Origin of the sequence: Frateuria hangzhouensis (genome assembly GCF_026410505.1) — a bacterium.
In the GTDB taxonomy this organism is placed as follows: domain Bacteria; phylum Pseudomonadota; class Gammaproteobacteria; order Xanthomonadales; family Rhodanobacteraceae; genus Frateuria_A; species Frateuria_A hangzhouensis.
In genome coordinates, this window is the sequence record NZ_JAPMIU010000004.1 from 224,866 (window position 1) to 279,894 (window position 55,029).

At 69.8% G+C, this 55,029-nt stretch carries 53 protein-coding genes (2 of these 53 cut by a window edge); 23 read left to right on the forward strand and 30 right to left on the reverse strand.

Translation table 11 applies throughout. The annotated features are described in order from the left end of the window. The 7 genes from OSC30_RS06350 to OSC30_RS06380 all read left to right on the forward strand — a co-directional run. On the forward strand, positions 1-929 hold the 3' portion of the coding sequence (locus OSC30_RS06350) for a PQQ-dependent sugar dehydrogenase (RefSeq protein ID WP_267171005.1). 160 nt of this gene lie to the left of the window's left edge; 929 of the gene's 1,089 nt are visible here — the last part of the coding sequence; the start codon falls outside the window, past its left edge; it ends in the stop codon at positions 927-929. Positions 930-1,140: 211 nt separating this feature from the next. Continuing rightward, positions 1,141-1,761 carry a YbhB/YbcL family Raf kinase inhibitor-like protein gene (locus OSC30_RS06355; protein WP_267171006.1) on the forward strand — a complete coding sequence of 207 codons (621 nt, stop codon included), beginning with the start codon at positions 1,141-1,143 and terminating at the stop codon, positions 1,759-1,761. Positions 1,762-1,886: 125 nt separating this feature from the next. Then, positions 1,887-2,042: a DUF1328 domain-containing protein gene (locus tag OSC30_RS06360; RefSeq protein WP_091335435.1), complete on the forward strand. Its 156-nt coding sequence runs from the start codon at positions 1,887-1,889 to the stop codon at positions 2,040-2,042. 35 nt (positions 2,043-2,077) lie between these two features. After that, a complete protein-coding gene (locus tag OSC30_RS06365) occupies positions 2,078-2,548 on the forward strand; it encodes an ElaB/YgaM/YqjD family protein (protein ID WP_323374198.1) in 471 nt (156 codons plus the stop codon). Between the two features lie 24 nt (positions 2,549-2,572). Then, complete coding sequence (locus OSC30_RS06370) at positions 2,573-3,022, forward strand: ABC transporter ATP-binding protein (protein ID WP_267171007.1); 450 nt, start codon at positions 2,573-2,575, stop codon at positions 3,020-3,022. Next, entirely contained in the window at positions 3,019-3,315 is a 297-nt protein-coding gene (locus OSC30_RS06375) for a hypothetical protein (RefSeq protein ID WP_267171008.1), read from the forward strand. Before OSC30_RS06370 ends, OSC30_RS06375 begins: the two co-directional genes overlap by 4 nt. Further along, the gene (locus OSC30_RS06380) at positions 3,312-4,454 is read left to right on the forward strand and encodes an AI-2E family transporter (protein WP_267171009.1); all 1,143 of its coding nucleotides are present in this window, start codon (positions 3,312-3,314) and stop codon (positions 4,452-4,454) included. The genes OSC30_RS06375 and OSC30_RS06380 overlap by 4 nt, the downstream gene beginning before the upstream one ends. Positions 4,455-4,520: 66 nt before the next feature. Here the strand turns inward: OSC30_RS06380 and OSC30_RS06385 are convergent, their stop codons facing one another. The 4 genes from OSC30_RS06385 to OSC30_RS06400 all read right to left on the reverse strand — a co-directional run bounded on the left by OSC30_RS06385 (position 4,521) and on the right by OSC30_RS06400 (position 8,408). After that, positions 4,521-5,309, reverse strand: coding sequence for a hypothetical protein (locus OSC30_RS06385; protein ID WP_267171010.1), 789 nt, complete (start codon positions 5,307-5,309; stop codon positions 4,521-4,523). A 14-nt stretch (positions 5,310-5,323) separates the two neighbouring features. Then, on the reverse strand, positions 5,324-6,295 hold the full coding sequence (locus tag OSC30_RS06390; RefSeq protein WP_267171011.1) for a TolB family protein: 972 nt from the start codon (positions 6,293-6,295) through the stop codon (positions 5,324-5,326). A 245-nt stretch (positions 6,296-6,540) separates the two neighbouring features. Beyond that, positions 6,541-7,287 carry a LytR/AlgR family response regulator transcription factor gene (locus tag OSC30_RS06395; protein WP_267171012.1) on the reverse strand — a complete coding sequence of 249 codons (747 nt, stop codon included), beginning with the start codon at positions 7,285-7,287 and terminating at the stop codon, positions 6,541-6,543. Continuing rightward, positions 7,284-8,408, reverse strand: a complete 1,125-nt coding sequence (locus OSC30_RS06400) for a sensor histidine kinase (RefSeq protein ID WP_267171013.1) — start codon at positions 8,406-8,408, stop codon at positions 7,284-7,286. The genes OSC30_RS06395 and OSC30_RS06400 overlap by 4 nt, the downstream gene beginning before the upstream one ends. Before the next feature lie 202 nt (positions 8,409-8,610). Between OSC30_RS06400 and OSC30_RS06405 the strand changes: the two genes are divergently transcribed. Next, the gene (locus OSC30_RS06405) at positions 8,611-9,084 is read left to right on the forward strand and encodes a nuclear transport factor 2 family protein (RefSeq protein WP_267171014.1); all 474 of its coding nucleotides are present in this window, start codon (positions 8,611-8,613) and stop codon (positions 9,082-9,084) included. On the opposite strand, the gene OSC30_RS06410 is transcribed toward OSC30_RS06405, so the two are convergent. From OSC30_RS06410 to OSC30_RS06425, 4 genes are all read right to left on the reverse strand, one after another. Beyond that, positions 9,081-9,203 carry a hypothetical protein gene (locus tag OSC30_RS06410; RefSeq protein ID WP_267171015.1) on the reverse strand — a complete coding sequence of 41 codons (123 nt, stop codon included), beginning with the start codon at positions 9,201-9,203 and terminating at the stop codon, positions 9,081-9,083. The genes OSC30_RS06405 and OSC30_RS06410 overlap by 4 nt on opposite strands. Before the next feature lie 19 nt (positions 9,204-9,222). Further along, positions 9,223-10,638 (reverse strand): efflux transporter outer membrane subunit, encoded by a 1,416-nt coding sequence (locus OSC30_RS06415; protein WP_267171016.1) that lies wholly within the window; start codon positions 10,636-10,638, stop codon positions 9,223-9,225. Between the two features lie 178 nt (positions 10,639-10,816). Then, the gene (locus OSC30_RS06420; RefSeq protein WP_267171017.1) at positions 10,817-14,005 is read right to left on the reverse strand and encodes an efflux RND transporter permease subunit; all 3,189 of its coding nucleotides are present in this window, start codon (positions 14,003-14,005) and stop codon (positions 10,817-10,819) included. A 127-nt stretch (positions 14,006-14,132) separates the two neighbouring features. Continuing rightward, positions 14,133-15,329, reverse strand: a complete 1,197-nt coding sequence (locus OSC30_RS06425) for an efflux RND transporter periplasmic adaptor subunit (RefSeq protein WP_267171018.1) — start codon at positions 15,327-15,329, stop codon at positions 14,133-14,135. Positions 15,330-15,478: 149 nt separating this feature from the next. On the opposite strand from OSC30_RS06425, the gene OSC30_RS06430 reads away from it, so the two are divergent. After that, entirely contained in the window at positions 15,479-16,444 is a 966-nt protein-coding gene (locus tag OSC30_RS06430) for a LysR family transcriptional regulator (RefSeq protein ID WP_267171019.1), read from the forward strand. Positions 16,445-16,482: 38 nt separating this feature from the next. Here OSC30_RS06430 and OSC30_RS06435 read toward each other — a convergent pair whose 3' ends face one another. Beyond that, positions 16,483-17,280: an undecaprenyl-diphosphate phosphatase gene (locus OSC30_RS06435; protein WP_267171020.1), complete on the reverse strand. Its 798-nt coding sequence runs from the start codon at positions 17,278-17,280 to the stop codon at positions 16,483-16,485. A 218-nt stretch (positions 17,281-17,498) separates the two neighbouring features. Between OSC30_RS06435 and glnA the strand changes: the two genes are divergently transcribed. Continuing rightward, the gene (gene glnA, locus OSC30_RS06440) at positions 17,499-18,908 is read left to right on the forward strand and encodes a type I glutamate--ammonia ligase (RefSeq protein ID WP_267171021.1); all 1,410 of its coding nucleotides are present in this window, start codon (positions 17,499-17,501) and stop codon (positions 18,906-18,908) included. Positions 18,909-19,117: 209 nt separating this feature from the next. Here the strand turns inward: glnA and OSC30_RS06445 are convergent, their stop codons facing one another. The 3 genes from OSC30_RS06445 to OSC30_RS06455 all read right to left on the reverse strand — a co-directional run bounded on the left by OSC30_RS06445 (position 19,118) and on the right by OSC30_RS06455 (position 22,178). Continuing rightward, positions 19,118-20,629, reverse strand: coding sequence for a DUF2235 domain-containing protein (locus tag OSC30_RS06445; protein ID WP_267171022.1), 1,512 nt, complete (start codon positions 20,627-20,629; stop codon positions 19,118-19,120). Positions 20,630-20,794: 165 nt separating this feature from the next. Next, positions 20,795-21,103 (reverse strand): high-potential iron-sulfur protein, encoded by a 309-nt coding sequence (locus OSC30_RS06450; RefSeq protein ID WP_267171023.1) that lies wholly within the window; start codon positions 21,101-21,103, stop codon positions 20,795-20,797. A 70-nt stretch (positions 21,104-21,173) separates the two neighbouring features. Then, complete coding sequence (locus tag OSC30_RS06455; RefSeq protein WP_267171024.1) at positions 21,174-22,178, reverse strand: YncE family protein; 1,005 nt, start codon at positions 22,176-22,178, stop codon at positions 21,174-21,176. Positions 22,179-22,341: 163 nt separating this feature from the next. Between OSC30_RS06455 and OSC30_RS06460 the strand changes: the two genes are divergently transcribed. The 3 genes from OSC30_RS06460 to OSC30_RS06470 all read left to right on the forward strand — a co-directional run bounded on the left by OSC30_RS06460 (position 22,342) and on the right by OSC30_RS06470 (position 25,368). Next, a complete protein-coding gene (locus OSC30_RS06460; protein WP_267171025.1) occupies positions 22,342-23,331 on the forward strand; it encodes a two-component system sensor histidine kinase NtrB in 990 nt (329 codons plus the stop codon). Between the two features lie 43 nt (positions 23,332-23,374). Next, positions 23,375-24,748 carry a nitrogen regulation protein NR(I) gene (gene ntrC / locus OSC30_RS06465; protein WP_267171026.1) on the forward strand — a complete coding sequence of 458 codons (1,374 nt, stop codon included), beginning with the start codon at positions 23,375-23,377 and terminating at the stop codon, positions 24,746-24,748. A 155-nt stretch (positions 24,749-24,903) separates the two neighbouring features. Further along, positions 24,904-25,368 (forward strand): GNAT family N-acetyltransferase, encoded by a 465-nt coding sequence (locus tag OSC30_RS06470; protein WP_267171027.1) that lies wholly within the window; start codon positions 24,904-24,906, stop codon positions 25,366-25,368. Positions 25,369-25,439: 71 nt separating this feature from the next. On the opposite strand, the gene OSC30_RS06475 is transcribed toward OSC30_RS06470, so the two are convergent. Both OSC30_RS06475 and OSC30_RS06480 read right to left on the reverse strand, forming a co-directional pair. After that, positions 25,440-27,962 (reverse strand): sensor domain-containing protein, encoded by a 2,523-nt coding sequence (locus tag OSC30_RS06475; protein WP_267171028.1) that lies wholly within the window; start codon positions 27,960-27,962, stop codon positions 25,440-25,442. 196 nt (positions 27,963-28,158) lie between these two features. Further along, complete coding sequence (locus tag OSC30_RS06480; RefSeq protein WP_267171029.1) at positions 28,159-29,283, reverse strand: hypothetical protein; 1,125 nt, start codon at positions 29,281-29,283, stop codon at positions 28,159-28,161. 125 nt (positions 29,284-29,408) lie between these two features. On the opposite strand from OSC30_RS06480, the gene OSC30_RS06485 reads away from it, so the two are divergent. Both OSC30_RS06485 and OSC30_RS06490 read left to right on the forward strand, forming a co-directional pair. Next, the gene (locus OSC30_RS06485; RefSeq protein ID WP_267171030.1) at positions 29,409-30,692 is read left to right on the forward strand and encodes an acetyl-CoA C-acetyltransferase; all 1,284 of its coding nucleotides are present in this window, start codon (positions 29,409-29,411) and stop codon (positions 30,690-30,692) included. 15 nt (positions 30,693-30,707) lie between these two features. Further along, the gene (locus OSC30_RS06490) at positions 30,708-31,217 is read left to right on the forward strand and encodes an energy transducer TonB family protein (protein ID WP_267171031.1); all 510 of its coding nucleotides are present in this window, start codon (positions 30,708-30,710) and stop codon (positions 31,215-31,217) included. Between the two features lie 16 nt (positions 31,218-31,233). On the opposite strand, the gene OSC30_RS06495 is transcribed toward OSC30_RS06490, so the two are convergent. The 5 genes from OSC30_RS06495 to OSC30_RS06515 form a co-directional block, all read right to left on the reverse strand. After that, positions 31,234-33,123, reverse strand: coding sequence for a phospholipase D-like domain-containing protein (locus OSC30_RS06495; RefSeq protein WP_267171032.1), 1,890 nt, complete (start codon positions 33,121-33,123; stop codon positions 31,234-31,236). Positions 33,124-33,205: 82 nt separating this feature from the next. Beyond that, positions 33,206-33,760, reverse strand: a complete 555-nt coding sequence (locus OSC30_RS06500) for a YceI family protein (RefSeq protein WP_267171033.1) — start codon at positions 33,758-33,760, stop codon at positions 33,206-33,208. After that, positions 33,760-34,233: a SixA phosphatase family protein gene (locus tag OSC30_RS06505; RefSeq protein WP_267171034.1), complete on the reverse strand. Its 474-nt coding sequence runs from the start codon at positions 34,231-34,233 to the stop codon at positions 33,760-33,762. The genes OSC30_RS06500 and OSC30_RS06505 overlap by 1 nt, the downstream gene beginning before the upstream one ends. Positions 34,234-34,246: 13 nt before the next feature. After that, positions 34,247-34,876 (reverse strand): nucleotide-binding protein, encoded by a 630-nt coding sequence (locus OSC30_RS06510; RefSeq protein WP_267171035.1) that lies wholly within the window; start codon positions 34,874-34,876, stop codon positions 34,247-34,249. A gap of 199 nt (positions 34,877-35,075) precedes the next feature. Continuing rightward, complete coding sequence (locus tag OSC30_RS06515; protein WP_267171036.1) at positions 35,076-36,104, reverse strand: hypothetical protein; 1,029 nt, start codon at positions 36,102-36,104, stop codon at positions 35,076-35,078. Between the two features lie 161 nt (positions 36,105-36,265). Between OSC30_RS06515 and OSC30_RS06520 the strand changes: the two genes are divergently transcribed. Continuing rightward, positions 36,266-36,466: an antitermination protein NusB gene (locus tag OSC30_RS06520; protein ID WP_267171037.1), complete on the forward strand. Its 201-nt coding sequence runs from the start codon at positions 36,266-36,268 to the stop codon at positions 36,464-36,466. A gap of 23 nt (positions 36,467-36,489) precedes the next feature. Here the strand turns inward: OSC30_RS06520 and speE are convergent, their stop codons facing one another. Next, positions 36,490-37,341: a polyamine aminopropyltransferase gene (gene speE, locus OSC30_RS06525; protein ID WP_267171038.1), complete on the reverse strand. Its 852-nt coding sequence runs from the start codon at positions 37,339-37,341 to the stop codon at positions 36,490-36,492. A 427-nt stretch (positions 37,342-37,768) separates the two neighbouring features. Here speE and speA point away from each other — a divergent pair, with 427 nt between their 5' ends. Together speA and OSC30_RS06535 are read left to right on the forward strand one after the other, a co-directional pair. Further along, positions 37,769-39,649: a biosynthetic arginine decarboxylase gene (gene speA / locus OSC30_RS06530; RefSeq protein ID WP_267171039.1), complete on the forward strand. Its 1,881-nt coding sequence runs from the start codon at positions 37,769-37,771 to the stop codon at positions 39,647-39,649. Between the two features lie 107 nt (positions 39,650-39,756). Continuing rightward, positions 39,757-40,542, forward strand: a complete 786-nt coding sequence (locus OSC30_RS06535) for a 3-hydroxybutyrate dehydrogenase (RefSeq protein ID WP_267171040.1) — start codon at positions 39,757-39,759, stop codon at positions 40,540-40,542. A gap of 74 nt (positions 40,543-40,616) precedes the next feature. Here OSC30_RS06535 and OSC30_RS06540 read toward each other — a convergent pair whose 3' ends face one another. The 4 genes from OSC30_RS06540 to radC all read right to left on the reverse strand — a co-directional run bounded on the left by OSC30_RS06540 (position 40,617) and on the right by radC (position 45,152). After that, positions 40,617-41,369, reverse strand: coding sequence for an SDR family NAD(P)-dependent oxidoreductase (locus OSC30_RS06540; RefSeq protein ID WP_267171041.1), 753 nt, complete (start codon positions 41,367-41,369; stop codon positions 40,617-40,619). A gap of 1 nt (position 41,370) precedes the next feature. After that, positions 41,371-42,057 carry an SPOR domain-containing protein gene (locus OSC30_RS06545; protein WP_267171042.1) on the reverse strand — a complete coding sequence of 229 codons (687 nt, stop codon included), beginning with the start codon at positions 42,055-42,057 and terminating at the stop codon, positions 41,371-41,373. After that, positions 42,057-43,745 (reverse strand): arginine--tRNA ligase, encoded by a 1,689-nt coding sequence (gene argS / locus OSC30_RS06550; protein ID WP_267171043.1) that lies wholly within the window; start codon positions 43,743-43,745, stop codon positions 42,057-42,059. Before argS ends, OSC30_RS06545 begins: the two co-directional genes overlap by 1 nt. Before the next feature lie 735 nt (positions 43,746-44,480). Beyond that, entirely contained in the window at positions 44,481-45,152 is a 672-nt protein-coding gene (gene radC / locus OSC30_RS06555; RefSeq protein ID WP_267171044.1) for a RadC family protein, read from the reverse strand. Between the two features lie 97 nt (positions 45,153-45,249). On the opposite strand from radC, the gene coaBC reads away from it, so the two are divergent. From coaBC to OSC30_RS06570, 3 genes are read left to right on the forward strand one after another with little or no spacing between them, the layout of a single operon-like run. Beyond that, positions 45,250-46,455 carry a bifunctional phosphopantothenoylcysteine decarboxylase/phosphopantothenate--cysteine ligase CoaBC gene (gene coaBC / locus OSC30_RS06560; RefSeq protein ID WP_267171045.1) on the forward strand — a complete coding sequence of 402 codons (1,206 nt, stop codon included), beginning with the start codon at positions 45,250-45,252 and terminating at the stop codon, positions 46,453-46,455. Continuing rightward, positions 46,452-46,907 (forward strand): dUTP diphosphatase, encoded by a 456-nt coding sequence (gene dut, locus OSC30_RS06565; RefSeq protein ID WP_267171046.1) that lies wholly within the window; start codon positions 46,452-46,454, stop codon positions 46,905-46,907. The genes coaBC and dut overlap by 4 nt, the downstream gene beginning before the upstream one ends. A 41-nt stretch (positions 46,908-46,948) precedes the next feature. Further along, positions 46,949-49,258, forward strand: a complete 2,310-nt coding sequence (locus OSC30_RS06570; RefSeq protein WP_267171047.1) for a phosphomannomutase/phosphoglucomutase — start codon at positions 46,949-46,951, stop codon at positions 49,256-49,258. Positions 49,259-49,334: 76 nt separating this feature from the next. Here the strand turns inward: OSC30_RS06570 and OSC30_RS06575 are convergent, their stop codons facing one another. The 3 genes from OSC30_RS06575 to OSC30_RS06585 form a co-directional block, all read right to left on the reverse strand. Further along, a complete protein-coding gene (locus OSC30_RS06575) occupies positions 49,335-49,970 on the reverse strand; it encodes a DUF4124 domain-containing protein (RefSeq protein ID WP_267171048.1) in 636 nt (211 codons plus the stop codon). A gap of 110 nt (positions 49,971-50,080) precedes the next feature. Beyond that, a complete protein-coding gene (pyrE, locus tag OSC30_RS06580) occupies positions 50,081-50,728 on the reverse strand; it encodes an orotate phosphoribosyltransferase (protein WP_267171049.1) in 648 nt (215 codons plus the stop codon). Then, positions 50,695-51,234 (reverse strand): GNAT family N-acetyltransferase, encoded by a 540-nt coding sequence (locus OSC30_RS06585; RefSeq protein ID WP_267171050.1) that lies wholly within the window; start codon positions 51,232-51,234, stop codon positions 50,695-50,697. The genes pyrE and OSC30_RS06585 overlap by 34 nt, the downstream gene beginning before the upstream one ends. A 36-nt stretch (positions 51,235-51,270) precedes the next feature. Between OSC30_RS06585 and OSC30_RS06590 the strand changes: the two genes are divergently transcribed. Beyond that, positions 51,271-52,041 carry an exodeoxyribonuclease III gene (locus tag OSC30_RS06590; protein WP_267171051.1) on the forward strand — a complete coding sequence of 257 codons (771 nt, stop codon included), beginning with the start codon at positions 51,271-51,273 and terminating at the stop codon, positions 52,039-52,041. A gap of 8 nt (positions 52,042-52,049) precedes the next feature. Here OSC30_RS06590 and OSC30_RS06595 read toward each other — a convergent pair whose 3' ends face one another. Further along, positions 52,050-53,366 carry an AmpG family muropeptide MFS transporter gene (locus OSC30_RS06595; RefSeq protein WP_267171052.1) on the reverse strand — a complete coding sequence of 439 codons (1,317 nt, stop codon included), beginning with the start codon at positions 53,364-53,366 and terminating at the stop codon, positions 52,050-52,052. A 170-nt stretch (positions 53,367-53,536) separates the two neighbouring features. On the opposite strand from OSC30_RS06595, the gene OSC30_RS06600 reads away from it, so the two are divergent. Beyond that, the gene (locus tag OSC30_RS06600; protein ID WP_267171053.1) at positions 53,537-53,830 is read left to right on the forward strand and encodes a hypothetical protein; all 294 of its coding nucleotides are present in this window, start codon (positions 53,537-53,539) and stop codon (positions 53,828-53,830) included. 33 nt (positions 53,831-53,863) lie between these two features. Here the strand turns inward: OSC30_RS06600 and OSC30_RS06605 are convergent, their stop codons facing one another. Both OSC30_RS06605 and OSC30_RS06610 read right to left on the reverse strand, forming a co-directional pair. Beyond that, the gene (locus OSC30_RS06605) at positions 53,864-54,985 is read right to left on the reverse strand and encodes an anhydro-N-acetylmuramic acid kinase (protein WP_267171062.1); all 1,122 of its coding nucleotides are present in this window, start codon (positions 54,983-54,985) and stop codon (positions 53,864-53,866) included. 19 nt (positions 54,986-55,004) lie between these two features. Further along, positions 55,005-55,029, reverse strand: the 3' portion of a protein-coding gene (locus OSC30_RS06610; protein WP_267171054.1) for an OapA family protein. It continues 1,418 nt past the right edge of the window; 25 of the gene's 1,443 nt are visible here — the last part of the coding sequence; the start codon falls outside the window, past its right edge; the stop codon is at positions 55,005-55,007.

Below are 55,029 nucleotides of genomic sequence, written 5' to 3' on the forward strand. Positions count from 1 at the left end.
TGTTCGTCGGCTCGATGGATGCCGGCAAGGTCTACGCGCTGACCGACGCCGACCACGATGGCCGCGCCGAAAAGGTGCGCCCCATCGCCAGCGGCCTGCAGTTGCCGGTGGGCGTGGCCTTTCACCACGGCGATCTGTACGTCTCGGCGGTCAGCCGCATCCTGGTGCTGCGCGACATCGAGGCGCACCTGGACGATCCGCCCGAACCGGAGGTGGTCTACGACCGCTTCCCCACCGAAACGCACCACGGCTGGAAGTTCATCGCCTTCGGCCCCGACGGCAAGCTGTACGTGCCCATCGGGGCGCCCTGCAACCTGTGCGACAAGGGCAAGGCCTACGCCAAGCTGACCCGCATGAACGCCGACGGCACCGGGCTGCAGGACGTCGCCTACGGCATCCGCAACACGGTCGGTTTCGACTGGCGGCCGGCCACCGGCAAGCTGTGGTTCACCGACAACGGCCGCGACCTGCTCGGCGACGACGTGCCCAACGACGAGCTCGACCGCATCGACCGCCTCGGCGAGCATTACGGCTATCCGTACTGCCACCAGGGCGACATTGCCGATCCCGAATTCGGCAAGGACCACCCCTGCAGGAACTACGCACCGCCGGTGCTCAAGCTTGGCGCGCACGTGGCCTCGCTGGGCATGCGCTTCTACACCGGCAAGCAGTTTCCGGCCGGCTACCACGGCGCGATCTTCATCGCCCAGCACGGCTCGTGGAACCGCACGAAAAAGTCCGGCTACCGCGTGATGACCGTGCGGCTGGATGGCGACAAGGTGGCTTCCTACGAGCCGCTGATCACCGGCTTCGAGCACGACGAACAGGCCTGGGGCCGGCCGGTGGACGTGCAGCCGCTGCCCGATGGCAGTCTGCTGGTCAGCGATGACCTGGCAGGGGCTGTTTATCGGGTGACGTACGGGCGCTAGCGCTCTGCTCTGCTCCCTCTCCCCTTCAGGGAGAGGGCCGGGGTGAGGGGTTGGGGCTCGCGGGAAAGGTTGTTCGTGCGAACAAGAAAAGCCACGCGCTTGCGCGACTTGGTCGTAAGAGCGACCCCTCACCCCAACCCTCTCCCCAGAGGGGAGAGGGAGCAGTCTTTGCCCGGCTTGTGAGCCTTTCGCAACCCAAAGGAGACCCCCCATGCAACTACGCAGCAACGATTTCCAGGACGGCCAGCCGATCCCGGCCCGGTGCGCCTTCGGCAAGCCGGGCGATCCGATCGGCCTGTCCGACAACCGCAATCCGCACCTGGCCTGGCGCGACGCGCCGCCGGGCACGCGTTCGTTCGTGCTCACCTGCATCGACGGCGACGCGCCCAGCCGCGGTGACGACGTCAACAAGGAGGGCCGCACGGTCAGCGCGGATCTGCCGCGCATCGACTTCGTGCACTGGCTGATGGCCGACATCCCGGCCGAATGCGGCGAACTGGGCGACGGCTCCTGCAGCGACGGCGTCACCCCGCACGGCAAGCGTGCCCCTTCGGGCCCGCCGGGCAGCCACCAGGGCGAAAACGGCTACAGCGGCTGGTTCGCCTCCGATCCGCAGATGGCCGGCACCTACCTGGGCTACGACGGCCCGTGCCCACCGTGGAACGATGCGCGCGTGCACCGCTACCGCTTCGAGCTGCATGCGCTGGACACGCCCGGCCTGGGCCTGGCCCATGGCTTCGGCCTCGAGCAGTTGCGCGCCGCGATGGATGGCCATGTGCTGGCCAGCGCCGCGCTGACCGGCACCTACGCGATCAATCCGCACGCGGGGTGAATGGAGGGCGCGCTGGCACGCGCCTCTTCACATGCAGATGGCAGCCCGTGTGGATGAATGAGTCGCGTCTGGCCTTGCCGGCCGGCCCATGAAGGGGGTCGTCTCTTACCCATGAGGAAGCCGTCATGCTGCATTACGCCATTGTCTTTCTGGTCATTGCCATCATCGCCGCCATCCTCGGTTTCGGCGGCATCGCCGGCGCGGCCGCGGGCATCGCAAAGATCCTGTTCGTCATCTTCCTGATCCTGGCGATCATCGCCTTCTTCCGCCGCGCCAGTTGAGCGGCGGCATCGTCACCCTCCACCGGGAGAAAGCCATGCCCAACCCGATCCACAGTTCGTCCACGCCGCGTGATCCCGGCCTGAACCCGGCAGTGCCCAACCCGGCCATGGCCGACCCGAACCTGGGGTCGGACGCGGCCGACCCGCTGCTGGCCGACACGGCCACCTCGTCCAAGGGGCACACGCGCATCGACCAGGGTGCCGAGCGGGTCAAGCACGCCACCTCCGAGGCGGTCACGCGCACCAAGCAGGCGGTCAACCAGACCGCCGACAAGGTCGAGGCGGGCGTGCACCACGCCACCGACAAGGCCGCCGGCGCCGCGCACCACGCCACCGACAAGGCGGCCGACCTCAGCGAGCGCAGTCGCCAGATGCGCGACGAGGCGATGGACAAGGCCGAGGACTGGATGGCGCAGGCGCGCGAATACGTGCGCGACAAGCCGATGCAGTCGGTCGCCATCGCGGTCGGCGCCGGCTGGTTGCTGGGACGGATCCTGCGCCGCTGACTTCTTCGCTGACGAGTGCCAGGGATGCCTGAGGCCGGACAAGACACGCCCGACGGCGCCGACGATGCGGCGCCGCGCCCGGGCGTACTCGATGAACTGGGCCGGCTCGGCGATGCCGCCAGGGACCTGTTCGGCGCGCAGAAGGAACTGCTCTCGGCCGAAGTGGGGCTGGCGCGCAGTGCGGTTTCATGGATGCTGCTGGCGGCGCTGGCCGCCACCGTGTCCGGCGTGGGACTGGGCCTGACCCTGCTGGCGCTGGTCGGGGTGCTGCTGGCCAAGTGGTTCGCGTCCTGGGCGTGGGCGCTGGTCGCGCTGGCGGTGCTGCAATTGCTGTTCACGCTGGGCGCGATCGTCTTCTTCCGCCGCTGCATGCACTGGATGAGCCTGCCTGTCACCCGCCGCGAATGGAGTGCGATGATGCGCGACACGCGGGCGCGGGCCCGGCGGCAGGTGGAACGGGAGGACGCGCCATGAGCATGTTCAGCGAGCGCGCGCGGGTACGCGCGGCGCAACAACGGATGGCCGCGGCACGCCGCGCCGTCGCGATGCCTGCCTCGGCGCTGCTCGCACGCGGCCAGCAGCATCCTTTCGTGATCCTTGGCGCCGCCGCCGCCGGGGGTTTCCTGCTGGGACGCACCAACGCCCGCCCGCTGCATCTGCCCGGCATGGGCCACCTGCTCGGTGCGCTGGCGAGCGAGGCCACCACGATCGGCGCCAGTTTCCTGGCCGCCCACAGCGCCGCGCAATCGGTTACCGAGGACGCATGAACCGGCCCGACCCCGTGGTTGCGCCGGCCGTGGTCGACGTGGCGCCGGCGGCTGCCGCGCAACCGGTCGCCGCCTCGCCGCAGTTGCGCTTCGCGCGCAGCCTGCGGCGGCATCTGCTGGCGGTGCGCGTGGTGCTCAACGCGCTGCTGGTGCTGGCGCTGCTGTACACCGTGACGATCGCGCACGTGCTGCTGATTCCGCTGGTGCTGGCGGCGTTCATCGGGCTGGCGCTCAATCCGCTGGTGGCCGCCGGCGCGCGCCATCGGTTGCCGCGCTGGTTGACCGCCAGCGTGCTGATGCTGGTGCTGCTGACCGGGCTGGGCGCCGGCGTCGGCGCGCTGGCGCAACCGGCGCTGGGTTGGTTCCACGGCGCCCCGGCGGCGATCCGCAGCTTCGTCCCCAAATTGCGCAGCGTCACCCAGCCGCTGGAGGCGGCCAACCGCGCCACCCAGAGCCTGGTCGGCGGCTCGCTGCGCGCGCAGCCGCCGCGCCCGACCGCGGTGGCGATCACCGCCTGGGACGTGGTGTCGACCGCACCCAAGGTGCTGGCCGCCGTACTCACCGTGGTACTGCTGGTGTTCTTCTTCCTCGCCTACGGCGATTCGCTGCTGCGGCGGCTGGTGGAAATCTCGCCCGGCTTCGCCTACAAGCGGCATGCGGTGGAGATCGTGCGCAGCATCCAGATCGAGGTCTCGCGCTACCTGCTCACCGCGCTGGCGATCAACGCCACCCTGGGCGCGCTGACCACGCTGATGCTGTGGCTCTACGACATGCCCGACCCGCTGCTGTGGGGCGTGGTGGCGATGACGGCGAACTTCATTCCCTACGTGGGCGCGATCACCACCACCATCGTGCTCGGGCTGGTCGGCATGATCCATTCGCACGACCTGGGTACCGCGCTGCTGCCGGCGGTGACCTTCGCCGGCATCACCGCGATCGAGGGCAACCTGGTCACGCCGATGATCCAGGGCCACCGCATGCGCCTGTCGCCGATCGCGATCCTGATCTGGCTGTTGGTGTGGGGCTGGCTGTGGGGCATTCCCGGGGCGCTGCTGGCGGTGCCGATGCTCACCAGCGCCAAGCTGATCACCGAGCGGGTGCGCGGCTGGGGCTGGTTCGCGGTGATGGTGCAGCGTTGAGGACGGCGCCGGCCTGGCACAGCCCGGCCCGGTACACGCGGAGCGGCGGCCGGGGGACCGCCGGTCTCAGCGCGCGGCCTCGCCCGGCGTGGCGTTGAGCAGGATGTACTGGCGCTCGACGCCTTCGATGCGGCCGAGTTGCGCGGAGGCGAGGGTCACCGGGCGCGTGCTGACCAACTCGTCGCTGAGCACGATGCCGTCGCGAAACGTGGTGCGCCCATGCCAGTGCGCGCGACCGGACTGCCGCGTCACCGGGTAGGAGCGATCACCGCGGGTCAGCGCCAGTTGCGGCGCATCGCCCAGCCACGGCCCGTTGCCGCTGCCTTCGCGCTCCAGCGATACGGTGTGGCTGGCCGGATCCAACGCCACCACGGTCACCGTCTGGCGGCCGGCCGGGCCCAGTTCCCACGGTGCCCCGATGTCCACCGTCCAGCGCTGGCCCACCCGCAACGTGGCCGGCGCGCGGCCCCACAAAAGCGGGTTGTAGGCCAGTCCGCTGGCATCGGTGTTGGGCGCGCACTTGCCGTCGTAGCAGTTGGTGGCGCCCTCGTCGGGCAGCACCACCGTGCCGCTGCCCGCGGGCCGGCCGTCGTAGTGGTAGTCGATGCGCAGCTGTGGCGGGGTCGTCGTGGCGTCGAGCACGCGATAGGTCGCGGTACCGCTGACACGGCGGACGGCGTCGTCGAAGCCGGGCGCCTGCAGGGCGATGGTGCGCGAGAAGACATTGCCGAAAACTGCGCCGGCATGCAGCGCCGGCGTCAACGCCGCGGCGGTGGCCGACGGCGTGGCGCCGCCGCCCGTGGCGGACAGCGACAGCAGGGCCAGCAGGGCGGGCAGGAAGCGGGTGCGGGACATGGGTTCCTCCTCGATCAAGACGTGATTCCGTGCGCGCGCAACACGTCGGAAATATCCACGCGCCAGACGTTGCGCGAGCCGTTGAGCGGGCCGGACAGGCGCTGCTGCAGCGAGCTGGCGTCGTCGCGCGCCTTCGGGAAATGCACCTCCGGCTGCCGGTTGCTGGACACGTACAGTTCGCCGAAACGGCGGCCCAGTGCGGGCGCGTTTTCCAGCGCCGCGCTGTTGACGTCGCCGCCCAGATGTTCCGGCTTGCCCCAACGGCCGTCGGCCTGGCGGAAGGCGATGTAGATGTCGGCGCGGCCCAGCGCATCGCCCTCGTCGCCGGCGAACAGCAGGAAGCGTTGCCCGGGATCGATCGCCGGGTCCATGCGGTTGCGCGCGACGTCGCCCAGATCCACCCGCTCGGGCGCTGCATGGCCGTGCGCGGTGTGGCGCGCCACGTAGATCTGGTAGGCCTTGCCCGAATCGGGCCGGTGCGCGGAGAAGTAGATGTCGCCGTTGGCCGCGATCGAAGGGTTGTAGATCATCGCGCCGTCGTTGAGCGCGCCCTGGACGTGCAGCGGTGCGCCCCAGCGGCCATCGGCCCGGCGTTCGACGTACCACAGGTGGGTGCCGGGAAAGCGGCGACCGGCCATCTCGGCCTGCACCGGTGCTGCGTGCGGCCGCGGCGGGCGGTTGGACACGAAGTACAGACGCTTGCCGTCCGGCGCGAAAGCGGGCTCGGAGTCGTGCCACTGGCCGGAAAAGCTGGCGACCTCCGGTGTCGACCAGTGGCCGCCGCGACGGTGCGAGACCAGGATGGTGTCGTCTTTCTCGCCGAAATCCGAGCGCATGAAGTAGACCGTGTCGCGATCGGGCGAAAACGTCGCCGAGGTCTCCTGCAGGCTGGTGGAGATCACGCCCGGGCCGAGCAGCTCGGCGGCGGCGGTAGTGGCGCAGGCCAGCGCAAGCGCCAGGGTCCAGGCGACGCGGTGTGGTTTCATGCTGCGGTCCTTGCCAAGGTGGGCGTCCAGCGTGGTGCACGCGCGACGCGCGCCGCTGCGGGTTTGTGACCGGCGGTCGCCCTAACGTGACGGGCGGTCCTTTCGGCGGTCGCGCGGCTCTCCCTGAGCGGCTCCCAGCCCGAAATTCCGCGCTCACCCGGAGCCCGGTCAAAGGGACGAACATGGAAGGGAGCCGATCCCGGCACCTTTCGCCCCGGCGGCTGGGGGACAAAAGGTATGGGGGATCAGGCGATGCCCAGCGCGCGCCGTGCGTGGGCGCGGAAGCGCCGGCTGAGGTTGAGCCGGGTGCCGTCGTGCAGCACCACCTCGGCGTTGCCCTGGAACAACGGATGGATCTCGCGGATGCGCTCGACGTTCACCAGCGTGCCGCGATGGATGCGCAGGAAGCGCGCCGGATCGAGCGTGGCCAGCAGGCCACTGAGCGTCTCGCGATGCAGGTACGCCTGCGCCCCCACGTGGATGTGCACGTAGTTGCCGTCCGCCTCGATCCAGTCGATCGCCTCGGTGGCGACCACGCGCATGTGCTCGCCCACGCGCACGCTGATCCGCTGCGCCGGTACGGCCGCCTTGGCCGCCGGTGCGCCCGGCCCAGGCGCCTGCCGTGCGCCCCAGTGCCGGCGCACGCGCGCCAGCGCCTGGTCGAAGCGGGCCTGGTCGATCGGCTTCAAGATGTAGTCCAGCGCATCGGCGTCGAACGCACGCAGCGCATGTTCGCCGTAGGCGGTGGCGAACACCACCATCGGCAGGGCGTCGGGCTTGAGTTCGTGCAGCAGCATGAAGCCATCCAGTCCCGGCATGCGGATGTCCAGGAACATCAGGTCCGGCGCCAGCGCGGCCATCGCCTGCATCGCCTCGGCCGCGTTGCCGCATTCACCGACGATCTCGACGTCGGGGTGCGGAGCGAGCGCCTGGCGCAGCGCCAGGCGCGCCAGCACTTCATCGTCGACCAGCAGGGTGCGGATCGTGCTCATGCCACGTGCTCGCGGAACGGGAAGCACAGCTCCACCCGGGTGCCGCCCCCGGCGCGTCGGTGCAGGTCCATGCGGGCGGCGGCGCCAAACAGCACCTGCAGCCGCGCCCGCGTGTTGCCCAGGCCGACGCCATCGGCCGGTCCCTCCGGCGGCAGGCCCAGGCCGTCGTCCTCGACGCACAGATGCAGCAGTTCGCCGTCGCGGCGGCTGGCGATATGCAGGCGCCCCGGTTCGGGCTTGGCCAACAGGCCGTGGCGCAGCGCGTTCTCCACCAGCGGCTGCAGGATCATGCTCGGTACCGCGGCGTGCAGTGTGTCCTCGGCCAGCGCCAGCCGGGTGGAAAGGCGGTCCTGGAAGCGCACCTCCTGGATCGCCAGGTAGCAACGCAGGAATTCCATCTCGCGTGCCAGCGGCACCTGCTGCGCATGGCGTTGCTCCAGGGTCATGCGCAGGAAGTCGCTCAGCCGCGCGATCATCAGCCGTGCGCGTAGCGGATCGGCCAGCGCCAGTGCGGAAATCGCGTTCAAGGTGTTGAACAGGAAATGCGGCTGCAGCTGCATGCGCAACGCCTGCAGCTGCGATTGCGCCAGCTGGGTTTCCAGGTGTGCGCTGCGCAGCCGTTCGTCGCGCAGGCGCCGGCGCGACTCCAGCCCGCGCAGCACCACCAGGATCACCCAGTAGGTGAGCAGGGCCAGGTGGCAGGTGTAGGCGAACTGCATGCGCACGAAGTCCGCCAGCGAGGCGACCGGCATCCGTCCGGGTCCGCAGGCGTACCAGAACACGGCCAGGTGCAGCAGCGTCTGCGCCAGCGCGATGGCCAGGCCGGCCGGCACGTGCACGGCCAGGAAACGGCCCCAGCCGGCGTTGGCGGTACCCCGTCCCAGCCAGCCGACCAGCGGCGCCAGCGCCATCCACGGGTAGAAGTTGGCGGCGTTCCACACCAGTGCCCGCGTCCAGCCCGGATCGTTGCCCTCGCTGATCGACGACAGCACGCCGCTGAGCGTGTAGGACAACGTCAGCAGGGTCCAGAAGCCGAACGCGAGCAGGCCGGTCCGCGATGCCGTCGGCGCGGCAGGCGCGTCGGCGCTGGTGGCCGCGACGGTGGCGGGTAGGGCGCTCATGGCCGCCAGTGTACGCAGCCGGCGGCCGTGCGGATGTGCCGGAAGGTCCACGTCCGCCCGACGACGCAGCGTCGCCTCCGCGCAACGCGTTGCGCGCGCCACTCGTCACCACGGAGGGTGCGCTCATCCCAATCCGGCGGACACGGCGCACTTCGCGGGTCATGTTGGTGGCCGGCAATCGTGCCGGTTCGGAGGACTCCGCATGCGCACCCTCTCTGCATCGATGCTGGCCACCGGTCTCGCGTTGGCCGCCGCCGTACCCGCCGCTCCGGCCGCCGCGATGAACGAGACCGCGCACAGCCCGGCGGCGGTGAAGGCGGTCGACCAGCACTGGCTGGATGCCGAGCTGGACGGCGACACGGACTACCTCGCCTCGCTGCTGTTGCCGGCCTACCGCTCCGTCGGCGCCGACGGCGTGGTGCATGCGCGGCGGGCGATCCTCGCGAACGCGGCGAAGAACCGCGGCTCGGACCGCGCGCGGCGCAAGGCCGAGGCATGGCGCAAGACGCACCCGTCGGGACAGCAGGTGGTACTGCAGGGCGATACGGCGATCCTGTCGTTCTACGACCCCGCGCTTGGTCCGGTACGGGGCGTGCGCTCGTCCGACGTGTTCGTGTACGTCGATGGCCGCTGGCGCGCGATCTATTCCCAGCACTCCCGGCCCGGTGGCAACTAGCGAAGCCGCGCCGCGCCCGTTTTCCTTGCCGCGGTGAGCGAGGGCCGTTCAATCGTCGGCAACGCCTGCGGCCGCTCGGCGGACACGATGCAGCGGTCGATCGCATCCGTGAGTGTCATGGCATGTCCTCCCGCGACATCAGGGAGTGCGCGCCAGCGTGGTGCAGCGCTCATCGGCGCAGGCCTGCCAGCCACCGCCCAGCGCCTTGTACAGCGCGATCGCCCGCAGGTTGATGCCGGCCTCGGCCTCGGCCAGCTGGTCCTCGGCGGCCAGGTGGGTGCGCTGGGCGTCGAGCAGTTCCAGGTAGTCGATGGCGCCGGCGTCGTAGCGGATCTTCGCCAGCGTGGCGGCCTGTTCGCTCTGGTCGGCCTGTTCGAAAAGGTGCTGCACGCGCGCGCGCTGCTGGTTGTAGCCGACCAGTGCATTGTCCACGTCTTCCAGCGCGCGCAGCACGGTGCGCTGGTAGCTGGCCAGCGCCGCGTCCGCACGCGCCTGGGTGGCCTTTACGCCCGAGCGCACGCGCTGCACGTTCAGTCCCGACCAGCTGATGCTGGGCGCGATCGACCAGGCGCGCGTGGCCGGGCTGCCGAAGTCGTTGCTGCGCCCGGCCAGGAAGCCAAGGAAACCGCCCAGCCGGATGTGCGGGAACCACTCGGCCTTGGCCACGCCGATGCGCGCGGTGGCCGCGGCCAGCTCGCGTTCGGCGATGCGGATGTCGGGGCGGCGCTTGAACACGTCGTCGGCGTTGCCGATCGGCAGCGTGGTGTCGATCGGCGTGAAATGTGCGGGCGACAGATCGATATCGAGCTCGCCGGGGCGCTCGCCCAGCAGCACGGCCAGCCGGAACCCGTCGGCCTGCGCCTGCGTCCTGAGCACCGGCAGCGTCGCCTCGACGCCGGCCAGGCGCGCGCGGGCGCTGGCCACGTCCTGCGCCGAGCCGGTGCCCAGCACGGCCCGGCTGTGGATCAGTTCCAGTGCCTCGCGCTGATTGGCGATGTCGCGCTCGGCCACCTCGATGCGCAGCTGGGTGCCGCGCAGGTCGAAGTAGTTGCGCGCGACCTCGGCGAACAGCGTGACCTGGGCGTCCTGCAGCGAGGCGGCCGCGGCAACGCTGTCGGCGCGCGCGGCTTCCACCTGGCGACGCACGCCGCCGAACAGGTCCAGCTCCCAGCTGGCGTCGAAGCCGGCCTGGTAGGCGGTGGTGGTGGTGCGCTGCTCGCTCACGCCCGGGGTCTGGCCGCGGCTGCGGGTGTAGCTGGCGCCGGTGTCGACGTCCGGCCACTGGTCCGAGCGCGCGGTGCCGAGCAGGGCGCGGGCTTCTTTCAGATGGGCGAGGGCGATCTTCAGGTCCGGCGCGTTCTTGGCGGCGCGGGTGATCAGGGCGTCGAGCGTGGGGTCGTTGAACTGCTTCCACCAGTCGGCCTGGAAGTCGGCGTTCGACTGGCGCGTGGTGTCGATGCCCTGCAGGGCGACCGGCTTTTCTTCCGGGCGCTGGTAGTCGGGACCGACGTTGATGCAGCCGGCGAGCAGCACGGTCGAAGCGATCGCCAGCAAACGGAGCGCACCCTTGGCTCCCTCTCCCCTGCCGGGAGAGGGTTGGGGTGAGGGGGCGGGGCTTGCGGGGGCGCTCATAAGAGCTGGCTCTGATGTAAGGGCGCGGCTAGAGCGGCCCCTCACCCCAGCCCTCTCCCCGGAAGGGAGAGGGAGCAGATTCATCGTATTTCGAAACATCTCAATGCTCCTCGATCGCGACCGGCAGCGCCGGATGGTGCGCGGCGCGCCTTGCCGCCGCGCGCTCGCTCCAGCCACGCACGATCACGTAGAACAGGGGGGTGAACAGCAGCCCGAAGAAGGTCACGCCGAGCATGCCGGCGAACACCGCCACGCCCATCGCATGGCGCATCTCCGCGCCGGCGCCTTCGGAGGTCACCAGCGGCACCACGCCCATGATGAAAGCGAAGCTGGTCATCAGGATCGGCCGCAGTCGCAGCCGCGCCGCTTCCAGCACCGCCTGCCAGCGGTCCAGCCCTTCGTGGATTTGCGCCTCGCGGGCGAACTCCACGATCAGGATGGCGTTCTTGCAGGCCAGGCCCACCAGCACGATCAATCCGATCTGCGTGAAGATGTTGTTGTCGCCGCCCGACAGCCAGACACCGGCGATCGCGGACAGCAGCACCATCGGCACGATCAGGATCACCGCCAGCGGCAGCGTCAGGCTCTCGTACAGCGAGGCCAGCACCAGGAACACCAGCAGCACGCACAGCGGGAACACCAGCACCGCGGTGTTGCCGGCCAGGATCTGCTGGTAGGTGAGCTCGGTCCATTCGAAGCTCATGCCGTTGGGCAGGTTGTCCTTGGCCAGCTTCTCCATCGCCGCCTGCGCCTGGCCCGAGCTGTAGCCCGGTGCCGGGCCGCCGTTGATCTCGGCGGTGGGATAGCCGTTGTAGTGCTGCACGCGATCCGGGCCCACGCCCTGGCTCACGGTGACGAACGAACCCAGCGGCACCGCGTCGCCCGCGGCGTTGCGCGTCTTAAGCCGCAGGATGTCCTCCGGCTCGCGGCGGAAGCCCGGCTCGGCCGAGACGTTGACCTGGTAGGTGCGCCCGAAACGGTTGAAGTCGTTGACGTAGAGCGAGCCCATGTACGCCTGCATGGTCTGGTACACGTCGGCCAGGTTGACGCCCTCGGCCTTGGCCTTCTCGCGGTCCACCTCGGCGTCGACCTGCGGCACGCTGACCTGGTAGCTGGAGAACAGGCCGGCCAGCGCCGGATCCTTGCGGCTTGCGGCGATCAGGTTCTGGGTCTGCTTGTAGAGCTCCTCGAAGCCCTGGTCGGCGCGGTCCTCGATCTGGATGCGGAAGCCGCCGATCGTGCCCAGGCCCATCACCGGCGGCGGCGGGAACACCGCGATGTAGGCGTCCTGGATCGCCGCGTACTTCTGGTTGAGCGAACCGGCGATGGCGCCGGCCGACAACGCCGGGTCGGTGCGATCCTCGAACGGCTTCAGCGTCACGAAGACGATGCCGCTGTTGGGCGAGTTGGTGAAGCCGTTGATCGACAGTCCCGGGAACGCCACCGCGTTCTCCACGCCAGGTTGCTTCAGCGCGATCTCGCTCATGCGGCGGATCACGTCCTCGCTGCGGTCCAGCGAGGCGGCGTCCGGCAACTGCGCGAAGGACACCAGGTACTGCTTGTCCTGCGAAGGCACGAAGCCGGTCGGCACGTGGATGAAGCCGAACACGCCCAGCGCCACCAGCGCGCCGTAGATCAGCAGCGCCGGCGCGCCCTTGCCGAGCACGCGGCGCACGCCGCCGACGTAGCGGTCGGCGCCGCTGACGAACATCCGGTTGAACGGGCGGAACAGCCAGCCGAAGCCGCGGTCGAGCAGCAGGCTGAAGCGGTCCTTCGGCGCGCCGCGTTCCTTCAGCAGCAGCGCGGACAGCGCCGGACTCAGGGTCAGCGAGTTGAACGCCGAGATCACCGTGGAAATGGCGATGGTCAGCGCGAACTGGCGGTAGAACTCGCCGGTCAGGCCGCTGATGAAGGCCGCCGGGATGAACACCGCGCACAGCACCAGCGCGGTGGCCACGATCGGCCCGGTCACCTCGGTCATCGCGCGGCGGGTGGCTTCCTTCGGCTTCAGTCCGTGCTCGATGTGCCGCTCGACGTTCTCCACCACCACGATCGCGTCGTCCACCACGATGCCGATCGCCAGCACCAGGCCGAACAGGCTCAAGGCGTTGAGCGAGAAGCCGGCCAGATACATCACCGCGAAGGTGCCCACCAGCGACACCGGCACCGCCACCAGCGGGATGATCGAGGCGCGCCAGGTCTGCAGGAACAGGATCACCACCAGCACGACCAGCAGGATCGCCTCGAACAGCGTGTGCACCACCGCCTCGATCGAACCGCGCACGAAGACGGTCGGGTCATAGACGATTTTGTAGTCCACGCCCTGCGGGAAGTCGGCCTTCAGTTGCGCCATGGTGGCGCGCACTTCGTCGGAGATCTGGATCGCGTTGGAGCCGGGACGGGCGAAGATCGGCAGCGCCACCGCCGGCTTGTTGTCGAGCAGGCTGCGCAGCGCATAGTTGTCCGAGCCCAGCTCCACCCGCGCCACGTCGCTCAGATGCGTGACCGCGCCGTCGGGGGTCGAGCGCAGCACGATGTTGGCGAAGTCCTGCTCCGACACCAGTCGGCCGCGGGTGTTGATGTTGAGCTGGAACGCCGCGCCGTTCGGTGCCGGCGGCGCATTGAGCGCGCCGGCGGCCACGTCCACGTTCTGCTCGCGGATCGCCTTGACCACGTCGCCGGTGGTCAGCCCGCGCATCGCCAGCCGTTCCGGATCGAGCCACACGCGCATCGAGTACTCGCCGGCGCCGAACAGTTGCACGTCGCCCACGCCATCGAGGCGGGCGAGCTGGTCCTTGATGTGCAGCCGCGCGTAGTTGGACAGGTACAGCATGTCGTAACGCTGGTCGGGCGAAATCAGGTGCACGACCATGGTGAGATCCGGCGAGCTCTTCTGCGTGGTCACGCCCAGCCGCTGCACTTCCTCGGGCAGCCGCGGCAGCGCCTGCGCCACGCGGTTCTGCACCTGCACCTGCGCGTTGTCCAGGTCGGTGCCTAGGGCGAAGGTCACGGTCAGCGTCATCGCGCCGTCGCTGGTCGCCTGCGAGGAGGTGTAGAGCATGCCCTCCACGCCGTTGATCTGTTCCTCCAGCGGCGCGGCGACGGTGGCGCCGATCACCTTGGGGTTGGCGCCGGGATAGTGCGCGCGCACCACCACTGTCGGCGGCACCACCTCCGGATATTCGCCGATCGGCAACTTGAACAGCGAGATCGCGCCGGCGATCACGATCAGCACCGACAGCACGCCGGCGAGGATCGGGCGCTCCACGAAATATTGGGCGAGTTTCATTGCTTGGGTTTCCTGGGAGGTGCTCCTCCCCCTGCCAGCAGGGGGAGGTTGGGAGGGGGTTCGCTCTTGGGCGAAGAGCACCCCTCCCCAGCCCTCCCCTGCAAGCAGGGGAGGGGGGTCAAAAGCATCAGTTGCGCGAGGCGACCTTGCCGTTGCTGCCGCCGGCACCAGCCAGCCGGTTGTCGGCATCCAGGCTGCGGCTGTCCATGGCAACGAGGGTGGGATTGACCTCCATCCCCGGCCGCACGTGCTGCAGGCCGTTGACCACCACCACGTCCCTGGCGGTCAGCCCGGTCTTGACCACGCGCAGCCCGTCGACCAGCGGCCCCAGCGTGACCTTGCGGTATTCGACCTTGCGGTCCTTGTCGAGCACATAGACGAACTTGTTGCCCAGATCGGTGCCCACCGCACGTTCGTCGATCAGCGCGCGCGGCTTCGTGCTGGGCGTACGCAGCTCCAGCCGCACGTACAGGCCCGGCGTGTAGCGGCCTTCGTCGTTGTCGAACACGGCGCGCAGGCGGATCGTGCCGCTGCCGGCGTCGAGCTGGTTGTCGACGAAGTCGATGCGGCCCTCGTGCGGGTAGCCCTGCTCGTCGACCAGCCCCATCGCCACCCTCGGCGCGGTGCCACGTTGGCGGCGCAGCGTGTCGAGTTTCAGGAAGGCATGTTCGTCGATGGTGAAGTACGCGTACATCGGGTCGACGCTGACCACGCTGGTGAGCACGTCCGCCGGTGTGACCAGGTTGCCGGCGGTGATCCGCGCGTTGCTGACGCGGCCATCGATCGGCGCGCGCACCTCGGTGAAACCGCGATCGAGCTGCGCCGCATCCAGCGCCGCGTCGGTGGCCGCGGCGTGCGCGCGGGCGCTGGCCGCGGCGGTGGCCAGGCGATCGGCCTCCTGGGTGGAGATCGCATGTTTGGCCAGCAGCTTGTGCGCGCGTTCGGCATTGGACGCGGCCAGCTTCTGCTCGGCGCGGGCCTGGTCGAGCGTGGCGGCGAGCCGGTCGACCTCGGCCTGGTAAGGCCGCGGGTCGATGGTGAACAGCAACTCGCCCTTGCGCACCCGCGCGCCTTCCTTGAAATGGACGGCGGTCACGTAGCCGCTCACGCGCGGATGCACCCGCACGGTGTCCACTGCTTGCAGCCGGCCGGTGAAGGCGTCCGTGTCGCTGACCGGGCGCACCAGCGTCTGCGCCACCGTGACCGCAGGCGGCGGCGGTGTGCCGGCTTCCTGCGCGTGGCTGTCGCCCGGGCCGCCGAGCAGCGCCCAGCTGCCAACCGCTACGGCTACCGCCGCGCTCAAGAGGATCCATCGCTTTTTCATGCTGTGCTCCCGGGTTTTCAATTAGTGCACCGGCGAGTACAAAACCGGCGAAGGCCCGGGAGAATAGGTACACTTGCCGGTATAGAAAACCGGGGCTTGGTGCAATGCAATAGTGACACCCAGTCACGAATGTCCCTTGGAGGCACCCAATGGAAGACTTCGCAGCAATTTCAGCTTTCGTCCGCGTGGTCGAAGCCAAGACCTTTGCCGCCGCCGCGGCGCAACTGGGCATGACCCCGTCCGGCGTCAGCCGCGCGGTGTCCCGGCTGGAGGAACGCCTCGGCGCGCGGCTGCTGTTCCGCTCCACCCGGTCGCTGCGGCTGACCGATGACGGCGCCGTGTTCCATGCGCGCTGCAAGGACATCCTGGCGGATCTGGCCGAAGCCACCGAGGCGCTCGGCTACGCCACCCGCAAGCCGGTCGGCAGATTGCGCGTGGGCCTGTCGCTGGCGGTGGGGCGCGCCGCGCTGATCCCGCGCCTGGTCGAGTTCGAACAGCGCTACCCCGACATCCGCCTGGAACTGTCGATGAGCGACCAGCCGTCAGACTTGAACGGCGAGGGCATCGATTGCGCCGTCCGCGTGGGCGAGCTGGAGGACTCCAGCCTGATCGCGCGCAAGATCGGCTACCTGCGCAACGTGGTGTGCGCCTCGCCCGCCTACCTGGCCCGTCACGGCGTGCCGCAGACCATCGACGACCTCAAGCGGCACCGTTGCATCAACTACGTCTATCCCAACGGCCGCCCGCGCCAGTGGATGTTCGACGGCAGCAACGGGCCCGTCGCCGTGGACGTGGAAGGCCACCTGCTGATCAACGACGCCGAATCGGTCATCCAGGCCGTCGCCGCCGGGCTGGGGATCACCCAGGCCCCACACATGATGGTGGCCTGCATGCTCGACCTGGGCAAACTGGAGCTGGTGATGACCGACACCCGCTCCACCGGCAAGCCGGTATGGATCGTCTACCCGCAGAAGAAGCACCTGTCCGCGCGCGTGCAGGCGTTCATCGAATGGGTGCGCGAGCTGTTCGAACGCACCAATGAGCCGCCGTGCCGGTTGCCGGCGCGGCCGCCGGCGGACAAGACGTCCAGCGTGCGGATCACCGCGAACGCCTGAACCCGTGCGGCGAGGCCGGTCGTGCGCACGGCGCAGCTTCAACCGCCGGCCGGCAACCACACCAGCAATGCTGCGCCCAGCGCGATGCGGTAGATCGCGAACGGCGTGAAGCGGTGCGTGCGGATGTAGCCGAGCAGCCATTTCACCGCGGCGAAGGCGACGATCGCCGAGACCACGAAGCCGACGATGAGCGCGCTCCAGTCTTCGTGCACCGCGCCGCCGTTCTTGACCACCTTGAGCAGCTCGTAGCCGGTGGCCGCGTACATGGTCGGGATGCCGACCAGAAAAGCGAACTCGGTGGCCGCGGCGCGGTTGCTGGTGCCGGCCAGCAGCGCGGCGAAGATGGTGGCCGCCGAGCGCGAGGTGCCGGGGAAGATGCCGGCCACCATCTGCGCGATGCCGACCAGTACCGCCACTGTCCAGGTCACTTCGCTACGGTCCGGCTGGCGCGCCGCGACGGCCTCGGCGCCCAGCATCCACAGGCCGCCGATGACCAGCGCCCACGCGATCGGAGTGACCGTGTCCGGCAAGGTGAAACCCAGCTTGACCGCGGTAAAGCCGAGCACCGCGGTGATCAGGAACGCCACCGTGAGCTTGGCCAGGTAGTCGCGGTTGGCCGGCTCGCGCCATTGCGTCAGCAGCTGCCACAGGCGCTTCCAGTAGATCAGCGTCACCGCCAGGATCGCGCCGGCCTGGATGCCGATGTTGAACAGGTCCGAGCGCTCCCCCAGCCCGAGTTGTTCGGCGATCAGCAGGTGGCCCGTGCTGGAGATGGGCAGGAACTCCGTGATGCCCTCGATGATGCCGAGCAGGATGACGCGGATCAGATCACTCACAAGGACTCCGGATGAGGGCGAACCGATAGCTTACGGGAACGGCGAAAAGACACCGTAGAGATCGCTTCCAGCACGAACGCCGTAGTCGTCGGCGCGCCCACGACGGTTGCACCACATCGGAAAATTGTTTGCACCATTTAAGGGCGCTCCTGCCATGTCGGGCTGGCACGGGCGTTGCTACGACGCTCGTATCCCTATCATCGCCGAGGCCCGTGCCCATGACCGCCCAGCAAGTGCTCGACCTGATCGCCGAACACGACGTCGAATTCGTCGACCTGCGCTTCGCCGACATGCTCGGCGTGCACCATCACCTGACCTATCCCGCGCACGCCATCGACGAGGGCGTGTTCGAGGACGGCAAGATGTTCGACGGCTCCTCGATTCCGGGCTGGAAGGGCATCGCCGAGTCGGACATGGTGCTGTTGCCCGATCCGGCCACCGCGCATCTGGATCCGTTCTCGCAGCACAAGCAGCTGATCCTGCACTGCGACGTGCTGGAGCCGTCCACCATGCAGGCCTACGGCCGCGACCCGCGCTCGATCGCCAAGCGCGGCGAGGCGTACCTGAAGTCCACCGGCATCGCCGACACTGCCTTCTTCGGGCCGGAGCCGGAGTTCTTCATCTTCGATTCGGTGCGCTGGCAGAACGACATGGGCCGCGTGTTCTACGAGATCGGCTCCGAAGAGGCGGCGTGGAGCTCGCGCTACAAGTACGACGGCGACAACACCGGCCATCGCCCGGGCGTCAAGGGCGGCTACCTGCCGGTGCAGCCGGTCGATTCGCTGGGCGACCTGCGCGCCGACATGTGCAAGGTGCTCGAGTCGCTCGGCCAGGTGGTGGAAGTGCACCACCACGAGGTGGCCAACGCCGGCCAGTGCGAGATCGGCGTGCGCTTCAACACGCTGGTGAAGAAGGCCGACGAGTTGCTGACGATGAAGTACGTCATCCGCAACGTGGCGCACCAGAACGGCAAGACCGTCACCTTCATGCCCAAGCCGCTGGTGGGCGACAACGGTTCGGGCATGCACGTGCACCAGTCGCTGGCCAAGGACGGGCAAAACCTGTTCGCGGGTGAACTCTATGGCGGCCTGAGCCAGCTGGCGCTGTGGTACATCGGCGGTATCTTCAAGCACGCCCGCGCGATCAACGCCTTCGCCAACTCCACCACCAACAGCTACAAGCGCCTGGTGCCGGGCTTCGAGGCGCCGGTGATGCTGGCCTACTCGGCGCGCAACCGCTCGGCGAGCTGCCGCATCCCGTACGTGTCCAGCCCGAAGGGCCGCCGCATCGAGGTGCGTTTCCCCGACCCGATGAACTCCGGCTACCTGGTGTTCACCGCGCTGATGATGGCCGGACTGGATGGCATCATCAACAAGATCGACCCCGGCGCGCCGGCCGACAAGGATCTCTACGACCTGCCGCCGGAAGAAGAGAAGAACATCCCGCAGGTCTGCGCCAGCCTGGACGAGGCGCTGGCCGCGCTGGACAAGGATCGCGACTTCCTCAAGGCCGGCGGCGTGTTCACCGACGACTTCATCGACGCCTACATCGAGTTGAAGATGAAGGAGGTCACCCGTTACCGCGCCAGCACGCATCCGCTGGAATTCCAGATGTACTACTCGATCTGAGCGGACGGGTCCGGTTGTCGTCTGCGCACGTCGCTGCGCATGCGAAACAAGATGAATTACCGCTTTCGCGGGCATGACGCCCGAGCGGTGGGCTAGGCTCCCTCTCCCCTCCGGGGAGAGGGCTGGGGTGAGGGGCCGGGCTCGCGGGGAACTTCACTGGGCGTGCATCTCGCTCCAGTTTTCAACGACCGCGTCGGCCACACTTTCCGTCACACCCGTTCGACCACCATCGCCACGCTGCCGTGATTGTTGGCATAAGCCTGCCAGGCATCGTTGGCGTAGGCGTACAGGTAGCCGCCGGTGGCGGGCGTGAAGCTGGCGCCTTCGCCGATCAGGAAGGTCTCGCCGCGCGCCTCGCCCTGGTTGTCGGCGACGAAGCCGATCAGCGCGCACCACGGTGCCGACTCCACCCGGCGGGTGAACCAGAAGTCGTTCTGGCTGTCGGTGACCGTGTTGAACAGGTGTTCCACCGAGCCGAACGCGGAGGCGGCCAGGCGCGCGATGTCGGAGACGTGGTGGCCGTCGACCTCGCCACCGGCGGCGGAGAACTTGGCACCCGCGTCGAGCCACTCGCCCGAGGCCGCGAAGCGGTAGCGCGTACCCGCCTCGAGGTAGAGGCCGGTGGCGTTCCAGTGTGGCGAGGCGAACACGTCCACCATCGCGTGCTCGCCCTGCGCAAGCGTGCGGGTGGGCCAGTAGTCGCCCTGCGCCAGCGGCGGATCGGCCTGCCGCGCGAGGGCGGCCGGATGCAACAGGCCGGCGCGCGCGCTGGTGTCGGCCACGCACGGGACCGCTCGCGGCTGGTTGCGGCCGAGCTTGAACAGGCCCTGCCGCGAATCGTGCAGCACGCCCTGCGGATCGGGCCGCAGTTGCGCGCGGGTGCCTTCGCGCAGGCGCAGGCCACAGGTCGCCGCCTCGTCCAGCATCCACTCCAGCGCGATGTCGGACAGCCCCGCCTGCGCGTAGCCGCCGCCCACGTCGCCGTGCACGCCGGGAAACCAGACCTGGTGCACCCGCTCGGGCCGGCGGATGTTGGTCCACAGGGTCGGCATGAAATCGGCGCGGCGTTCGTCCATCGCCACTGCGTGGCGAGCGTGGGCGATCATCGGGCTGATCTTGGTGTCGTGGAACTGGTAGCGGTGCGGATCGCCAATGAAGCGCAACACCGACAACTCCAGCGGAATGCCCAGCGCGCCGACGGTGTCCCACACGCCCATGAAATGCACGCTGATGGTGCCGGCAGTGGGCTTTCCGGGCGCCACGCCGTGGAAAGCGTAACCCTTGGCGTTGGCGAACGGCTGCCCGGAGCGGTAGGCCTCGAACACCGCCTCGACGCGCGACCACGTTTCGGCCGGCACCAGCGTGGCATCGGACAGGTCCAGCAACCCGCTGTGCGCGAGCAGTCCGCCCAGGCTGCGCACCGTGTAGGCGCCGCGGCTGAAGCCGAACAGGAAGATCCGGTCACCGTCGTGGTAGTGCGTGGCCAGCCACTGGTAGGCGCTCATGATGTTGCGTTCCAGCCCGGCACCGGTGCCGCCGCCGACCATGCGGTCGAGCCAGCCGCCGTTGGTGCCCACGCCGGGGTGGTAATAGGCCAGCTGCTGCCCGTCCTTCACCGCGGCGTTGTAGACCTTGGCCACGTTGGTGGGCGCGGGCAGGCCCTGGTCGGTGTGCTCGAGGGTGTTCCAGGTGCCGTCGCAGCAGACGATCAGTTGGGTCATGGCAGCATCCTCGCAGGCCGGTTCGAGGGTGGATGCGCCGCGTCCGGCTTTGCGGCCGCGACCGCCAGGATCACGCCTGGCGCTGGCATCTTGCGCCGATCGGCATCCTGCGTCCGTGATACGGCGTTGGTCGGGCGGCCACCGCGCGGGCACGCCGCCGTCGCGTCAACCGTTGCCGGCATAGGCCAGGCACCAGCCGCGCGGGCTGATGTCGCCGGCGACGATGATGCAGTGGCCCGGCGCCCGGGCGTCCTCGCCCGCAATGAAGTTGGCGCAGTTGGCGCAGGCGGACGTGCCCCTGGGCTGGTCCTGGTACTGCAGGGCCGCCTTGCTGGCCGTGCCGGCGGGTGCGCCGCCGGAGGACGCCAGCGCGGCGCGGCCCGGCAGCGGCAGGGCGGCGGTCGCGCCGGCGGCCACCGCCAGGTGGCGGAGCAGGGCGCGGCGGGAGAGGCGAAGGTCGAATGGGTCGTTCAATGGATTGCCCTCCGGGGCGTGGCAGGCAGGCCGCATGCGCCGACTGCCATGGCGCTCGAAACGTGCGCGTTCAGTCGTTGCCGGGTACGGCGAGCCAGAACGGCAGCCGCCCGTGGGTGGCGAGCTGCCGCGTCACCTCCAGCGTGCGGGTGTCGATCACCGCGAGCTTGTCGGTGCCGGTGACGCCGACGTAGACCCAGCGCCCATCGCGGCTGGCGCGCACACCGTGCGGACCCTGGCCGACCTCGATGCGCTTGACCACCTTGAACGTGGCCGGATCGATCACGTCGACCACGTGGTCGGCGATCGCACCGGCAAACACGTAACGCCCACCCGGGATCACGTCGATGCCGCCGTGGCCCAGCCCGACCGGGATCACCGCCAGCACCTTGCGCGAGGCGAGGTCGACCGCGGCGACCTTGCCGACCAGGTCGCGCACCCACAAGGTCCGTCCATCGGCGGAAAGATCGAGATTGTGCGGGCCGTGGATGCCCGGCACGGGGAACGCGTCGACCTTGGCCAGCGACGCCATGTCCAGCACGGCCACGCCGCCGGCACCCTGCAGGGTGACGTAGGCCAGCTTGCCGTCGGCACTGAAGCGCGCGTTGTGCGGCACCTTGCCGACGGCGATCGACCTGGCCACGCGCTGCCCGGCCATGTCGATCACCGCGACGGTGCCCTGGCCGGCGCTGACCGCGAGGCCCCAGCGGCCGTCCGGGCTGATCGCCACGCCCTGCGGTGTCGGGCCGACCGGCAAGGTGGCCAGCTTCCGCCCGTTGCGCGGATCGAGCAGGTACGCCTCGGGCCGGTCCTTGCTGCTGACCAGCATGCGGCGGCCATCGGCGCTGATGGCGTCGTAATGGGCGCCGGGCAGGGCGTCCCAGGCGGCGTCGGAAGGCATGCGTTCGACCGCGTCGCTGGATTGCAGCGTCACGTAGACGGGCTCGGGAAACCGCTCGTGCGATTCGGCGGCGCGGGCGGCCGTGGCGCCCAGGCAGCCCGCGGCCGCGAGCGTGCAGCAGGCCAGCGCCAGGCGCAGGCGGTGCGGGGTCGATCGATCGTTGTTCGGAGGCATGCTGGATCCTGTGTGGGGGGAACGGGTCGTTCCGTGCGCCGGGTCGTCCGCAGCGGCGTTCATGCGCAAGACGCAGGTGCGCAGGATTTATTCCCCCAACGACATTGGGTGGCGGATACGGACGGCGTTGCACCAAATCGGCGCAATGCCCATCATGGGTGCAATGAACGACATCGATTGGCGCACATGGGCGGAGCAGGCGACCACCGGGCTGGGCCTGGTCGACAGCGAGCTGCGCCTGGCCTGGCTCAACCCCTCATTGGCCGAGGCGCTGGAGCTGGGGCCGCGGCGTGCCGTGGGCCAGCCTTTGCCCGCGCTGCTGGACGAACCGGGCCTCGCCGCCCAGGCCGCGCGTGCGCGCGGCGGGCAGCACGCGGTGCATTGGCGGGACCTGCGGATACACGCACGGCGCCTGGATGCCTCGCTGCAGCCGCTCGGTCCCGAGGCCTTCCTGCTGGAGGTGCATGTGCTGGCCGAGCCGGCCGGCAGCGATTCCCCGGTGTCGGCCAGCCTGCGCGGGTTCGCCCACGAGGTGAAGAACCCGCTGGCCGGCCTGCGCGGCGCCGCGCAACTGCTGCAGCGGCGGGTCGGCGATGCCGACCTGCAGGCACTGGCCGGCATGGTGATCGCCGAAGCCGATCGGCTGGCGGCGCTGGCCGACCGGCTGCTGCGCCATGGCGGCGCGTCGCAGTGCGCGCCGCTGAACATCCACGCCGTGCTCGAACGTGTGGTGGCGCTGTTGCAGGCCGAGCCGGCGCCGCTGGTCATCCATCAGGATTACGACCCGAGCCTGCCCGACCTGCGTGGCGACGCCGATCGCCTGCAGCAGTTGTTGCTTAACCTGGCGCGCAACGCGCACGAGGCCGGCGCCCGCGCCCTGATCCTGCGCACGCGTGCCGAGCACGGGGTGCGGGTCGGCGAGCGCGTGCTGCGCACGGCAGTGCGGCTGGACGTGGTCGACGACGGCGCCGGCGTGCCGGCCGAGCTGCGCGACACCCTGTTCGAACCGCTGGTGTCCGGCCGCGCCGAGGGCACCGGGCTGGGCCTGGCGCTGGCGCGCGAGATCGCCCACGAGCATGGCGGCGAACTGCGCCACACCGGCGCGCCGGGCGCCACCACGTTCACCCTTTGGCTGCCGCTGGAATCCGCATGAGCCGCGTCCCGTCCTTCTTTTTCATCGCTTTGCCGGACAAGCCATGAAACCCGAGGTCTGGATCGTCGATGACGACCGCAGCATCCGCTACGTGCTGGCCGAAGCCCTGCGCGAGGCGGGCCTGGCGGTACGCGAGTTCGGCGACGCCGCGGCCGTGCGCATCGCGCTGCGCGAGGCGCGTCCCTCGCTGCTGCTGACCGACGTGCGCATGCCCGGCGAAAACGGCCTGGCGCTGCTCGCCGAATTCGCCGCGCGGGCCATCGGCCCGGTGATCGTGATGAGTGCCTACACCGATGTCGCCACTACCGCCGCGGCCTTCCGCGCCGGCGCGGCCGACTACCTGGCCAAGCCGTTCGACCTGGACCACGCGGTGGCGGTGGTGCGCCGCGCGCTGGCCGAGCAGCCTGTCGCGCCGGCGCCGCCCGCACTGGCGCCGACCCATGCGCTGCTGGGCGAAAGCGCGCCGATGCGCGAGGTGTTCCGGCTGATCGGCCGGGTCGCGGCGAGCGACCTCAACGTGCTGGTCACCGGCGAGACCGGCACCGGCAAGGAACTGGTGGCGCGCGCGCTGCACGAGGAGAGCGCGCGTCGCGGCAAGCCGTTCGTGGCGCTCAATACCGCGGCCATTCCCAGCGAGTTGCTGGAAAGCGAACTGTTCGGCCACGAAGCCGGCGCGTTCACCGGCGCGGCCCGGCGCGTGGCCGGGCGTTTCGAGCAGGCCGAAGGCGGCACGCTGTTCCTGGACGAGATCGGCGACATGCCGCTGGCGCTGCAGACGCGGTTGCTGCGCGTGCTGGCCGGCGGCGAGTTCTACCGCGTGGGCGGGCGCGAGCTGATCCGCGGCAATGTGCGGATCATCGCCGCCACCCATCAGGATCTGGATGCGCGGGTGGCGTCCGGGCAGTTCCGCGCGGACCTGAAACACCGTCTGGACGTGGTGCGCATCGAATTGCCGCCGCTGCGCACGCGGCGGGCGGACATCCCGCTGTTGGCGCGGTACTTTCTGGCGGCGGCGGCACAGGAGCTGAAGCTGCCGCCAAAGCGGTTTTCGCGCGCGGCGCTCAAGGCGCTGGAGCAGCGTGGGTTCCCGGGCAACGTGCGCGAGCTGGAAAACCTGTGCCGGCGGCTCGCGGTGATCGCGCCCGGCGCCGAGATCCAGGCGGCGGAGCTGGGTACGGTGGCGCCGCCGCTGGCGGCCGGCGATTGGACCGGCGCCCTGCGCGACTGGGCGGGCGAGGCCCTCGCGCGCGGCGAGGCGGACATCCACGCGCGCGCCCGCGATGCGCTCGACCGCACCCTGCTGGAGGCGGCGCTGGCAGCGCATGGCGGACACCGGCAGCATGCGGCGGCGGCGCTGGGGGTGGGGCGCAACACGTTGACGCGCAAGCTGGGCGCCTCGAGACGGCGCACTCCTTAGCTGGATAAGCCAAGCCCATCCGCCGCGCCCCTGTAGGAGCCCACTTGTGGGCGATGCTTTAGCGCAGGTTGAACGAAGAGCATCGTCCACAAGTGGGCTCCTACAGGTTCGTCGCGCGTCGGAGCCGATAATCGCGAAGCCGCCTGGAGATCCTGATGCCCGATACGCCCGTCATCCGCCCCGCCACTCGCGCCGACATCCCCGATCTGGTCGACTGGAATGCCGCCATGGCGCAGGAGACCGAAGCCAGGGCGCTCGATCGCGCAGTGCTTTCGCGCGGTGTCGAAGCGGTATTCGATGAACCGCGGCGCGGCTTCTATCTGGTGGCCGAGCGTGGCGGCGTGGCAGTGGGCAGCCTGCTGGTCACCTACGAATGGAGCGACTGGCGCGCGGGCGATTTCTGGTGGATCCAGAGCGTGTACGTCGCGCCGGCGGCGCGACGCGGCGGCGTGTTCCGCGCGCTCTACGCGGCGGTGCGCGACAAGGCGCACGCCGCCGGCGCGGTGGGCCTGCGGCTGTACGTGGAAACCGCGAACCACCGCGCCCAGCGCACCTACGCCGACCTGGGCATGGCGCCCTGCCATTACCTGATGTACGAAGAAGCGCTGCCGCCCTCATAGCGTGGGCTTGAGCCCACCGTGCAGGCTTCCGGCAAGTGAGGATGGTGGGTTGAAGCCCATCCTACGGATCGTTACGGGCGGTCGGACGCCCAGCGCAACAGGTGCTGCTCGGTCAGCAGCCGGCCGAAGGCCGCCGCATCCATCGGCGCGCCGAACAGGAAACCCTGCAATTGCTCGCAACCGGCCGCGCGCAGGTACTCGGCCTGGGCCTCGGTCTCCACGCCTTCGGCCACCACCGTCTTGGCCAGGCTGCGCGCCATGGCGATGATCGCCTGGGTGATCGCGGCGGTATCCGGGTCGCTTTCGACGTCGCGCACGAAGGCGCGGTCGATCTTCAGCGCATCGACCGGGAAATGCTTCAGGTACGACAGGCTGCAGTAGCCGGTGCCGAAGTCGTCCAGCGACAGCCGCACGCCGCAGCGCTTGATCCGCTGCAGCAGCGCGATGGTGGCGTCGCCGCCGGCCATCACGGTGCGTTCGGTCAGCTCCAGCTCCAGCAGCGCCGGGTCGAGCGTGCAGTCGGCCAGCACCGCCTCCAGTTCGTCAAGGAAACCGGCCTGCTCGAACTGCAGGGAGGAGACGTTCACCGCGATCGGCACGCCCATTTCCTGCTGGTGCCAGACGTCGGCCTGGCGGCACGCCTCGCGCAATACCCAGGCGCCGATCGGCACGATCAGGCCGGTGTCCTCGGCCACCACCACGAACTGCTCGGGCGTGTAGCGTTCGGTGCCGTCGGGGCCGTACCAGCGCAGCAGCGCCTCGGCGCCGACGATGCGGCCGTCCCTGGCGTCCACCTTGGGCTGGTAGTAGAGCGACAGTTGCTCCTGCGCCATCGCCAGGCGCAGTTCGGCCTCGATGCGCCGGCGCGCCGAGGCGCGTTCGTTCATCGAGGCGGTGAAAAAGCGGTAGCTGTGGCGGCCGCCGACCTTGACCTCGTACATCGCGCTGTCGGCATGGCGCAGCAACGCCTCGGCGTCGCTGGCATCGTCCGGGTACAGGCTGATGCCGACCGACATGTGCAGCGCCAGTTCCGGCAGGCCGCCGACCGCGGTGCGTTCGCCGTAGGCGATCAGCCGCTGCGCGATGCTGGCGGCGTGCCCGGGCGATTCCACCTGCGGCAGCACCGCCACGAACTCGTCGCCGTGATGGCGGCACAGCAGGTCGTCGTCGTGCAGCGCCTGGCGCAGCTGGCTGGCGAACGCGCGCAGCACGCGGTCGCCATTGGCCGGGCCGTGCTGGTCGTTGATCTGCTTGAAGTGGTCGATGTCGATGTGAAGCAGCGCGCAGCGCTGCTGGCGGCGGCGCGCGGTGGCCACCACCTGCTCGACCTGCGGTTGCGTCTGGCTGCGGTTGGGCAGGCCAGTGAGCGTATCGAGCTGGGTCAGGTGGATCATCTTCAGCGCCAGCGCGCGCGTCTCGCTGACGTCGCGGAACACCAGCACGCCGCCGACGGCATGGCCGGCGTGATCGTGGATCGGCGCGGAGGAATCCTCGATCGGCGTCTCGAAGCCGTTGCGGTGCGTCAGCACCGCGCGGCCTTCCAAGTCGACGATGGCGTTGCGCTCGATCGCCGCGCGCAGCGGGTTGGGCAACGCCGCGCCGGTGCGCGCGTCGCGCAGGCGGAACACCTCGTCCATCGGCCGGCCGCGCGCCTCGGTCGCGCTCCAGCCGGTGAGCCCTTCGGCGATCGGGTTGAGCGAGGTGATGCGCAGTTCCAGGTCGGCGGCGATGACCGCGTCGCCGATCGACTTGAGCGTGACTTCGGCCAGCTCGCGTTCGCGGAACAGTGCCTCCTCGTACTGCTTGCGCGGGGTGATGTCCTCCACCTGCGACACGAAATACAGCGGCTTGCCATGCTCGTCGCGCACCAGCGAGACGCTGAGCTGGAAATGCACCACGTGGCCGTCCTTGTGCAGGTTGCGCTTTTCCACCTGGTAGGCGTCGCTGCTGCCGGCAAGCATCTGCTGGAGCTGCCCGGCATCGACGGCGTGGTCGTCCGGATGGGTGATGTCGGCGATGCTGAGGGTGAGGAACTCCTCCTCGGCGTAGCCGAGCATGCGGCAGACCGCTTCGTTGACCCGCAGGAAGCGGCCGTCCGGGCGCACCAGCGCCATGCCGATGGCGGCGTGCTGGAAGGCGCCGAAGAAGCGTTGCTCGCTCTCGCGCAGCTTCAGCTCCAGCGCGTGCCGCTCGGTGATGTCGATGAACACCGCGAACACGCCGTCCACGCGGCCCTGCGCGTCGGCGTCGGGCTGGAAGCTGGCGTGCATGTAGCGGTGCGCGCGCCCGGCGAACAAGACCCCTTCGAGCGTGCCCGGGCGGCCGCCCAGCGCGGCCTGCAGAGCCTCGATCGCGCGCGGCGCGTTGGCCTCGTCGAACAGTTCGCCAGCGGCGCGGCCGGCCAGGCTCTCCGCCGACAGGCCCAGCCAGCGTCGCGGCGGCTGGTTGGCATAGCGGACGCAAAGGTCCGGATCGATGTAGACGATCAGGCCGGGTATGCCGCGCAGTACGTACTCTGGCCACTTCCGGGTGGACTGGCCGGCCTCTTTGGCTGGATCGTCCAGCGATCCGTCCGGTGAAAGGGGTTGGTTCATGGCTCTCCCCCTGAGCGCATCCCCTGTTGCGGGGCCCATCATGCGCCTGAGATGGGGATGGGCGCCACAACCGACGCACGGCGGCCTGGTGGATCGGTGATGCATGTGGCCGGTCGCGGCAGTAGTTTCGCCACGCTTTCCGCGCGACGCCTCATGGGAGCCGTTCGTGGGCTCCGTGCGGATCCGGCGGCCGGCCTCAGTGCCGCGAGGGCGTCGGCGCGGTGAGGCCGTGGTCGTCCAGCACCACCTGGCCCTGCGCCTGCAGCGCCGGCTCGATGCCGTAGCGGGCGGCCAGCACCGCCACCAGCGGCCCGAGGGCCTGCGGCGCGAGCGGGTAGGCGTGGGCGAGCAGGCGCGGTCGTTCGCCGGTGCCGGCCTGGAAGGCGGTGACCGCCACGGTGCCCAGGCCGGGCGCCTCGTGCGCGATCAGCGTCGGCGCGGGCAAGGCCGGGTCGGGTTCGGCCAGCGTCTCCAGCATGCCGTGGCCGGCCGATTCGCCGTCTTCGAGCTGCAGCGGCACGTGATGCGCCTGCAGCAGGGCGGCGTACTGGCGCAGTTCGAACACGACCCCGGCAAAGGCGTGTGCGCGCTGCGCCGGGCCGCCCGGCTGGTCCGCCAGCCAGGCGGCGGGCGAGCCGGCACGTACGGCGCCGTCGGCGTAGCGCAGCGGCAGGCCGCGGGCGCTGAGCGTGGTTTCCGGCTGGTAGGGGGTAAGCAGCGCGGCCTCGAGCAGGGTCCACAACGGCGCCAGGTTGACGTGTTCGTACTGCACGCAGGTCAGCGCGAGCAGGTCGTTGCGGCTCAGGTAACGGGCGTGTTCGAGTTGCGCGCCGAGCGTGCGCATCAGCCAGTCGGCGGTGCGCGCGCCGGTTTCGCCGCGGCCGACCAGCTGCACTTCCATGTCCTGGGCCAGGCTGTCGGCCAGCGCCTCGGTGGCCAGCACCGACAGCGGCAGCAGGCGCAGCGCGCCGCCGGCATGTCCGGGTTCGGGCAGCAGCGTCGGTGCCGGCATCTGCCCGGCGTGGCTGCCGAAGGCGACCACGTTGTCCAGATGTCCGCGCGGCACGCGACGGGCCAGGTCGTCCAGGGTGGTCCATACCGGGAAGCCCGGGCGCAGCAGTTCGACCGGATCGAACAACGCGCCGGCCAGCGCCAGCCGCGCCTCGCCGATGCGCGGCAGCAACGCGTGCAGGTCCTCGGCGACCAGCGCCGCCAGGCCGTCGGCCTGGTCGCGGCTGAGCGTGGCGACGGACGGCGCCTGGCCGGACGAAAACTCCAGCGCGAGCACCGCGGGCAGGGCAATCAGCGGTTGCGCTTCCATCAGGTGGCGATCCGAACGGGGAGTTGCCGATTATACGGGGCGCCCCCCGTTCACGCTTTTGGGCTTCCGCCGCATGGGCCTGCGGGTTAGCCTTGGGGACTCAAGGCCCAAGGACCGCGCAGGACATGGAAAAAACCACCAAGCGTGTCGGTGTGATCGGCGGCGTGCGTATTCCGTTCTGTCGCAACAACACCGCGTACGCCGACGTCGGCAACTTCGGCATGTCGGTGAAGGTGCTCGGCGCACTGGTGGAGCGATACGGTCTGCACGGCGTGGAGCTGGGCGAGGTGGCGCTGGGCGCGGTGATCAAGCACGCCGCGGACTGGAACCTCGCGCGCGAGGCGCTGCTCAGTTCCGGCCTGGCCCCGACCACGCCCGGCATCACCACCGCGCGCGCCTGCGGCACCTCGCTGGACAACGCCATCATCGTGGCCAACAAGATCGCGGTGGGGCAGATCGAGGCCGGCATTGCCGCCGGCGCCGACACCACCAGCGACGTGCCGATCGTCTACGGCGAGCGCCTGCGCAAGCGGCTGCTGGCGATCAACCGCGCCAAGGGCTGGCAGGACAAGCTCGCTGCCGCCACGCGCGGCTTCTCGCCGGCGGAGCTCAAGCCGTCCTTCCCGGGCGTGGCCGAGCCGCGTACCGGGATGTCGATGGGCGATCACTGCGAGAAGATGGCGCGCGAGTGGCACATCGACCGCGAGTCGCAGGACCGCGTGGCGCTGGAAAGCCACAAGAAGCTGGCCGCCGCCTACGAGTCCGGCTTCATGGACGACCTGGTGGTGCCCTTCCGCGGCGTCAAGCGCGACAACATCCTGCGGCCGGACACCAGCATGGAAAAACTGGCCACGCTCAAGCCGGCGTTCGACCGCAGCTCCGGCCACGGCACGCTCACCGCCGGCAACTCCACGGCGCTCTCCGATGGCGCCGCGGCGGTGCTGCTGGCCGGTGAGGACTGGGCCGCGGCGCGCGGCCTGCCGGTGCAGGCCTGGGTGCGCGATGCCGAGGTGGCCGCGGTCGACTTCGTGCATGGCGAAGGCCTGCTGATGGCGCCGACCGTGGCGGTGGCGCGGCTGCTGACGCGAAATGGGCTCACGTTGCAGGACTTCGACTTCTACGAGATCCACGAGGCGTTCGCCGCGCAGGTGCTGTGCACCTTGCGTGCATGGGAAAGTGCCGACTACTGCCGCAGCCGGCTGGGCCTCGACGCGCCGCTGGGCAGCATCGATCCGGCCAAACTCAACGTGCACGGCTCCAGCCTCGCCGTCGGCCACCCGTTCGCCGCTACCGGCGCGCGGCTGGTCGCCACGCTGGCCAAGGAGCTGGCGCAGAAGGGCAGCGGCCGGGGCCTGATCTCGATCTGCACCGCCGGCGGCATGGGCGTGGTGGCGATCCTGGAGCGCTGAGCCGCGCGAGCTGCCATGCCGCGACTGCGCGTCAGCACTACCCTGAGCCTGCTGGCCCTGCTCGTCGGCATCGGTGGAACCCACTGGCTGAGCGGCTTCACCGACGACTGGACCGGCCCGCGCACGCGGCCGGCAGCCCCGATCGCAGTCCGGCCTCATCGCCGCCACGTGCACCCTCGTTCGCATGCGCCGCCGCGCGTGGTCGGTGCGCTGCCGGACACGGTAGTGTCTGCCACGCCGGCGGCGCCGCCGGCGTTGGTCCCGCTGGATACGCCGCCGGGCCCATCCTCGTGGGCCGAATTGCGCGGTCATCTGGACGGCCGCGTCATCCTCGATGTCGCCACTGACGGCAGCGGCCGCGTGGTCGGCGTGCGCGTCGCGCAGTCCAGCGGCGATCCGGTGCTCGACGCGCACGCCGTGGCCACCGTCCGCCGCTGGCGCTTCGCCGTGCCGGCCGGCATGGCGGGCGTGCACGGCGAACTGCCGATGCGTTTCGATAGCCGCGCCCCGGCCACCCCGCCGTAACAGGGAAGGCGCGGTGTCAGAGGATCCCGCTGGCGCTCGACCCGAACGCGGTGATCAACCGCGTGTAGATCAGCTTCGGCGACAACGCCACGTCCGGGAAATCGCCCACCGGTTCGTAGCAGCTGTAGAACGCCGGATCGCTCGGCCGCATCGGCGTGCAGCCTTCCTTGAGCTGGTAGCTGGTGGCGTAGCGGTAGGGCCAGAAATCGAATAGCGGCAGGCTCTCGGAGATGTCGCCGATGGCCTGGTTGAGCTTGGTCAACAGCGGCACCACCGGCCGCCGCGGCGCGATCACCCAGGCGTTCCGCGGCCGGATGTCGCGCAGGATCGCGCGGCGCAGTTGTTCGGCGAAGCGGCGGTCGTAGACGATCACGCCGGCCTCGGTGTTGTAGTGGTCCGAGCGCGGATCGAAATTGTGCGAGCCGACCATCGCGAAGCGATCGTCCACCACGATCGACTTGGCGTGCAGCGCGAAGCGGCGGCCCTCGCTGACCAGCGGCGCGGGGCGCCGGCTGCTGCCGTGGCTGCCGAGCAGGCCGCGGACCTCGGTGCCGACATAGCGCTCCGAGGCATCGTGCGCGGGATCGCCGCTGGCGCGCGCGCCCTCGCCGACCCATTCCAGGCTGGCGCGGGCGTTGGCCGCGGCGGCATCGGACGCGTGCGGCTTCAGTTCGTAGATCTCGAAGCCGTAATCCTTCAGGTAGCGCTTGCGGTGCTTGTAGGACACCGCATACACCGCGAACGCGTCGGTGGAGGCCAGCGAGTTGGTCGACACCACGATGCGCGGTGGCGGCGTCAGCTGGTGCAGATACTCGAAGATCCGCCGCGCGCGCCGGCTCATGACCAGGTAGGGCGTCTGCAGTACCACTTCCTGGCGGGCCGAGCCGACCATCTGCATGACGTGTGCGGTGAACTGGCGCGCCTGGCGCTTGAGCGGCTGATCGGTCTTGCCCGGCAGGTCGCTGAAGAATTCGACCTTGCCGGCCTGCAGGCTGTCGGCCAGCACGTGCGCGCGCAGCCAGGCGCCGTCGTCGGCCTCCTGCTCCACGCGATAGACCCGTTGCGGGTGGTCGTACTCCGGCGCCGGCCAGCCGGGAGCGGCCGGGTGCGCCAGGATGTAGTGGTTGACGTCGCGCAGGTGGGTCAGCGGCACCGAGCGCTTGTGCCGCCAGAACAGCGCGAAGCTCTCGGCCATGGACTGCGCGGCCGGCCCGCCGACCAGCACGTCGCGGTCGACGTAGTCGAAGTCGTCGTCCCAGTCGAAGTAGCGGTCCTGGTAGTTGCGCCCGCCGGTGATGCCGGCCGTGCCGTCCACCACCAGCACCTTGTTGTGCATGCGCTGATTGAAGCGGAAGAAGCAGCAGGCGATGCCGGCCGCCCATTCCAGCGGCGAAGTACTCGCTTCGTGGAAGGTGGGGTTGTACAGCCGCACCTGCAGGTTCGGGCTGGCGCGGGCGAGCCGGTCCAGTACCGCCAGGTCGCCGAAGGAGAACAGCTGGTCGGCCAGGATCCGCACCCGCACGCCGCGGCGCGCGGCCCGCACCAGCTCGTCCAGCACCAGCTGGCCGACGTCGTCCTGGTCCCAGATGTAGGTCTGCACGTCGATCGTGCGCCGCGCCGCGCGGATCAGGCTCAGCCGCGCCACCAGTGCCGGTTCGCTGGCGCCCAGCAGCGCCACCAGGTGATGCGGCCGCGCGGGCGTCGAGGCGCCCAGCGCCCGGGTCGCCGCGTCGAGCAGCGGCGAGGGCTGCGCGCAACGGTCGGCGCGGCTGCAGGCGGAGGCGTCGGGCGTCGTGGCCGCGACCACCGCGTCCGCGCGGCGGATCTGTGCGCGCGATAGCGTGCAGCCGTCGAGCAGCACGGTGGCGGCGAGCAGGAAAAACAGGGCGAGGCGGGGCAAGGGCATGCCGCCCATGATACGGGCGGCGCCGCGTGCGTTCAGGGAACGGCGTCCGCACGGCGCGCCCGGAACGGACGCGTTGCGCGCCTCACTCGGGCTGGCGGGCGATCGCGATGGACAGCGCCAGTTGCACGTGGTCCGAGAGCACGGCGTGGTGGCCGGTCATGCCGAACTCGCTGCGCCGCAGTTCGCCGCGCGCCTCGATCAGGCAGGCATCGGCAGTACAACGCGCGGGAAGCAACTGGAAACTCACCGGGCGGGTGAAGCCGCGGAGGGTGAGCTGGCCCGCCAGCGTGCCACCGCCGTCGAGCGTGGCGCGCGATACCGGCGCCGAGACGAAGTGCATGGTCGGGTACTGCGCGGCGTCGAAAAATTCCTCGTCCAGCACCCAGCGGCGCAGGCGAGACGATTCCATCGAGAGGCTCTTCGCGGCGATGCGGGCGTCCACCACCATGCGGCCATCCTCGCGCGGCTCGACCGCGCCGGCGACCTGCTCGAAGCGGCCGTGGATGGTATGCACCCACAGCAGGCGCACGCCAAAGTCGACGTGCGAGGGCGCGCTGCGGATGTGCCATTCGCGCGATGGCGCGGCGTGCCCGGCGAGCGCGAAGGCGACCAGCGCGACGACAGCCGCGCTGCGCATCAAGGCGACCAGAAGGCGTCCAGCCGCGCGGCGCCCGGTTCCAGGTCCCCCTGCAGGTGCAGCACCGCCAGCCCGGCCGGAGGCATGCCGCGGAATTCATCCGAGCGCCCTTCCACCAGCAAGGCGACCAGCCGCTCGAAGCCCGGGTTGTGCCCCACCAGCAGCACGCAACGGGCGTCCGTGTGCTGGTCAAGCAGGGCCAGCAGTTCGCCCGGGGTGGCGTCGTAGACCTCCTCGCACAGCCCGATCGCCGCGTTCGGCGCGAAGGCGCGCGTCGCCAGTTCGGCGGTGCGGCGGGCGCGCAGGGCGGGCGAGCACAGCACGCGATCGGGCCGCGCACCATGCGAGGCCAGCCAGCGGCCGGCCGCCAGCGCCTCCTGTTCGCCGCGGGGGCTCAGGGCGCGGTCGCGGTCGTCGTCGCCGGAGGCTTCCGACAAGGCCTCGGCATGTCGCAACAGAATCAGTTCGTGCATGGTATCCCTCGCATCAATGCTGGCGTTTGAGCCAGCGCAGCAGCGGCAGCCAGTCCTGTTGCTGGCTGCGCACCTGTTCGGAGTGGTAGTCGAAGATGCCCTTGCCAAGGGCGGTGAGCAGCACGTAGGCCTGGCTGTCGCGCAGTTCCGCGACAACCGGGAAAGGCGAGGTTTCTGCCAGTTGCGCCAGCGCATCCTGGCTGGCGTGGGTCCACGGCTTGAGGCGGTTGCCGACCAGCGCCACCGGCAGCTTGCCGCGCTTGATCCGGGCGAAACCGGTCAACTGCTCGATGAAACCCAGCGTGGCATGCAGGTCGAAGGAGGAGGGCAGCACCGGCACCAGCACCGCGTTGGCCTGTTCGAGTAGCGGTTCGAGCTCGCGCTCGCTGGAGCCGGCCGGGGTGTCGATCAACAGCCGTTCGGTGTCCGGCGGCAGCCGATGCAGGCCGCGTCGGCCTTCCAGACCCAACACGCCGGGCACGCCCTCCGGCCGCAACGTGGCCCAGCGGTAGCTGGAGCCTTGGCGATCGGTATCGACGATGGCCGTGCGCTTGCCCTGCTGCGCCCAATGCGACGCCAGCTGGGTGACCAGCGTGCTCTTGCCGCACCCGCCCTTGCTGCATGCCACCAGCACCGTCAGCATCGGACCGCCCCTGTTCGCCCAAGGTGGGGGCAAGCGTAGCTGGTGGGCGGAGGAACCGCGAGAGGTGGCTTGGACGTCGTGGGTGCCCTGATCACGGCCGGAAGTGCTGCCGTAGGGCGGGCTTCCAATCCACCTGTTCGCTGCGGTGATGCGGTGGTGGGCTGAAGCCCACCCGACGATCGTCGGCGAGCCGGAGGATTCAGTGCTCCTCGCCACCGGCCTTGCGCGGCTCCCAGCCGGGCGGCGCGGTGGTGGACACGCCAGCCTCGCGCAGTGCCGCCAGCACCAGGCTCATTTCGGTGCCGCCCCGGCGGGCCAGCGACAGCAGCTGCCGGGCCCGCGCCTTGTCGGTTTGTGCGCCTGCGGCCAGTCGCGCGAATTGCTGCACCTGCCAGACCAGGTCGCGGCGCTCGCGCCTGGCCTGTTCGCGTTCGTCCGCGGCGCCGGCGAGCGCCTCGCGCAGATGCAGTCCCAGCGAGCGGGCCAGCGGGCTGGAGCCCCATTCGAGCGTCTTGCCGAGCCGGCGGCAATCGGCGGCGAGCGACGGGTCCTCGCCGGCGCTGCGGCACAGTTGCGCGGCCGCGTGCAGGGCTGGCTGCGGCTGCGCGCCGGCGATCCCGAACACGATCATCGCCTGCACGCCAGCGGCGCCCGCAGCGGCCTCGGGGTCGAGCGTGGCGTCCGGTGGCGGCAGCGTGCCCGCGCCGGTGGCGAGCGCCTGCAGGCTGGTGCCGGTGTAGTCGTCGTAGAGCCCGGCCTGCGCGGCCCGGGTCAGATCGGTGCGGGCATCGTCGTGCTTGTTGTTGCGCACGTCCTGGCCGAGCTTGAGCAGCCACACCGCGGCGTTGTCCGGCGCCTCCTTCAGCAGCGCGGCGAGAGCCTGCGGATGGGGGCAGGCGTCCGCCTGGGCGTCGCAATCGGCCAGTTGCACCCAGCGCTGGGCCGGGCCGTGACCCGGCGCGGCCACGGCGCGCTCGATCAGGCTGTGGAAATCGTTGCCGCTGGGCTGGTCCGGCAGCGGGCGGGCCAGCAATGCCGCGCCCAGCAGAGGCATCGCGTCGGCACGCGGCGCCAGCACGCTGACCAGGTCGCGCTGGAAAGCGATCAGCGCCGCGTTGCGCGCCTCCTGTGCGGTCGGCTTCGCCGGACTGGCCAGCGCGGTCGAAGGCGCGATACCGACGCCAAAGGCGCACACCAGTGCAAGGCCGAGTTGACGCAATCCTGGCATCGCGGTTTCCTTGGGGCGAAAGCGGCAGGATAGCGGGCATGGATTAAGCCAGCCTGATCCGCCGGCCGGTCGCCTTGCGCGACGGCGGGCGTTGGTGGTTAGCATGGCCGCTTCCCCGATGCGTGCTTGCGCGCACCCCCGCGAACGACCGGAGAAATGCCGTGATTCAGTTTTCGAGTTGGGCCGATCCGCAGGCCGCGCCGTGGTTCGTCGGCTGGGGCACGCTGGCGTTGATCAATGCGGGCCTGGCGCAGGGCAAGAATCGCAGCGGCGGACTGTGGTTCCTGCTCTCGCTGCTGCTCGGGCCGATCGCCACGCTGGTGATCGTGCTGCTGCCGAAGGTGCGGCAGAAGATGTTCTGACCGCGCCTCGCGGTAGGGTGGGCTTACTCGCCCAGCGCCTCGCGCATGAATTCCGGTTGCGCCAGCGCGCCGCGGTGGGTGTCGGCGTTGTAGTAGCGGGTCGGGAAGTTCTTGCTGATCGCGCCGCGCTCGCGGAAGCCGGACAGGTCCGCGCCCTTGCGCGCCATCGTGCAGCTCCACCAGCCGGTCGGGTAGCACGGCTGCGGGAAGGGCAGCGTCTTGACCGCTGAGAAGCCCGAGGTGCGCATGGCCGAGCGCATCGACTTGATCAGCTCGATGTGCGCCAGCGGCGACTCGCTCTGCTGCACCAGGATGCCGCCGTGGCGCAGCGCCTTGTGGCAACTGGCGTAGAAGGCCGCATTGAACAGGCCCTCGGCCGGGCCCACCGGATCGGTCGAGTCGACGATGATCAGGTCCAGCGAATCGGGCTCGGCCTCGGCCATGTATTTGATGCCGTCGATGAACAGCAGCTCCGCGCGCGGGTCGCCGTTGGACTCGCACAGCTCCGGGAAATACTCCTCGGCCAGCCGCGTCACGCGCTCGTCGATCTCCACCTGTGCGGCGTGCTCGACTTCCTCGTGCTTGAGTACCTCGCGAAGGGTGCCGCAGTCGCCGCCGCCGATGATCACCACGCGCTTGGCGCGCGCATGGGTGAACAGCGCCGGGTGGGTCATCATCTCGTGGTAGAGGAAGTTGTCGCGGCCGGTCAGCATCACGCAGCCGTCGATGACCATCAGGTTGCCCCAGTCGGTGGTCTGGTAGATCTCGATGGTCTGGAACGGCGTCTTCTCCGCATGCAGCAGTTTTTCCACCCGGAAGCCGATGGAGGAGCCGGAGGCCTGGTGGGCCTCGGTGAACCAGCTTGGTTGCGACATGGTGCAGTCCTGCAATGGGAGACGTGAAAAGGCCGGCATTGTAGCGGCAACCGTGCGCAGGCAATGTGCGCGTTGACCGCCCGTTGCCGTCCGGCACCGCTACAATGCGCCTCCGGGTCGGCCGCAAACCGCCCGTTGGAGTTTGGGCGGTAGAAACGTTCGAGCCGAAAAGTTCGCTGTGCAGGTCCAGTTTTTCGTCGATTCGCCGGCCCATAGTGTTTCTATGGGTCAAGAATTGGCGGAAAGATGGGCGCGTACAGCGGGCTTTGCAGCCCGGGCGGCTTCTACCGTCCAGACTCCTGGAGCCCATCCGGCCCCGCGGCGTGCGAGGCTTCCGGCCGGCGGGCCTTCTGCTCATTCGAGCTTGGCGTCAAGGCTCGCCGCTGCGACGTGCATGGATCCGTTTGCCTTGAAGGAGACCCTTGCCATGTCCACGTCCTGGACCGTCGACGACGCCCGCCAACTCTATGCGGTGCCGTACTGGAGCGACGGCTACGTCGACGTCGATGCCGTCGGCGGCATCGTGATGCGCCCGCGCGGCGCGGGCGGACCGTCGCTGTCGCTGCCGCAGATCGTCGAGCAGGCCCGCGCGCAGGGCTCGCGGCTGCCGCTGCTGGTGCGCTTTCCCGACATCCTGGCCGATCGCCTCAAGCGCATGCAGGGCGCGTTCGCCCGGGCGATCGGGGAAACCGGCTACGCCGGCGGCTACACGGCGATCTTCCCGATCAAGGTCAACCAGCAGCGCGGCGTGGTGCAGGAGCTGGTGGCCGCCGGCAGCGAAGGCTTCGGCCTGGAGGCCGGCTCCAAACCCGAGCTGATGGCGGTGCTGGCGCTGGCCCGGCCGAATTCGATCGTGATCTGCAACGGCTACAAGGACCGCCAGTACATTCGCCTGGCGCTGATCGGCCGCAAGCTGGGCCTGCGCGTGTTCATCGTGATCGAAAAGCTCTCCGAGCTGGAGCACGTGATCGCCGAGTCCAGGGCGCTGGATGTCGAGCCGCTGCTCGGTGTGCGTGTACGGCTGGCCTCGATCGGCGCCGGCAAGTGGCAGAACACCGGCGGCGACAAGGGCAAGTTCGGCCTGTCGCCGGCGCAGGTGCTGGAGCTGGTGGCGACGCTGGCCAGGGCCGGCCTGAAACACACGCTCAAGCTGCAGCACTTCCACATGGGCTCGCAGATTTCCAACGTGCGCGACATCGCCAACGGCATGCGCGAGGCCACGCGCTATTTCGTGGAACTGTCGCGCATGGGCGTGCCGCTGGAGATCGTCGACGTCGGCGGCGGGCTGGGCGTGGACTACGAGGGCTCACGTTCGCGCAGCCACAACTCGATCAACTACTCGATGGAGCAGTACGCGCTGACCATCGTGCAGTCGCTGGCCGAGGCGGTAGCGGCCGAGAAACTGGCCGCGCCGCACATCCTCACCGAGGCCGGCCGCGCGATGACCGCGCACCACGCCGTGCTGGTGTCCAGCGTGACCGAGGTCGAGCAAGTACCCGCCGGCGCGCTGCCCAAACCGCAGGCAGAGGAGCCGGTGGTGCTGCGCCACCTGCGCGAGGTGCACGCGGCGCTGGCCGAGCGCCCGCCGCTGGAGCTCTACCACGAGGCCCAGCACCACCTGGCCGAAGGCCAGTCGCTGTTCGCGCTGGGCCAGCTGAGCCTGGCCGACCGCGCGCGGCTGGACGAGCTGTTCTACCTCATCGCCAACGCGGTGCGCGCGCGGCTGTCGCCGGCCGACCGCGCCCACCGGACGCTGCTGGACGAACTGGACGAGAAGCTGGTCGACAAGTATTTCCTCAACTTCTCCGTGTTCGAATCGGTACCGGACATCTGGGCGATCGACCAGATCTTCCCGATCGTGCCGATCACGCGGCTCGATGAAGCGCCCACGCGCCGCGGCGTGATCGTCGACCTCACCTGCGATTCGGACGGCCGCATCGACCATTACGTCGATGCCGAGGGCGTCGACGTGAGCCTTCCGCTGCATCGCCTCGAGGACGGCAAGGACTATTGCCTGGGGCTGTTCATGGTCGGCGCCTACCAGGAGACGCTGGGCGACATCCACAACCTGTTCGGCGACACCGACGCGGTGAATGTGCGCGCCGACGGCGACGGCTACGTGTTCGACCACGTGCGCCGCGGCGACACCACCGACGTGATGCTCGACTACGTCGGCTACGACGTGGCGGCGCTCAGGCTCAGCTACCGCGAGCGCATCGCGTCGGCCGGGATCGAGGGCGAGCCGGCCGAAGGGTTGTATCGCGACCTCGACGCCGGCCTCACCGCCTATACCTACCTGGCCGACTAGGCGCGGGTGCCTACAAGATCGTTGATTTGCGGACTTGCCCCAAAGTCCGATAGCGCACGTCGGCGCCAGTCCTACAATCGCAGGCTCCCCACCGCGGAGCGCAAGCCATGGCCAACCTCGACGGCAAGGTCGCCCTGATCACCGGCGCCGCCAGCGGCATCGGCAAGGCCATCGCCGAGCTCTACGCGCGCGAGGGCGCCGCCGTGGCGATTGCCGACATCGACCCGCGGGCCGCCGAGGCCACCGCCGCCGCGATCAACACCGCCGGCGGGCGTGCGTTGGGGGTGGCGATGGACGTCACCGACGAGCACGCGGTCGAGGCCGGCACCGAGGCGGTGGTGCAGGCCTTTGGCCGTCCGGACATCCTCATTTCCAACGCTGGCGTGCAGATCGTCAACCCGATCGAGAGCTTCGCCTTCGCCGACTGGAAGAAGATGCTGGCGATCCACCTGGATGGCGCCTTCCTCACCACGCGCGCGGCGCTCAGGCACATGTATCCGGGCGACCGCGGCGGCATCGTGATCTACATGGGTTCGGCACATTCGCACGAGGCCTCCGCGCTCAAGGCACCCTACGTCACCGCCAAACATGGCCTGCTCGGCCTGGCGCGCACGCTGGCCAGGGAAGGCGCGCCGCACAACGTACGCTCGCACGTGATCTGCCCCGGTTTCGTGCGCACGCCGCTGGTGGAGAAGCAGATCCCGGAGCAGGCCAGGGAACTGGGCATCAGCGAGGAAGACGTGATCCGCAACGTGATGCTCAAGCACACCGTCGATGGCGTGTTCACCACGCTGGAGGACGTGGCGCAGACCGCATTGTTCCTGGCCACCTTCCCCAGCGCCGCGCTGACCGGCCAGAGCCTGGTGGTCAGCCATGGCTGGCACATGCAGTAGACAGGTTTTCGTAGGGTGGCTGAAGCCCACCGGCACGCTTGCGGAAAAGACCGGTGGCTGAAGCCCACCCTACGTCATTCGCGGTGGACCTGGAAGCCGCCGAATGACTGGCTGGTCGGCATCAACTCGATGCGGTTGACGTTGAGGTGCGCCGGCAGGTTGGCGATCCACCATAAGGTGTCGGCGATATCGCTGGCGGTGATCGGCTGCGCGCCGGCATAGAGCTTGTCCGACGCCGCCTCGTCGCCGCCGGTGCGCACCAGCGTGAACTCGGTTTGCGCCATTCCCGGCTCTACCGACGTCACGCGCACGCCGGTGCCGTGCAGGTCCGCGCGCAGGCCGAGCGAGAACTGTGAGACGAAGGCCTTGGTGCCGCCATAGACGTTGCCGCCCGGATACGGATAGGTGCTGGCGGTGGAGCTGATGTTGATGATCGCGCCGTGGCGCTCGATCAGGCCGGGCAGCAGCAGGCGGGTCAGCGTCACCAGCGCGGTGACGTTGGTGTCGATCATCTGCTTCCATTGCCCCAGGTCGGCCTGCTGCGCCGGCGCCGTGCCCAGTGCCAGGCCGGCGTTGTTGACCAGCAGGTCGATGCCGGCGAACTCGGCCGGCAGGCCGGCATGCGCCGCGCGCATGGCCGCCTCGTCGCGGATGTCGAACGCCAGCGCGCGCACGCGCCCGGCACCGTGGCGGTCGACCAGTGCCTGCAGCCGCTCGGCGCGCCGGCCGCTGGCGACCACGCGCCAGCCGCCGGCGACGAAGCGATCCACCGCCGCGGCGCCGAAGCCGGAGCTGGCGCCGGTGATCCAGACGACCTTGCCATCCATCTCAGCGGCCTTCTTTGAGCGCGATCGCCTTGTAGCCCGCGCCGGCCAGGCGGTTCTGCACCGATTCGAGCTCGGTGGCGGAGCGGTACGGCCCCAGCCGCACGCGATGGAACGTCTGACCGCCCACCTGCACGGTCTGCACGTTGGCGACGAAGCCCTGCAGCGCCAGCTTGGCCTTCAACGCCTCGGCATCGGCCGCGGCGGGGAAGGCGCCAACCTGCAAGAGGTAGCCGCTGCCGGCGGCCGGCGGCGGCACCGCCGTGGCGGGCGCGGCCTGGATGTCCTGGCTGACCGCGGCCGGGGTGTTGGCGGCCTGTTGCCGGGCGGCCGCCGCGGCCTGCGCCTGTTGGGCGGCCTGCTGCTTCTGCTGCTGCTCGGCGCGCGCCTGGGCGCTGATCTGTTCGTCGGGAATGCGCACTTCCTTCTCCGACAGCACCGAATAGAAGTCGTACTGTGGCTTCTTCGGCGCGCTTTCGGCCGGCGCCAGGCCCTTGTCGCCGCCGCCCTGGGCGGTTGCCTGCGGGTTCGGCTGCGGGCCGGAAGGCGCCATCGGCAGCATCGAGTGGCGCGTCAGCATGACCATCGCGATCACGCCGGCGGCGATGCCGATCACCGCCCAGCCCCAGCCAGGGAAACCGCCCTTGCGGTTGCGCACGGCCTGCCGGCCCTTGCCCTTGCGTGTTGCCATTACATGCTCTCCGGGGCGCTCAGGCCCAGCAGGCCCAGACCGTTCTTCAGCACCTGCCGGGTCGCCACCACCAGCGCCAGGCGCGCGTTGCGCAGGGCGGCATCCTCGACCAGGAACTGGTGCGAGTTGTAGTAGGTGTGGAAGGCGTTGGCCAGTTCGCGCAACCAGCCGGCGAGCAGGTGTGGCTCGAGGTTGGTGGCGGCGGCGTCGACGATCTCGGGGTATTTGGATAGTTCGGTGAGCAGGATCTGCTCGTGTTCGTTGTCCAGCCGCGCCAGCTCGGCGAGGCCCTGGTCCAGCTCGACGCTGAAGCCCTTCTCGCCGGCCTGGCGCAACACCGAGCACACCCGCGCGTGGGCGTACTGGATGTAATAGACGGGGTTGTCGTTGGACTGCGAGCGGGCCAGGTCGATGTCGAACACCAGTTGCGAGTCCGCCTTGCGCGAGATCAGGAAATAGCGCGTGGCGTCGCGGCCGGCCTCGTCGATAAGGTCGCGCAGGGTCACGTAGCTGCCGGCGCGCTTGGAGATCTTCACCTCCTCGCCGCCGCGCATCACGGTGACCATCTGGTGCAGCACGTATTCGGGCCAGCCCTTCGGAATACCGACGTCGAGCGCCTGCAGGCCGGCCTTAACCCGGGCCAGCGAGCCATGGTGGTCCGAGCCCAGTTCGGTGATCGCGCGGGTGTAGCCGCGCTGCCACTTGGACAGGTGATAGGCGACGTCCGGTACGAAATAGGTGTATGTACCGTCGGACTTGCGCATCACGCGGTCCTTGTCGTCACCGTAGTCGGTCGAGCGCAGCCACAGCGCGCCGCCGTCCTCGTAGGTGTGGCCGTGGGCGACCAGTTCGCGCACGGTTTCTTCCACCTTGCCGTCGGTATACAGCGAGGACTCCAGGAAGTAGGTGTCGAAGCCGACGCCGAACGCCTTCAGGTCCAGGTCCTGCTCGCGGCGCAGGCTGGCCACGGCGAAATGGCGGATCGCTTCCAGGTCTTCCGGATCCTTGGCGCCGGTGACGGTCTGACCGTCGGCCACCACCGATTCGCCGGCCAGGTACGCCCGCGCCACCTCCGCGATGTAATCGCCGCGGTAGCCGGCCTCCGGCCAGCCGGCGTCGTCGGGCGCCAGGCCGCGCGCGCGCGCCTGCACCGAGATCGCCAGATTGTGGATCTGCACGCCGGCGTCGTTGTAGTAGAACTCGCGCTTGACGTCGCAACCGGTGGCTTCGAGCAGGCGCGCCAGGCAGTCGCCGATCGCCGCGGCGCGGCCATGGCCCACGTGCAGCGGGCCGGTCGGGTTGGCCGAGACGAACTCCACGCCCGCGGTGGTGCCCGCGCCGTTGGCGTTGCGGCCGTAGGCATCGCCTTCGGTGAAGATACGCCGCACTTCGGCGTGGTAGGCGCCCGCGCTCAGGAAAAAGTTGATGAAGCCGGGGCCGGCGATTTCCACCTTTTCCACCAGCGGGTTGGCTGGCAGCGCGGCAACCAGCCTGTCGGCCAGCTCGCGCGGCTTGGCGCGGGCCGGCTTGGCCAGCAGCATCGCGGCGTTGGTGGCGAAATCGCCATGCTCGCGGCTGCGCGCGCGCTCCACCACGAAGGCGGGAGGGGCGAAGTCGGCGGGCAGGACGGCATCGTCCTGCAGGGTCCGGATGGCCTGCAGCAGCAGGTCGCGCAGCGCTTGTTTCACGGCGTGGGATCGGCGTTCGATGGGAACCGTCAATCCTAGCAGAGGCGCGTGTTCGATCCTTCCCCTGGGCGCCGCGGGTGAAAGTGCGCGCGGGATGGATGGAGCTGGCGTTCCAGTGGGCCGTGGAGCCTCCCCGGGCGGGACAACCCTGTGGATAAGTCTGTGGGGAAAGCTGCGGCGCGGCGTCGGGATATCTCACGGCAACGGGCTGAAACCCGCTTGTAAAGAAAACAACCTATGCAATACAAGTACTTAATCGAAGTGTCTGAAGCGCTCTGCCAACTGCTGCCCCGCAACCCCGGTCCGACCGAATTGTGTATAAGTCGCGGCGCCTGTTTTCGCGGCTGTCAAGACCTCCTGGCTGTCATGGGACGGTCATGGCGCGGTGGCACGCTGTCCCGGTACCCGCCGACTCCCCCGATGGGTGCGCTCCCTGGCGGCGCGCTTTCCCCGAGCGCGCCGCCTTTTTGTTTCTTCGGAGTTCGCAGGACCGAGCCAACCGCCCTCCGCACTCGACCGCTGCCAGTCTTGTAGGAGCGCACCTGTGCGCGACCGCGCAGCAACGATCCAGCGTGGCGGTCGCGCATGGGTGCGCTCCTGCAGAAACCGAGAACCCATGGCTGTCGATCGGCCAACCACAGCCGCCCCTCGCGTCGGCGCCGTGGGCAACCGGGCGTTCTCAAGAAGCACGGCCACGGATCACTCCACGGCAGCCGTACCCAACCTTCGATGGCCCTAGAGCAAGCCGCGCTCGGCCATCGATACAGGCGTGCCATGGCCGATCACCAGGTGGTCGAGCACGCGCACGCCGATCAGTTGCAGCGCCTCGCGCAGTTCATGGGTGATCGCGCGGTCGGCGGCACTGGGCTCGGCCACGCCGCTGGGATGGTTGTGGGCGAAGATCACCGCGCAGGCGTTGTGCTTGAGGCAGGCCCGCACCACTTCGCGCGGATGCACGCTGGCGCCGTCCACGGTGCCGCGAAACAGTTCCTCGAAGGCCAGCACGCGGTGGCGGTTGTCCAGATAGAGGCAACCGAACACCTCATAGGGAAGGTGACGCAGGCGCGCGGAAAGGTAGTCGCCGCTGTCGCGCGGGCTGCCCAGGCTGGGCAGCGCCTGCAACTGCTCGGCCAGGCTGCGCCGCGCCAGTTCCAGCGCGGCCACGATGCGGGCGCGCTTGGCCGGGCCGAGGCCGGGCGTGGGGACCGGGCCGTCCGCGCGACCGAGCAGGGCGCCCAAGCCGCCAGCCGCCTGCAGCAGCTCGCGGCCGAGCGTGATGGCGTCCTTGCCGGGCACGCCGCTGCCCAGCAGCACGGCCAGCAATTCGGCGTCGGACAGGGTGGCGCTGCCGTGCTGCAGCAGCTTCTCGCGCGGGCGCTCGCCGGTGGGCCAGTGACGGATGCTCATCCGCCCATCGTGCCCGCCGGAGTGCGACCTCGGGCAGCGGTGGGCGTTGACGATTCCGGTAAGCTAGCGCTCCGCCCGGTTGTCAGGCCCGTCCTACATGAGTCTTGCCCAACGTCGCATCCTGCTCGGCGTCTCGGCGGGTATCGCCGCCTACAAGTCCTGCGAACTGGTGCGCCGGCTGCGCGAGCAGGGCGCCGAGGTGCGCGTGGCGATGACCGAAGGGGCGACCCGCTTCGTCGGCGCGACCACCTTCCAGGCGCTGTCCGGGCAGCCGGTGCGGGTCTCGCTGTGGGACGAGGGCGCCGAGGCGGCGATGGGCCATATCGAACTGGCGCGCTGGGCCGAGCGGGTGCTGATTGCGCCGGCCAGTGCCGACATCCTGGCCCGCCTGGCGCAGGGCCAGGCCGACGACCTGCTGACGACCGTGTGCCTGGCCAGCGCCGCGCCGCTGTATGTGGCGCCGGCGATGAACCAGCAGATGTGGGCGCACCCCGCGGTACAGGCCAATCTCGTCACGCTGCGCGCGCGTGGCGTGACGGTGCTGGGCCCGGCCGCCGGCGAGCAGGCCTGCGGCGACGTGGGTTCCGGCCGCATGCTGGAACCGGCCGAGCTGCGCGATGCCCTGGCGGGTTCTTTCGGCGGCGGCGCGCTGGCCGGCCTGCGCGTGCTGGTGAGCGCGGGCCCCACCTACGAGGACATCGACCCGGTGCGATTCATCGGCAACCGCAGCTCCGGCCGCATGGGTTTCGCCGTGGCCGAAGCGGCGGCGGCGGCCGGCGCCGAGGTGACGCTGGTGGCCGGCCCGGTCAGCCTGCCGAGCCCGGCCGGCGTGGCACGGCGCGTCGACGTGCGCAGCGCCGCACAGATGCGCGAGGCCGTGCTGGGCGCGGCCGCCTCGACCGACATTTACATCGGCGCCGCCGCGGTGGGCGACTACCGCCCAGCCGAAGTGGCAACCCACAAGCTCAAGAAGCGCGACGGCGCGCCGCTGGTGCTCGATCTGGCCGAGAACCCGGACATCCTGAAAGACCTGGCGACGGCCCGGCCGCACCCGTTCCTGGTCGGCTTCGCGGCCGAGACGCACGACGTGGCCGCCTACGCGCAGGACAAGCTGGCGCGCAAGGGCCTGGACATGATCGCCGCCAACCGCGTCGGCGAAGGGCTGGGTTTCGAGGCGGACGACAACGCGCTCAGCCTGTACTGGCCCGGCGGCGGCGAAGAACTGCCGCGCGCCTCCAAGCGCGAACTGGCGGCGCGGCTGGTCGAGCGGGTCGCCACGCGCTACCGGGCGGCGCGCGCATGATCGACGTCGAGCTGAAGATCCTGGACCCGCGCCTGGGCGACAGCATTCCGTTGCCCGAGGCAGCCACCGCCGGCAGCGCCGGGATGGATCTGCGCGCGGCGATCGATGCGCCACTCAAGCTGGCGCCGGGCGAGAGCGTGCTGGTGCCCAGCGGCATCGCCATCCACATCGGCGATCCCAACTGGTGTGCGCTGATCGTGCCGCGCTCCGGGCTGGGCCACAAACACGGGTTGGTGATGGGCAACCTGGTCGGCGTGATCGATGCCGACTACCAGGGTCCGCTGATGATTTCCTGCTGGAACCGCGCCAGCGCGCCGTACACCATCGGCGTCGGCGACCGCATCGCGCAGTTGCTGCTGGTCCCGGTGGCGCAGGCGGCGCTGCGCGTGGTGACGGAGTTCGCGCCGTCGGAGCGCGGCGCGGGCGGGTTTGGTTCGACAGGTATCCGGTAAGGCCAGGCACCGGCCAGGGCCGGTGCGTACGCGGGGGCGAGATGGCAAGAAACATCGCAAGAGAGTGGGATGCGCTGGCATGGCAGCGCCTGTTGCCGCTGGCGGGCGGCACCGTGCTGCTGCTGCTGGGCCTGTTTTGCGCCTGGCAGGCGTGGCTGATCGCCGGCGAAAGCGCCAAGGTGGCGCGTGTGCACGCGGCGCAGGACGAAGCCGTACGCACGCTCGCGGCGGAGATCGCCAGCGAGCGCAAGCAGGTCGCCCAGGCCGTCGGCGCGCTCGATCCGGCCGCGGCGCAGGGCGACCGCGCGCAGCTGGCCGAGACGTTGCGCGCGCGCCTTCCCGAGGCTCTGGACGTGGAGGTCTACAGCGCCGGCCTGGACGAAGTGCTGCACGCCAACTACCGCCAATTCGGCTACGCCAAGGCGGCCCAGCTGATGGCCGCGCAGACCGACAACGGCAGCCTGCCCGCACAGACCGTGGTGGCCGACGGCACGCGCCGGCTGAGCCTGGTGCAGCCGCTGGGATCGATGCAGCAGCCGCAGGCCTGGGTCTGGGTGGAATTGCCGTTCACGCCGTTGCAACGGCGTTTCGAGTCCATTGCCACGGGCAACGGGCGCATCGACCTGCGCCAGGGCGACGACCGTGGCGAACACAGCCTGCTCTCCCGCGGTGCCGCGTCGGCCGAGGCCGAGGACGACGCCAAGCCGGTGCCGGGCAGCAGTTTCAGCGTGCGCGCCGCGCTGCCGGCGGCTTTCATCCTGCTGCCGCGCGCCTGGCCGCTGGCGGTGTTGCTGGCGCTGCTGGGCATCGGCGGCGGGCTTTACCTGTTCTGGCTGCGCGGACGTGCCCCCGCGCGCCAGGAAATCCAACCCGAGGAGACCATGGTGTCCGATGTGATTCCCGCCAAACCCCAGCCGGCATCGCCGGCGCTGCGTCCCGCGGCCGCGCCGCCGGCGACCAGCCCGGCCGATGCGATCGACCCGAGCATCTTCCGCGCCTATGACGTGCGCGGAGTGGTCGGCAAGACGCTCACGGCGCGGGTGGCGCACCTGCTGGGTCAGTCGATCGGCACGCTGATGCGCGAGAAGGGTCTGAACGAGATCGTGGTCGGCCGCGACGGCCGCCTGTCCGGGCCGGAATTGGCCGGCGCGCTGTCCGACGGCCTGCGCGAGGCCGGCATCGACGTGATCGACGTCGGCGCGGTCTCGACCCCGATCGTGTATTTCGCCGCCTACCGCTTCAACACCGGCAGCGGCGTGGCGGTGACCGGCAGCCACAACCCGCCGGACTACAACGGCTTCAAGATCGTGGTCGGCGGCGAAACCCTGTCCGAGGGCGCGATCCAGGACCTGTACCGGCGGATCGCCTCGGGCGCGCTGGAGACCGGTGGCCAGGGCGGCCTGCGCCATGTCGACGTGGTGCCGGACTACATCGAGCGGATCACCTCCGACGTGCAGGCCGAGCGCCGCCTTAAGGTGGTGGTCGACTGCGGCAACGGCATCCCCGGCGCGGTGGCGCCGCAGGTGCTCGAAGGCATCGGTTGCGACATCGTGCCGTTGTATTGCGAGGTCGACGGCACCTTCCCCAACCACCATCCCGACCCGTCCGATCCCCACAACCTGCAGGACCTGATCCACGCCGTGCGCCAGACCGGCGCCGACCTGGGCGTCGCCTTCGACGGCGACGGCGATCGCCTGGGCGTGGTCACGAAGGACGGCGAGATCATCTATCCCGACCGCCTGCTGATGCTGTTCGCGCGCGACGTGCTGTCGCGCCAGCCGGGCGCGACCATCATCTACGACGTCAAGTGCACCGGTCATCTGAAGGGCCAGATCCTGGAGGCCGGCGGCAGTCCGCTGATGTGGCGCACCGGCCATTCGCTGATCAAGGCCAAGATGCGCGAGACGCAGGCGGAGCTTGCCGGCGAGATGAGCGGCCATTTCTTTTTCAAGGAGCGCTGGTACGGCTTCGACGACGGCATCTACGCCGGCGCGCGGCTGCTGGAGATCCTCGCCGGCGATCCCGAGGGCCGCACGGCCGAGCAGATCTTCGCCACCTGCCCGAAAGGCGTGTCCACGCCGGAGCTGAAGATCGAGCTGGCCGAGGGCGAGCACTACCGCTTCATCGAGAAGTTCAAGGAGAAGGCCACCTTCGGCGACGCCACCCTGACCACCATCGACGGCCTGCGTGCCGATTGGCCAGACGGCTGGGGCCTGGTGCGGGCGTCCAACACCACGCCAGTGCTGGTGCTGCGCTTCGATGCCGACAGCCAGGCGGCGCTTCAGCGCATCCAGCAGGCATTCCGCGAGCAGTTGTTCCTGGTCGACCCGGGGCTGAAGCTGCCGTTCTGACGACTTCGGCGTGGGCTGTGCCCGCCTGCGGAAAGCCGTTGCAGGAGCGCCGCCGGGCGCTCCTGCATGAGCCGGCCTAGTAGCGCGGCTCTTCCTGCGCCTTCTTCAAGGCGCGGTAGTGTTCCAGCTGCTGCGCGGCTTCCTTCTCGGCCGCCTCGCGGCCATCCTGCTGGCGGCCCAGCCGGGCCCGCTGGCCGGCCACCACGTTGCGCTGTTCGGCGATGCGGTCGACCAGGAACTTGGGCACCTTCTGCTTGGTCCGCTCCATGTCGGCGGCGCGGCCGAGCAGGTCGGCCAGGGTCTTCTCCTGGCTGTGCAGGTTCAGCCGGGTGGTGTTGATCTGCTGGTCGATGTTGTCCAGCTCGGCCTGCTGCGCCTGCTTGAGGGAGGCCTCGTCGCCATAGGCGTTGAGCATCTGCAGGTCCGATCGCTTGCGCGCTTCCTCGGAACGCCGCTGGGCCGCCTTCTCGGCGGCCAGCTTCTCGGCGGCGGCGCGTTCCTCCTGGCTCAGCTGGCGCTCGACGTGGCGCACCACGTAGCCCTGGTCGTTGACCAGGTCGTAGCCGTACTTCATCGCCTCGGCAGTAAGGCTGTCGCTGTAGTGCGACAGGCCGTTGCCGTCGCGCCAGTGGTAGCGGATGCCGGTGCTCTGGGCATGGGCCGTCAGGACCGTCGCCATGGCGATGGCGGCGGCGTAAGCGAACTTGCGCATGGATACCCCCTCCTGGCGGGCAGTATAGCCATCGTGCGGCGGCTGCCTGAAGCGTGGCCGAAGGACGCACACGGGCGTGTGACGCCGGTCGCCACTTGGGCGACCGGCAGCTACCTGGCCGTGCCGTAGCGCGCGCGGTATGCCAGCAGGCGGGCGTGTTCGGCGGCCAGCTCCGGGCGCTCGCCGGCATAGGCCAGCACCTCGTCCAGGCCGGTAATGGCGAGCACCGGGATGCCGTGGTCGCGCGCCACTTCCTGCGCGGCGGAGAGTTCGCCCTGGCCGCGCTCCTGCCGGTCCAGCGCGATCAGCACGCCGGCGGGGGTGGCACCGTGCGCGCGGATCAGCGCCAGCGACTCGCGCACGGCGGTGCCGGCGGTCATCACGTCGTCGACGATCAGCACGCGTCCGGCCAGCGGCGCGCCGACCAGCGTGCCGCCCTCGCCGTGGTCCTTGGTCTCCTTGCGGTTGTACGCCCAAGGCAGGTCGCGGCCATGCCCGGTAGCCAGTGCGATGGCGGTGGCGGCGGCCAGCGCGATGCCCTTGTAGGCCGGCCCGAACAGCATGTCCACCGGCAACTGCGCGCGCACCAGCGCGGCGGCGTAGGCCTCGCCCAGACGCGCCAGCGCGGCACCGGAATCGATGCGGCCAAGGTTGAAGAAGTACGGACTCTGGCGACCGGATTTGAGAGTGAATTCGCCAAAGCGCAGCACCTGGCGCTGCAGGGTCAGGTCGAGAAAGTCGCGCTGATAGTCGTGCACGGGGGCCTCGCGTCGGGCAGGGCGCGCCAGAGCAGGCGCTGCGGTTGGGAAGGGCCGCCATGATAGCCGCCGACGACCGGGACGAAGCCCGCGCGACGGTAAAGCGCCAGCGCCGGGGCGTTGTCCGCATCGACCGCCAGTGCGATCCCGCGGGCGTGCGGGTGGCGAGCGGCCAGCATCATCGGCAGTGCGTCCAGCGCCCGACCGCCCAGGCCGCGGCGTTGATGGCGCGCATCGATGAAGAAGGCACGCAGACCCAGGCTCGGCGGATCCAGCGCACGCCCGGCCACGCTGCGCGCATCCGCCTCGATGCGCACGAAACCGACGACCGTGCCGCCTTCCAGGATCGCCAGCGGCAGGCATCCCGGGCAGGCCTGCGCATCGGCCAGCAGGTCCCCGATGGCGCCCACGTAACCGCGCTGGTCCGGATGCACGCGCAGCTCGAGCAAGGCATCGCGATTGGCCGGGCCGACGGGCTCGAAATGGATGACGGGGCGATCGGGCATGGTTGTTATGATGATCCATCACCTCGAGGAGAGCGCATGCGCATCGTCACCTTGAACGCCAATGGCATCCGCTCGGCCGCCAGCAAGGGCGTGTTCGACTGGCTCCGCACGCAGGATGCCGACGTGGTCTGCGTGCAGGAAACCAAGGCGCAGGAAAACCAGCTGACCGATCCGATGTTCCGCCCGGACGGCCACCACTGTTTCTACCGCGACGCCACCTGCAAGAAGGGCTACAGCGGCGTGGCGATCTACGCGCGGCGCGAACCGGACACGGTGCTCACCGAGCTCGGCTGGGAGCCGTTCGACTGCGAGGGCCGCTACATCGAGGCACGCTTCGGCAACCTCTCGGTGGTCTCGCTGTACGTGCCGTCGGGCTCCTCCGGCGAGGAGCGCCAGCAGTTCAAGTTCAAGGCGATGGATTTCCTCGGGCCGATCTTCGACCAGTGGCTGAACAGCGGCCGCGACTACGTCATCTGCGGCGACTGGAACATCGTCCACACCAGAAACGACATCAAGAACTGGACCTCCAACCAGAAAAACTCCGGCTGCCTGCCGGCCGAGCGGGCCTGGCTGGACCTTTTGTTCCACACCCGCGGCTGGGTCGACAGCTTCCGCGCGATCAAGCCGGAGGCGGTCGAGTACACGTGGTGGTCCAACCGTGGACGCGCGCGCGAGAACAACGTGGGTTGGCGCATCGATTACCAGGTCTGCACGCCGGGCCTGCGCGACCGCATGCGCGCCTGCTCGGTCTATCGCGATCAGCGCTTCTCCGACCATGCGCCCTATACGGTCGACTACGCCGACTGAGACGGAGATCAGGCGCTGCGCCGAACGTCCGTTTCGGCGATGGCGCGGTCGACCAGGCCGGTGCGCATCATCCAGGCGAACAGCGCGATGCCCGGCAGCGCGGCAACCGTCGTGAGCAGGTAGAAATCGACGTAGCCGATCTGCACGATCAGCGCGCCGGCCGAAGTGCCGGTGATCAGGCGGCCGAGCACGGAGGCCGCCGCCGACAGCAGGGCGTACTGGGTGGCCGTGAAGGTGAGGTTGCAAAGCGCCGACAGGTAAGCCACCACCGCCACGCCGCCGATGCCGCTGGCGATGTTCTCGAAGCCGATGCTGAAGGCGAGCATGGCGTTGCTGTGTCCGACCTGGGCCAGTATCGCGAAGGACAGGTTGGAGACCGCCATCAGCACCAGGCTCAACAGCACTGAACGCTTGATTCCCAGCCGCGTGTAGAACGCCCCGCCCAGGAAGATGCCGACCAGGTAGGCGACGAAGCCGTAGCCGACATCGTAGGTCGCGATTTCCTGATTGCTGAAGGACAGATCGTCCAGCAACAGGCGGACCGTGAGGTTGGCCAGCGTGTCGCCGATCTTGTGCAGCAGCACGAACAGCAGGACCAGCCATGCGCCGTTGCGCCGGAAGAATTCCGCCAGCGGCTCGACCACCGTCTCGCGCAGCGCCGCCAGCCCCTGCAGCCGCGCCGGCGCACGGTGTCGCGAGGGCTCGCCCAGCCACAGGCCGGCGATGACCGCGGGCAGCGAGAACAGCGCGCAGGCCAGGTACGCGCGGGTCCACCCGGCGGGGCCGGCGAGCAGCAGCGCCAGCGCGCCGGCACAGACCGAGCCGATACGCCAGCCGTACTGCGACATGCCCGAACCGACGCCGAGCTGTCGCGGTTCGAGGATTTCGATGCGATAGGCATCGATGACGATGTCGAAGGTCGCCCCGGCCACGCCGACCAGGATCGCCGCGACGGCCGTGGCCAGAAGATCGGTAGACGGATCGGTCAGCCCCAGGAACACGACCGCCGCGGCCACTAGGGCGGCCGAGAACCATAGCCACGAGCGCCGTTGCCCGAAGCGCGACAGAAACGGCAGCCGCAACCGATCCACCAGCGGCGCCCACAGGAACTTCAGGTTGTAGACGAGGAACGCCAGCGAAAACTCGGTCACGCTGCGCTTGTCGATGCCCTGCTGGGCCAGTCGCGTCGTCAGCGTGGCGCCGATCATCGCGTACGGAAAGCCGGAGGAAATGCCCAGCAACAGCGCGCCGATGGGCGCGGCCTCCAAGTATGGGTGCAGCGAAGCGACCAGCGCGCGCAGGCCTCGGGGGCGGGATGTGCTCATGGCCGCCATGCTAAGTGCCCGATGCAGGCCAGAGGAAGCCTCGTGACCGCACCGTTCGCGTTCGCCCGGCCGCGTGTCCGGCGGCGCCGAAGCGGGCTCCGCCGCACAGCGGCAAAAAGTGCCACAATGCGCGGGCAAGGACTCCATGAGCCGGGTAGGAGGGATCGCACGTGCCGGACCTCGTCATACGCCATATCGACAGCTTGATGGCCGAGCGGATCAAGACGCTCGCCAAGGACCGCCACTGGTCCATCAACGATGTCGTGCTGCATGCGCTGCGGCACGGCCTGGGCATGAGCGCCGCCGGGCAGATTTCCAGCGAAGCCATGCTCGACCCGGGAAGCCTGGTACTGGGCGGCCAGTGGAACCTCACCGAAAAGGCGGCGTTCCAGGAAGCCCTGCAGGCGCTGTCGCTCGCCCGGCCGACACAGCTGGCACCCGTACGCGCATCGGCCCGGGCCTAGCTTTCGCCTGATACCGCTGGGCGGCCGCCTCGCTCAGGCCCGTGGCGCCAGGTACACCGCGCCCAGTACGCGCGGGCCACGCGCGCCGGTCACCGCCGGCAGGTTGCCCGGCAGGCCCAGCAGCCGTTGGCGCGCCAACCACGCGAACGCCGCCGCTTCCAGGTAATCCGGATCGATGCCGTACTCGGCGGTGCTGGCCACGCGGCGCGGGGCCAGCCACTCGGCCAGCCGCTGCATGAGTCGGGAGTTGTGCACGCCGCCGCCGCAGACCAGCACCTCCGTCGCCGCTGCCGCGTGGGCTTCGATCGCATCGGCGACGGTGTGCGCCGTCAGTTCCAGCAGGGTGGCCTGCACGTCGACCGGAGCCAGTTGCGTGACGCGCGGTTGGCGCAACAGCCATGCCAGGTGGAAATGCTCGCGGCCGGTACTCTTGGGGGGCGGCAGCGCGAAATACGGCTCGTCCAGCAGCCCTTCGAGCAGGGCCAGGTCGACCTGGCCGGCGGCGGCGAAAGCCCCGTCGCGATCGAACGGCTCGCCACGCTGTTCCATGCACCAGGCATCCAGCAGCCCATTCGCGGGGCCGGTGTCGAAGCCGAGCACCCGGCCGTCCGCGTCCAGTACGGTGATGTTGGCGATGCCGCCGAGATTGAGTACCACCCGTGTGTGTTCGGCCTGCCCCAGCAGCATCGCGTGCACGGCGGGCAGCAGCGGCGCGCCCTGGCCGCCGGCGGCCACGTCGGCGCGGCGGAAGTCCGCTACCACGTCGATGCCGCAGCTTTCGGCGATCACGCTCGGATCGCCCAGTTGCAGGGTGAACGGCGACTCGCCGCCGGGCCGGTGCCGCAGCGTCTGGCCGTGCGAACCGAGCGCACGCACCGCGGTCGCGGGCGTGCCGCTGGTTTCGAGCAGCCGGCGTGCCGCCTCGGCGAAGTGGCGGCCGATGGCCACGTCCAGCTGGCCGAAATCGTCCAGGTCGAACGCGACCAGATCCTGCGCCATCGCCAGCACGCGTTCGCGCAGAGCGTGGGGCCAAGGGTGGGTCAGCGCCGCGCGCAATTGCGGCATGCCCTGGTCGAAGGAAACCAGCGCGACGTCGATGCCGTCGGCGCTGGTACCGGAGATCAACCCCAGGTATAGGGCCGACGCGTCATCGATGGCGGCCAAGGGCGATCGGTCAGTTGTCGCTGCGCGTGGCCGAG

What these genes read in the sequence shown, in the direction of transcription:
- OSC30_RS06355 (WP_267171006.1), top strand. Translation starts at nt 1,141, where the DNA reads ATGCAACTACGCAGCAACGATTTCCAGGACGGCCAGCCGATCCCGGCC.
- OSC30_RS06360 (WP_091335435.1), top strand. Translation starts at nt 1,887, where the DNA reads ATGCTGCATTACGCCATTGTCTTTCTGGTCATTGCCATCATCGCCGCC.
- OSC30_RS06365 (WP_323374198.1), top strand. Translation starts at nt 2,078, where the DNA reads ATGCCCAACCCGATCCACAGTTCGTCCACGCCGCGTGATCCCGGCCTG.
- OSC30_RS06370 (WP_267171007.1), top strand. Translation starts at nt 2,573, where the DNA reads ATGCCTGAGGCCGGACAAGACACGCCCGACGGCGCCGACGATGCGGCG.
- OSC30_RS06375 (WP_267171008.1), top strand. Translation starts at nt 3,019, where the DNA reads ATGAGCATGTTCAGCGAGCGCGCGCGGGTACGCGCGGCGCAACAACGG.
- OSC30_RS06380 (WP_267171009.1), top strand. Translation starts at nt 3,312, where the DNA reads ATGAACCGGCCCGACCCCGTGGTTGCGCCGGCCGTGGTCGACGTGGCG.
- OSC30_RS06385 (WP_267171010.1), bottom strand. Translation starts at nt 5,309, where the DNA reads ATGTCCCGCACCCGCTTCCTGCCCGCCCTGCTGGCCCTGCTGTCGCTG.
- OSC30_RS06390 (WP_267171011.1), bottom strand. Translation starts at nt 6,295, where the DNA reads ATGAAACCACACCGCGTCGCCTGGACCCTGGCGCTTGCGCTGGCCTGC.
- OSC30_RS06395 (WP_267171012.1), bottom strand. Translation starts at nt 7,287, where the DNA reads ATGAGCACGATCCGCACCCTGCTGGTCGACGATGAAGTGCTGGCGCGC.
- OSC30_RS06400 (WP_267171013.1), bottom strand. Translation starts at nt 8,408, where the DNA reads ATGAGCGCCCTACCCGCCACCGTCGCGGCCACCAGCGCCGACGCGCCT.
- OSC30_RS06405 (WP_267171014.1), top strand. Translation starts at nt 8,611, where the DNA reads ATGCGCACCCTCTCTGCATCGATGCTGGCCACCGGTCTCGCGTTGGCC.
- OSC30_RS06410 (WP_267171015.1), bottom strand. Translation starts at nt 9,203, where the DNA reads ATGACACTCACGGATGCGATCGACCGCTGCATCGTGTCCGCCGAGCGG.
- OSC30_RS06420 (WP_267171017.1), bottom strand. Translation starts at nt 14,005, where the DNA reads ATGAAACTCGCCCAATATTTCGTGGAGCGCCCGATCCTCGCCGGCGTG.
- OSC30_RS06425 (WP_267171018.1), bottom strand. Translation starts at nt 15,329, where the DNA reads ATGAAAAAGCGATGGATCCTCTTGAGCGCGGCGGTAGCCGTAGCGGTT.
- OSC30_RS06430 (WP_267171019.1), top strand. Translation starts at nt 15,479, where the DNA reads ATGGAAGACTTCGCAGCAATTTCAGCTTTCGTCCGCGTGGTCGAAGCC.
- glnA (WP_267171021.1), top strand. Translation starts at nt 17,499, where the DNA reads ATGACCGCCCAGCAAGTGCTCGACCTGATCGCCGAACACGACGTCGAA.
- OSC30_RS06445 (WP_267171022.1), bottom strand. Translation starts at nt 20,629, where the DNA reads ATGACCCAACTGATCGTCTGCTGCGACGGCACCTGGAACACCCTCGAG.
- OSC30_RS06455 (WP_267171024.1), bottom strand. Translation starts at nt 22,178, where the DNA reads ATGCCTCCGAACAACGATCGATCGACCCCGCACCGCCTGCGCCTGGCG.
- OSC30_RS06460 (WP_267171025.1), top strand. Translation starts at nt 22,342, where the DNA reads ATGAACGACATCGATTGGCGCACATGGGCGGAGCAGGCGACCACCGGG.
- ntrC (WP_267171026.1), top strand. Translation starts at nt 23,375, where the DNA reads ATGAAACCCGAGGTCTGGATCGTCGATGACGACCGCAGCATCCGCTAC.
- OSC30_RS06470 (WP_267171027.1), top strand. Translation starts at nt 24,904, where the DNA reads ATGCCCGATACGCCCGTCATCCGCCCCGCCACTCGCGCCGACATCCCC.
- OSC30_RS06475 (WP_267171028.1), bottom strand. Translation starts at nt 27,962, where the DNA reads ATGAACCAACCCCTTTCACCGGACGGATCGCTGGACGATCCAGCCAAA.
- OSC30_RS06480 (WP_267171029.1), bottom strand. Translation starts at nt 29,283, where the DNA reads ATGGAAGCGCAACCGCTGATTGCCCTGCCCGCGGTGCTCGCGCTGGAG.
- OSC30_RS06485 (WP_267171030.1), top strand. Translation starts at nt 29,409, where the DNA reads ATGGAAAAAACCACCAAGCGTGTCGGTGTGATCGGCGGCGTGCGTATT.
- OSC30_RS06490 (WP_267171031.1), top strand. Translation starts at nt 30,708, where the DNA reads ATGCCGCGACTGCGCGTCAGCACTACCCTGAGCCTGCTGGCCCTGCTC.
- OSC30_RS06495 (WP_267171032.1), bottom strand. Translation starts at nt 33,123, where the DNA reads ATGCCCTTGCCCCGCCTCGCCCTGTTTTTCCTGCTCGCCGCCACCGTG.
- OSC30_RS06500 (WP_267171033.1), bottom strand. Translation starts at nt 33,760, where the DNA reads ATGCGCAGCGCGGCTGTCGTCGCGCTGGTCGCCTTCGCGCTCGCCGGG.
- OSC30_RS06505 (WP_267171034.1), bottom strand. Translation starts at nt 34,233, where the DNA reads ATGCACGAACTGATTCTGTTGCGACATGCCGAGGCCTTGTCGGAAGCC.
- OSC30_RS06510 (WP_267171035.1), bottom strand. Translation starts at nt 34,876, where the DNA reads ATGCTGACGGTGCTGGTGGCATGCAGCAAGGGCGGGTGCGGCAAGAGC.
- OSC30_RS06515 (WP_267171036.1), bottom strand. Translation starts at nt 36,104, where the DNA reads ATGCCAGGATTGCGTCAACTCGGCCTTGCACTGGTGTGCGCCTTTGGC.
- speE (WP_267171038.1), bottom strand. Translation starts at nt 37,341, where the DNA reads ATGTCGCAACCAAGCTGGTTCACCGAGGCCCACCAGGCCTCCGGCTCC.
- speA (WP_267171039.1), top strand. Translation starts at nt 37,769, where the DNA reads ATGTCCACGTCCTGGACCGTCGACGACGCCCGCCAACTCTATGCGGTG.
- OSC30_RS06535 (WP_267171040.1), top strand. Translation starts at nt 39,757, where the DNA reads ATGGCCAACCTCGACGGCAAGGTCGCCCTGATCACCGGCGCCGCCAGC.
- OSC30_RS06540 (WP_267171041.1), bottom strand. Translation starts at nt 41,369, where the DNA reads ATGGATGGCAAGGTCGTCTGGATCACCGGCGCCAGCTCCGGCTTCGGC.
- OSC30_RS06545 (WP_267171042.1), bottom strand. Translation starts at nt 42,057, where the DNA reads ATGGCAACACGCAAGGGCAAGGGCCGGCAGGCCGTGCGCAACCGCAAG.
- radC (WP_267171044.1), bottom strand. Translation starts at nt 45,152, where the DNA reads ATGAGCATCCGTCACTGGCCCACCGGCGAGCGCCCGCGCGAGAAGCTG.
- coaBC (WP_267171045.1), top strand. Translation starts at nt 45,250, where the DNA reads ATGAGTCTTGCCCAACGTCGCATCCTGCTCGGCGTCTCGGCGGGTATC.
- dut (WP_267171046.1), top strand. Translation starts at nt 46,452, where the DNA reads ATGATCGACGTCGAGCTGAAGATCCTGGACCCGCGCCTGGGCGACAGC.
- OSC30_RS06570 (WP_267171047.1), top strand. Translation starts at nt 46,949, where the DNA reads ATGGCAAGAAACATCGCAAGAGAGTGGGATGCGCTGGCATGGCAGCGC.
- OSC30_RS06575 (WP_267171048.1), bottom strand. Translation starts at nt 49,970, where the DNA reads ATGCGCAAGTTCGCTTACGCCGCCGCCATCGCCATGGCGACGGTCCTG.
- OSC30_RS06585 (WP_267171050.1), bottom strand. Translation starts at nt 51,234, where the DNA reads ATGCCCGATCGCCCCGTCATCCATTTCGAGCCCGTCGGCCCGGCCAAT.
- OSC30_RS06590 (WP_267171051.1), top strand. Translation starts at nt 51,271, where the DNA reads ATGCGCATCGTCACCTTGAACGCCAATGGCATCCGCTCGGCCGCCAGC.
- OSC30_RS06595 (WP_267171052.1), bottom strand. Translation starts at nt 53,366, where the DNA reads ATGAGCACATCCCGCCCCCGAGGCCTGCGCGCGCTGGTCGCTTCGCTG.